The sequence below is a fragment of the Flavobacterium sp. genome (assembly GCF_027533505.1).
Lineage (GTDB): Bacteria > Bacteroidota > Bacteroidia > Flavobacteriales > Flavobacteriaceae > Flavobacterium.
Genome location: NZ_JAPZUB010000038.1, coordinates 1 through 50330 on the forward strand (window position 1 = coordinate 1; position 50330 = coordinate 50330).

A 50330-nucleotide genomic window follows, 5' to 3' on the forward strand; every position below is an offset into this window, starting at 1 on the left:
TGGTATGCGCTAAAATCAATCATAAATGAAAGTCAAAGTCCGCTAAAGAAAACCGTGTTGTTAATAGCTACATCATTCTCCGCATGGTATGAATTTAAAAACATAATAAATTTACCGTATATTAATTAGACCATAGCCATTGGTATTTATATGCATCTAATGTAATGCTTTTAAAATGAATAATTTAAATTATTACTCAAAAAAATTCGCTTTTAAAAACAAGAAGGTAAAAGGATAAAAAAAATCCCGATAATGCACGTTATCGGGATCATGAATTTAATTGGTAATCAGTTCGAAGTTCATGCGGCTCGTTTTTACAATTTTCAAGGCTTTTGAATAATTCAGTAAAAACTGTACCGTTTCTTTTTTGGGCAGCCGTTTCGGAGTGGAAAAGGCTTTTTGAGAGTAAAGTTTCGCCATAGAGGTAAATTTGCGTGTTATTCCCATCTATAACGTTACCGTAGGTCAAATATTGTTAATTGGTTAAAATAATTTTATTTTTTTCAATTACTTTTCGCAAGTTCATCAACGCATAGCGCATTCTTCCCAGCGCGGTATTGATGCTCACCCCTGTAATTTCAGCAATTTCATTGAAACTCAGGTCTTGATAAATGCGCATCACCAAGACTTCTTTTTGGTCTGCGGGCAATTCCTGAATGATTCTTCTTAAATCCTCTTCAATGACCTGACTGATCATCAAACCTTCAATAGTTTTGGAATCGTCTTTTATCACTGAGAAGATTGAAAACTCCTCGGTATCGCGTACCAAAGGCATTTTCTTGTTTTTTCGAAAATGGTCCACAATAAGGTTGTGTGCAATGCGCATCACCCAAGGCAAAAACTTCCCCTCTTCGTTGTAGGCATTCGATTTCAACGTTTTAATGACCTTAATAAAGGTATCTTGAAAGATGTCGTCTGCTACATCCCGATCGGGTAACTTGGAATAGATAAATCCATAAATTTTGGATTGATGCCGGTTAATTAATATTGCCAAAGCATTTTCATTGCCTGCAATATACTGCTGTACTAAGACAGAATCGGTGAGATGAGTTGTAGCCATAGCGAACCCTTTTTAGTGATTTTTTTGTTTCTGTTGTCAATCTAAAAAGTAGTTTTTTACGCTATAGGCAAAAGAATTTAGTGTTAAGTAATAGCCAAATTTACTATAATATTTTTTTAATATGCAAGTTTCTTTCGATAAATTAACATATTGAACCCAAAAATCCCAAAATAAAGCGGCAGAAACCACGTTACTTTGGGATTTATTTTTTATGAAATTCGCTGCTATTGTTGGGTGACAACCACTTTTTGGGTACGCTTCTGCCCTTCGGCATAAACGGTTACCAAATAGAGTCCGGGAGCTAGCGCTTGAATGGGAATGCGATCGGTAGCAGTGTACGCTGTTAATACCTCTTGTCCCATCATATCATGAATAGCCACTTTGTCAATGGGCAAAGACGCTTGTATGCGCAATTCTTGAGACGCTGGATTCAATACTTGAAACGATAATGCGTCGGGACTTGACAATTCTAAGGCGCAATTACTTCCCACCACATACGAGAAATAACGGGTCACCGAAAGGCCCCCAGCATACGCGAACTTTACCGCGTAGTTTATCGTTGCTCCTGGGGTTTGCCCTGTTAATGTATACGTAAATGTTTGCCCCGTGGTATTGGTCATTTGAAACTCGGCAAATGGACTTTGACGCCACAACAAGGCCACCAAGCCAACGCGACCTGTATCCAACAGTTCAAAAGTGATACGAACATCGGTTCCAAAGGTTTCAAACAAATAATTGTATCCTGTGGTAAACGTCCCTTGTTGTGCTTCATTACTGCTCCCCGCGCAACCCTGAACGGGCACGGTGGAGGCATTTACTTGCTGCGGATTATTGGCGGCTTGATTTCCACTGGCATCCGAAGCCGTAATCGTGAAAGTATACGGCGTATTGGGGGTAAGGTTAGCTATCGTCACCGAACGTTGTTGCCCCGACGTACCAAATACCGTTTGAGGCGTTCCACCCGGATAGGTAATTGTGTAGGAAACTGTACCCGAATTATCGGTGGCATTCAATAACAATTGGATGGTTGAACTCGTCACAGCCCCCACAGATGCCGTAAAATTGAGCGGTGCTATGGTATCCGGGACCGTATTTTGGTAAACACGAACATAGTCAATAATCATTGAGGTTTGTGTATAATTGGCGGGAATACTGCCTGCAAATCCACCCATAGCAATGTTTAACAGCAGGTATTGTTCGGCGTTGAACGGCCAAGTACTTGCATTTTTAATTGCTGGATTATAGGTATAATACGCCACGCCATCTAACAAAAATGTAATTTGATTGGGCGACCAATTCATGGAATACACATGGTAGTTTTGGGCGATATCGGAGGCTTGAATGCCGCCTTTGTTGATGGTATTTCCAAAAGAGGAGGGCGTATGAATCGCGGCACCGATGTAATTTAGCGGTTGATTGGGGAAAATTCCATGCTCCATGATATCAATTTCGCCACAGGCCGGCCAATTGGTATTGCCATACACGGCATCAAAAAATCCGCCGTCTTCATTGATATTGCGTCCCAACAACCACAGGGCTGGCCATGTTCCTTGTGCATTGGGTGCTTTGGCACGAATGTCCACACGCCCGTAGGTGAAGGCAAATTTTGAATTGAGTCGTGCTGAAGTAAATAATTTCGTCACGTTTTGATCGGTAAAGGTTTCCCGTTTGGCCACGATGTGTAAATTGCCATTGGAGACAAACGAATTATCCAGTCGGTTGGTGTAGTGTTGCACCTCGCCATTGTACCAATTTCCGCCGGGGGGAATTTGAGTTTGATGGTGCCATTTGGTACTGTTCACGGCTCCGTTGGTATCAAACTCATCCGACCAGACCAAATCATTATAAATAACATCCAGTTGGGCGTAACCCGTTTGAAACAAAGCCAAAAGGCTCCATAGTAGCAGAGAATTTAATTTTCTTTTCATAGCCTTTTTGATATTTTGGGGTGAAGTTAAAATTTCAATTGTTCCTGGGAATCCCAAAGTCCCCAATAAGCGCCCACATCGCCTTCCGCCCCTACTTTCCACGATTCATCAAAGGAGGAAAAGTAATACATTGGAATTTGTGCCTCACGAGCCCAGTGTTGTGCTTCAATAAAATAACGCATGGCATTTTCTTCGGAAGCCACAGCACCTCGTAACGCACCGCCCGCACTCGGCCAGCCGGTTTCGGTTATGATCACGGGTTTCCCCTTCCCCGCCGCTTTGGCTCCATAATACATACTTTGCATGTGTGAAAGGGCGTATTCAATGGGACAGCCCTCCCAGTAGGGATAGCAATTGGCCAATACCACATCGCACACTTCCGTGAGGGCGGGTCGATGCGAAAATTCGTAATACGCATCAACATATCCCACAGGAATTGAGGGGGGCAGGGCTTCGCGTACCCTAAGAATGTAGGCGATTAACTGTTCTTCGGTAAGGTCATTGCGATACAAGACCTCATTTCCCACTGCGGCAATGGTCACACAACCTTCTTGCGCCAAAGTAATCAAGGAAGCAATCTCGCGTTCATTTTTTTCCAAATCGGGTCCCAACCATGCGCCTACTAGAGTTTGCATTCCATTTTGGTGGGCGATGCGTGGAATATGTTCGTTGCCTTCAATCGTTGAAAACGAGCGAATTGCTTTGACATAGGGTTTTAATAGTTGAATACGTCGGTTAACTTGTTCGGCATCAATGGAGTCTCCGGGACGTTGTCCTTCGGCATAAAGACTGAAGCAGATGCCGTAAATACCTTGCTGAAGTGTTTCTCTCCAAAACGATTTTAACTCCCTTTGAGCTACTTCAGCAAATTTGATATCAAGGGATTTATACTCTTGAATAGCATGTATTGCATTCCATTCGCTGTTGAATTCGTTTAACGAAAAATGATGTCCTTCTCTAAATGACATAATAACTTTATTAGAATTTTACTTTCTCATTTTTGTCCCAAATCCCCCAAGCGGTTCCCACTTCACCTTCTTGTTCTACTTTCCACATTTCATCAAAAGAAGAAAAGTGAAATACGTCGATATGGTGTTGGTTTGCCCATTTTTGAGAGGCTAAGAAATATTTCATGGCGTTCATTTCTGAGGGAATTGCTTCACTAACGGTCTCTCCTTTACTGGGCCACCCCGTTTCAGCGATAATGATTTTCTTTCCTTGTGCCACCTTTTGCGTCATTTCTAGCATATTTTCTAGATAGGAAACGGCATAATCATTATTGGCGCCCTCCCAAAAAGGGTAAAAATTAACGAGCAATACATCACAACTCGAAATTAAATGTGGTCGATCTAAAAATTGGTAATATGCATCAACGCAACCCACAGGAATATCGGGTAAGGCCTCTTTAACGCGTTTGATATAAGCCATTAGCTCTTGTTCTGAAATTTCGTCTCGGTGCAACACCTCGTTTCCAACGGCTGCAATGTCAACCAAACCTGATTTTCCGAGTTTGATTAGTGTTTCAATTTCAATTTCGTTTCGTTCTTTGTTGTTACTAATCCAGGCGCCAACCATTGTTTTCAACCCTTTCTGTTGGGCTATTTGGGGAATTAATTCGTTGCCCTCCGAACACGAAAAAGACCGCACCCAATGGGTATAGGGAGCAATAATGTCGATGCGTCGTTGAATTTGATCTTCGGTTAGAATATCACCGGCTTTTTGATTTTCGAGATAGGGACTGAAACACAATCCGTGCAATCCATAATGTAACGTATCCGCAAAAAGTGCTCTTAATTCGGTTTCGCTTTTACGGTTCAATTCCTGATCCACTTTGGTATTGATGGAACCACTTTTGAGCAATGACACCAATTTTCCTGAAAGATAAGCTGAAGAATAATTTTTAGGTTTTTCTTTTCGTTGATCTAACACCGCTCGCACTTCTCTGGATTTGGCTTCATCGATATCGTAATCTTTCATGACCCAAATGGCGACTGAAGTCCCTAAAATAGGAATCCCCACAAAGAAAATGCGCAACCAAAACATGGTTTCATCGGTTTGCGTCGCTGCGTTGGATTGAAAAGCCACCAAAGAGAGAATTAAGCCACTCAACAATCCCGCCACGGCGGTGCCAAATTTTACCATCCACCAGTAAATCGCGCCCAAAGTTCCTTCCCTTCTTTTGCCTGTATTGAGTTCGTCAATATCAATCACGTCGGAGGTCATGGACATCATTAAGGTAAATAAACTCCCTATTCCGAAGGAGAAAAAAGGTAAGGCAAACAGAAAAAGGTAGGGTTTACCGGGCACAAACAACAAGTACAGTAAAATGTATCCGATGACTGAAATTCCCTGAGAAACCAAAAAAGCTTTCTTTTTACCCATTTTCTTGGACATCAAAGCCACAATAGGAATCACCACTAAGGTCGTAATCAGGGCTCCCACACAACCGAATAAGGTAGGCCATAAACCAAACCCATTTTCATTGCCTTTAAACAGGTAATATTTAATAATGAAGTATGAAAATCCGGCTGTCGTCTGGAAAGCATTAAAAATTAAAAACGTGGCAATACAAATTTTCCGAAAGGGTTTGATTTCAATCGATGCCTTTAATCCCTCTTTTATTTCGCCAAAACTTCCGAGTATACCCTTAAAATCGATGGGGCTGTACTTTTCATTTAGCGTGGATTTACTGGGAATAAAAAGAGCGGGAATGGCTGCTAAAATAGCACAACCAATAGCTACATAAACAGCCAATGTTCGTACCGCAACATCACTTGAGGGAAATAAGGTTTTATCGGCCATGATTACCCAAAACCAAGGCGCTACCACCCATGCCAATTGACCTATAAGCTGGGACGTGGCCATAATATTGGTCCGTTCATGAAAATCGTCGCTCATTTCATAGCCCATGGCAACATACGGGATACTAAAAATGGTCAATCCCGAGTAAAAAATCAATGAAACAATCAAAAAGTACCAAAAATTATAGGTGACTCCGTTTTCGGCATACAATTGCCACATGAGCGCAAAGGAAATTCCTAAAATAATGGCGCCGGCCAAAACATATTGCCGTCTTCGACCCCATTTCGATTTTGTATTATCGCTTACATAGCCCATTATCAAATCAAACAACGCATCGTAAAACTTTGGGATAAAATACGTTAAACCCAGTAGCAATCCGCTAAATCCAATATTTTCAATCAACACAACGGTGAAAATTCCAATCATGGCGGGAAACATTTGATTTGCAAGCATACCTAATCCGAAGGCGATTTTTTGCCCTAGGGGTACCTTCCCAGATGGTGTTGAATTTATAGTTGACATAATGCTTTTGTTTATAAGTTAGTGTCTTAGTTTGGTTTGATTACTATGGTTTGTAGTGCTTCTTTATCAATTGAAATCATTGTTTTTTGATGATTCAATTCAATAGAAATTGTTTGTTTGTTTGCGGTTGGATTAAAAATGGCCACCGCTATCGATCCATCTGGATTTTGAACAGCGGTACTCATCAATTCGTGTGGGGATTGGCTGCAACCAATACGTACACTTCCTGGACGCATGAATTTGCTAAAATGCGCCATGACATAATACAGTGGCGTTTTGTATACCTCATCGGTTTGAGGATCGGCAATAATAGGTGCTACACACCAGTTTTTGAACCAATTGGGACCTCCTTGGCGATCGAGTATCATGTTCCAATCAATCCAACCGTCGACCCAATTGTTTAAACATCCAATGATATCGGTGGCATAACGATGCACGGGAGCATACTTAGGATGCAAATGTTTTTCTTGCGGTGAAGCCCAATCCCAACCCCTATCGGTGGCTTCTTTTTTCCAATACCAAGCATCATCTTTCCAATGTGGGACTTCTGAATCAACACAGCCCTCGGTTTCAATCAAATATTTGGAAGGTGCTTTTTGATGGGCATATTGCAATGCTTTGGGGAAATAATCATAGGTACTTTCATACCAATGGATTGCAGTTCCTGCAAAATACTTTGCGGTAGCTTCATTGCGAAACATGGCATCTACCCATTCGGGTAATCCGGCTCGGTTTTGATCGTATCCTAAAATATTGACCTTACCCCAACCCTCTTGCTCCAAATGGGGTCCGAGGTAGTGTTGTACAAATTGCGTCATTTCTTCGGGCGAAAACAAGGTACTTTCCCAGTTATTTCCGTTGCCATGCGGCTCATTTATAACTGTTACGCCCCAAATAGGAATTCCTTCAGCTTGGTAAGCGGTAAGATATTTTGAAAAATACAAGGCAAAAGCCGGTTGATATTCGGGTAATAATTTGCCCCCTACATAACTTTTATTGTCTTTCATCCACGGGGGACAGGTCCAAGGCGAAGCGATGATTTTAAATCCATCCTTAGTTATCGCTTGGGCTGCTTTAATCATGGGAATCAAATCGGCGCGATCGGGTTGAATGGTAAATTGTTTCAAATCGACATCGCCTTCTACCGGAGCGTAGGTATAATTCTGCCGCGAAAAATCACAGGAAGCCATATGGGTTCGCGTCAATGAATAGTGTGCCCCTTCCGCACTAAAATACGCTTCCAATACCATTTTTTGGTTGGCCGGACTTAACCCGTGAAGGACCGATGCAGCCGCTTCGGTAAACGATCCGCCAAATCCCGTAATGGTTTGAAAACGTTCTTCGGGATGAAGAACAATGGTAATCGGTGTTGAAGGGATAGGTTCAAATGTGTTTACGAGTGTCAAAGCATTTCCTTGCGCCGACGTTTCATAAACCGTACACGCTAATTTTTGACTTCCCGCACAACTGAGTAATGTAGCCATAAAACAGTACATGGAAAAAATTAAACAACGGTGATATGTAGGACAAAAAGACTTCATTTAGCGTTGCATTTCAGGAATTTGAGGAAGTTTTACCTCTTGCATAAGGGTTGAAAGATTCCCTTGGTAGGTTTTAGTAATCGAACGGCCATTGCGTTGTAATCCATTGAACACTCCTTGATCAACCAAAGGCCAGAGCGCATACTTTGCCTGCCCTTCTAAGGTGAACAAGCCAAAATGATTTTCGGATCCCCCAGGGTTTTGGGCATCTTTCCAATGTTCATCGAAAGCCTCGAAGTAAAAACAAGCAATCTTTTCGCGGGTCGTCCATTCGCGAATCGCTTGGTAATACTTCCCCGATTTATATTCATCCGTGGCACGCGACCCCGAAGCGCCGTACTGTTCGTTGGAGTATGTTGCCCAACCCGTTTCGCCAATATGCACGGGTTTTTGCGCTCCCGTGGATTGCATATACCGCACTACGGCTTGGTATTGTGCTTGGGCGTAGCGTACCGACTTGTACATCAGTGAGTCGACTTGTGTTGGTAAGGACAATGTTTGTTCTTTGTCGGTCACACCCCAAAAAACAGGATTGTAATGGGTATCGTGCATGGGATAGGTGTGCAACGAAATGTAATCTACGGCATGAATTAAAGCGTTCAAATCGGCGTTGTGATATACGCTGTCCCCGCCACCCCACGAGGCAAAATTATCGGAAGACGTAATCCATAACGAAGCGGGAAGTTTCCCCTCTTTTTTAAGCGATTGCAAATAATTGACCCATTTCAAAATGATCTTAGGGGTAACATAATACGCTGAGGCCCAATGCACCATCGCTTCATTCCCTACCGCAATAATTTTTACAATTTCGGGATAGGCCTGCGTTAGTCGCACCGCCTCCGCAATTTCAACCGCATTACGTTCACTCTCTTCCTGATGAATCGGCGGAGCAGTTGTCCAAGCATTTTTACAATCGATCCAAGCGCCCAACATCACATACATTTCAAAACGGGGTTGCTCTTTCTGGAGTTCCCGAATCGCTTGTAAGAGGTGTTCTGCTTCGGCATAATGCACATTGTACGTACGCAAGATTTTGATTTTCATGGCGGCCAATATTTGCAAATCCTCTTTGATTTCGGCGACTGTTGGCACTTGATCACGCGTGGTTGTGCGATACCCACCGTAACAAAGTGCGGGATAGTCTGGATTTCCTAATAGTTCAGCTGCAGTCATAGCAATACGTTTATTTTCAATAGGTTTTGAGGCACACGAGAGCAAACAAAGCAATCCCAAAAAACCACTTATTCGTTTCATTCCTGTACTTGATTGGGGGCAATAGGAACGGTTATTTTTTGAATCGCCCCTGTTCGTAAAAAGACTTTTGCAGAAAGGTCCTGTGGCAAACTTGTTCCTTCAATCCATTGCTGCGATTGATCGGAAAAAGTGACGCACACTTGTGACGCAGTACTCAATTGATAGACAACAGGAACTTGTGCATAGGTAAATACCAAACTATGTTCGGGAAGGTCTACGGTGTAAGGCTCGCCCGTAACATCGACTAATGTTACCGTTCGTTCTTTGGCCACAAACGCTTTTCGCGACAACAAACTTGGGTTAAAATGCAATTGCCCGTTTTCTATTTGCAATCCGAATTCGATGTTTCGCGACAGAATATCTTCTTTCACCTGACCCGTCATTCCGGGTTGTTGAGCGCCACGATGGTATGGGGTATGCGAATAGGGATCGGTGGGAAATGCCCCATACACAGTGGGTGATTTGTGCACCCCAATTCCTGTGTTAAGAGCATGAAAATGGTCTGCTAAACGGTCAACTCGTGTTTGTGACTCGTTTTGAGTTTTGGCTTTTTCATAAATTTCAGCAACCGCTAGCACCAACTTTGAAACCATATGCCAATAAATGGATCCCAAACCTTCGTAGCCATAAAATGTCCCCGACCGTCCTGTAAATGCTTTATGTACAAATACTTTTTCGAAAAGTTGTAAAACTACAGGTGCTTCTTGGGCCAATACATCAGCATATTCCGTTTGTGATTCAAGTTGCTTGAGCATTGCAGTCACATCGTTGGCATTATGAAAGTTACCATTAAAGTGATAGTTCCCGTGCAGGTCTTTGTTGATTAAACGAGCATCGTTGCGCGCTACCATATTTTGTAACAATGGAGAAGCCAAAACGTCCTCGGCGGGAATATTGTTTTTCTCTAAAAATTTCGGTAATGCCTTGTTAGGATAAAGCACATAGCTATCCTGATCGGGACGGTAAAGCGCACTTTTTCGCAAGGCATCGAGTGTGGTCACCACTTGTTCTGATGACAAAAAGCCCGAACTTAAAGCGGCTACTTGTCCCTCCAACATTTCTGGAAGGTAATCAAGGGTGATTCCATTGGGAGTATATTCCATCAAATTATAGGCATGATACAATTGGTCTTGACGTTGATTGGCTTGGATAGAATGTTCTAAATACTGCAAAGCAAGTGCAACAAATCGCTTTAAGCCCGCCATGGAATGGGTTCGTTTCTTGCCCCAAAATCCGCTTTCATAAATTTGCGTGCGGTATTCAGAAGCGGCTTTTCCTAAACAATCGACCATTTCTTTGCGCTGGGCGTCACTAATTGGTTGTTGTAACCAATGCGTTCGTTGCTCCAAACATTCCCGTAACGTATGATAAAACTCGACCATTTCGCCCGAGATTTTAATGGTGTCTTGGGGTGTTTTTTCTAATACCTCTTGGAAAAAAGAGAGAAAACGACGCATGTAATATAGGGTGACCATAGAAACCCCGTTTCCGACTAGAGCGTTGTTGGCATCATTCCATTCCGGACGTTGCGTATTCATCCAAATCCCCCCTTCGGGAATAAAATTGGCCATTTTAGCTAATACGGTAGCCAGAATTTTTTCTATGAAGGTAACCCGATAGATCGCATCTTGCTTGTCGGTTAGCAGTGCCCCATCGGCACCGATTTTGGCTTTACGATGGTGTATTTCTTTTTCCCAGTCCCAATCGAAAGTGATGGTGTCTTTGGGATTTTGTATAATTTCTTCATAGGGTTTAATACGATAGGGTACGGCTGCATAAACAAACTGTTCCTTATCAAACCATTCTTGCAAAGAATTGGGTTGGTACTTTTCTTTAAACTCTAAAAATTTAAGTAAATAGATGATTTGGTGGTCCCCCCAATAGCCAATATACGACCACGGATTATCGGGTTCGATGGTTTCCCAATCAAAACCTCCTTTGGTCACGCGATACGGATTGTACCCATCAAAGGTCGAGGAATTTAAGAATTTGGTAATCATTCCGTCGATAAAATCAGGAAAGGCATAGGCTAGCGACTCCCAATTTTGAAAAATATCGCGCCAGTTTCCTTCGTAATCCAAAATTTTGGATCCATCAATTTCATTACGTGTATTGATTGAAAACTTGTTCCAAGGACGACTGGGATCGCCGTGACGGCGGCTAAATTTCAAAGGTAGGTACTCAACCGCAAGTCGCGTAAGATCATCATCGCACAAAGAAGCTACTTTTCCACAAAGGTATTGATAGTCAAACTGTTCGGGCCAGCTTATGTAGAACGCTTTATGCTTGGCCGCTATCTCAGAATTGGCGTGATTAAGGTAGCTTAGAAAGTCAGCCTTATCCACTTGGTAGTTGTGGTCAAAGATTCCTCCTCGCATGATATTGAAGAGCACATTGGAAAAATGGCGGGCATCTTTGCGCACATCTGCCGTAAACTGTAATCCATCAGCGGTTGCATTGAGCGCAATTAATTTTTGAGTCCCCCATTGCGTATCTGCCATCACTTTGGCTTCCAAATCATCGGGAGACTTTAAGGCTTCGATGCGTTCAATCACTTGCGCTTGGTTGTAATTCACATCGGCAACAATATGCCATTGTAACGTTTCGCCTTTAACCAAATAGTTTTCACTAACGACGAAGTAGGCCCCTTTTTCGCCTTTGACATCGTACTCCGTTTCAATAGGCATTTTTTTACGAAAATGAGCCACTTGCTGCGACGAAACCAAGTATTTCGGATTCTTGAGTCCCAACGACCAAACCACATTGGCTTTTAAGGCTTCACTCGGTTCGGCTTTGTCTACTATGATCGCACTGAGTGCATAAATTCCTAATCCTACTTCGGCAATGAGTTCGTTGCGCTTGTAGGCATCGACCAAATTACTGGTCGCATTTTGTAAATCAGCGCTTACGCCATGAGGCATGATATTTTGAATTCCATCCAATACATGAATGACGTAATCCTGTTCGGCATGGTTGATTACTTCTGCAGTGCGCACAAACCCATAGATATCGCTGGTATGCCAACGGTAGCGAAAAGTGAGGTCAAAATCATGATGAATTTCTTCAAAAACGATACTATTTCCGTAGAAACTTTTGTAGAGGTTGCGCGTGAGGGTAAAGGATTCATTGAATCGTTCTGAGAAAGGTTCCCATAAAACGATTTTACCTTCGTGTTGAATTTGAAAAATAGTTTTGCTTCCTGTAGTATCGATGGATTCTGTTATTTTATCATCGGTATAGTATGGAAACAAGGCATACTCTGCATTTTTACGTCCCGCAGTGAGTCCGCCGTTACTGGAAATAAACAACCAATGGTTGGCATCACTTACCATACTCATGAAAAAAGGGCGCATGTGATCGACATTCGAAATTTTAAAAAACTGTTGATCGTACAGCGTTACGAGTTCCATATCGGCAGGACTATTTTGATTTTTTATATCTGCTTTAGAAGAAAAAGGGGCACTAAAATTCATGGTATTATTTTCAGTCTACAAATGGTTTTATTGGTATACACGAACGTAGTCGATGGTCATTTTTTGAGGGAACACCGTAGTATTGTTGTTTGGTAATCCTACATAATTTCCACCCACAGCGACGTTTAAAATCATAAAGAACGCTTGATCAAAAACCCAATCGCCGGGCACATCACTTTTGGCAATGCGTTTGTATAAAAAGCCATCAACGAAAAAGTCTATCTTTTGGGCATCCCATTCGGCAGCGAAAATGTGGTAACCGGTATCAAAGCGTCCGTTAAACAAGGTATAGCTTCCTGAAATGGCATTTCCTCCTGAATATCCTGGTCCGTGAATCGTTCCATTGATGGTGCTGGGCAATTGACCTCGTAACTCCATAATATCAATTTCCCCGCAATTGGGCCAACCAACGGTTTCAAAATTATCGCCCAACATCCAAAACGCTGGCCATAAACCTTGCCCGTAAGGCGTTTTCAATCGCGCCTCAAAGCGTCCGTATTGTTGTGCAAATTTGCCTTTGGTTTTGATTCGAGCCGAGGTGTATTGGGAACCGTTATAATTTTCCTTCAAAGCGGTAATGACTAAGTTCCCTTCCCCATCGGTGGATACGTTTTGTACCCGATTAGTATAAAATTGAAGTTCTTGGTTTCCCCAGCCATTAGCTCCTGTTCCGATATCATAGGTCCATTTGGTAGCATCGGGCGATTGACCTGAAGCGCCATCAAATTCATCACTCCATACCAATTGCCAATTACGACTTTCGATATTTTGTTTGGTATCTGTTTCGCAGCCCGTAAAAAAGCATCCCAGCGTGAGTAGGGCGACTGCTTTTGTACTATTTATAAGTGTTTTCATAGAGTTTACTAAAAATGATTAATTGTGGAAATAGACATTATCCACGTAAATAACCGAACCGTCGCCACCCTCTAAAATGATTTGAGCTAAGTTGGAACGGCTGGCCAAATTAGGCATGGCTGTGAAGGGTATTTCGATAGACATCCAATTTTGTGACACCAAGAACGGCGCAGTAAATGTGGTCGAATGACGGGTATCGTCTCCACCTCCAAACACGCCATTGGCTCCAAAATCTACTACGATAACTCGCAATTGACGCCCCGGTGCGATAGGACCAGGAATAAATGCATCCAAGTGGAAATGAGTCATTGCGGTAGCATTTACCGTTGGACTGCTAAACTCCATTCCTACAAAGTTGAAAATGCTATATCCTAAAACATTATCTCCATTCACCGTAAAATCACTTGAAACGGTAGTTTGCCAAGGTTGCCAATAACCGTTGTAGTAATTCACAGGGACATTGGTGTAGGCATCGCTAAAGATGGAAATGACGTTTATCGGATTCAAGGTTGGTGTTGGTGCATTGACATACGCTCCGGGACAATTGATGGTTAATGAACCTGTCGCGTTTTGAGTCCCTAATTTTGCTGTAATCACTGCTGTTCCTGCTCCTACGGTAGTTACTACTCCTGTATTGCTTACAGTGGCCACTGCCGTATTGGACGAGGTAAAATTCAAGTATGCTGGCGACATGGATACCGCTTGGTTGATGGCATTGGGCATATTGAAAACCGATCCAATTCCGGTGATAGGTGTATTTACGCCACTAAACGTCGTTACTGAAGCATTTTGTCCATTGGAAATTCGGGCTTGCGCATGAGCAATTGTACCTAAATTTTCAAACCGTACTTCATCAATCCAGAACGAGTATCCATTGCCATTCTCAGGACCTTCCGAAAAATAGAACATTCCTTTTTCCATTTTCAATTTAGAAGGATCAGGAATAGGAATGATGTACTTTTTCCATACCGTAGACAAACTCAATCCATTGATGGCCGCTTGGAATTTGTTTTCACCCAAATCAATGCCAAAACCCACAACATCGAGGGTAGCCGCTACCGAACTTTTGGCATAGAAGGTGAGTGCATTGTAGGACGATAAGTCACGACCTACCGTTGTAAAGAATGCACCCCCGGCATAGGACCCTGAAGGATCATTTACATTAGGAACATCGACACGCATCGAAGCTTCTGTGTTGTTGTAGGTAACGTCATTATCCACTTGAAAAGCGGTCAAGACGGAACCTCCGAAAGCAGCGTAATTTAATCCCCCACTGAAGGTATCAATAAATACATCAGGGTTGGAAGAATACTTGGCTTCTTTGAAATCATTAGGGTCGTTTTCACACCCTACCACAAAACCCGCTATCAAACAGCCGGTTAGGGTCTTTGTAATTGCATTCATAAATCTCGTTTTCATAGGGTATTTTTTTAATTTATGATATTAATGTGAATATAGGTTCGAATTTCCCATTCTTGTCCATTGTCAAAACCAATCGCATTTGGATCGGGCACCCACTCCCCTGCTGGATTTTGAATTTGTGTTGGATTATAACGGGGCGAATACTTATCTAAAGAACGCCATGTGCCGCGAATCCCAATTCGAGTTCCAGGAAGAATAAACCAATCTGGTTTTCCGATGGTAGTGGACAAATCAGCCATCAACTGTAAGGGGAACGTTAAGTTGAAGTCACGGTGGTAGTCATACGGACCCCAATCGTTGATTTTGATCGCAGAATTTAATTTTACATTTTTATAAATGGCTCGCAAATCCATTCCCATACGGGTAATTTTTCGAGCATCACTACCGTTAGCTTGGGCATCACCGGCATATAGGGTTGCAATAACTCCAAAATCTTTATTCAATTTTGATACAATACGGGTATTGACTTCCCACAAATCGGCAGCAGGTGCAGCGCCATCAAAAGCAAACAAAGTTCTTCCATTGCCCAATATACCAATAGCCGCATCTTGTGAGGTAGGTAAATGACGGTATACAAAACCAGCACTAACCGAGAATTTTGAATCTTCTGTACGATCGTTATCCCATTCGTACATCCAAGTTCCTGGCGTTTGGTCGAAGGTGAATAAAATTTCGGCTGCCGTTTGTTCACGGTTGGAACGAACTACAAAGGGATCGTCCAAAATATTTCGTGGACGTCCTGGTGCAGGTACATCGGTAGTCATTGGTCCTTCTAAAGGTTTTTGCCATAAAAAGTTAGGTGCAATTTGAAGCTTTCCGATAGTATAAGTGAAACCGGTTAAAACATTATACTGGTTACCACTTCCACTATCTTTCAAACGCCATCCGGTAAAGGTTTGCGTTAAATCGGCTCCTCCATTGGCTACTAAGCCCATGGCTGCTCCTTGTCCGTACCAATTGAAACGACCGCCGGTATAGGTTAGTTTCATTTTTCCTCCCCAGTTGTCTTTGGATTCAACTTGAGTCAAAAATACTTGTGGTCCCGTTTCTGAATCACGGGTTACTTGATAATCGCGACCATTCAAGGGTTGACCTGCCCAAATACCGCCTAAATCGACTGCTAATTTCCCAAACTTACGATTAACGTGAAGCGTAAGACGACGCGTTTTCGGTTGAGGAACGGCAAAGGAACTCACAATGGCACCTTGTTGTTCTAGGTCTTCATGAAAAATGGTTGTAAAATCGGTGTTTGCAATTTTACGACTGTATTTTACCAAGATAGCAGGGTTGGCGCCCCACCACAACTGAGGTCCGAAAGCTACTTTCAAACCGTTGAGCATTTTCTTACCCTCTACTTCAAAACCGAAGGGTGCAATTCCGTTATAAATATCCATCTGTGGACCATAATTCGCCTCTGGGTACAATCCGAAGAAATCGCCCTCATACCCCCAATGGTAATGTCCGGTTCGGTAAAATCCGGTTAAGTTAAAATATTTGCTATTCCAATTGTAGCTTGCGCGATACACTTGAACACGGTTGTTGTCTTGCAATTGAACAGGCCCGTTGGGTCCGTTAACAATAACTGGACGTCCGCGATTTTCATAAAAGATTTGATCGATGGGGTTTTGTGCCACATTTCCTAAAACGTTAAATTCGATATTGGCACTTGAATTGGCCGATGGATTTCCTCCAATCCCTACAAAATACGATTCCATATTATCAAACCCTTGTTGGTTTGGGAAATCGTTAAAATTGGGGGTCGGACTCTCGGGTGTGGTAATTAAAGAACCGCCCGTATTGAAGGTAGTGAACTCGGCGGACAAACGCGTCACGCGAATTTTACTTCCTTGTGATGCTTCGGCAGCGGCTTTATCGCTGCGTGCACGTAAGGCTGCATCCATGATTTGGGTTTTATCCAAAACACTTTGCAATTGCGCGGGATTGGCTCCGGGAGCATACGGATCAAATTGATGAATATCTTTCAAAAGGTAGTAGGCTGTTCTTGGATATAGTTGGTAAAACCCATTTTCATCGGGAGCGCCTTTAGCACAAATCCCAAACCACTCTTCATTCATGTTGTTTTCGCCTTCGGTAAAATCCTTTTGGTACCCACCGTTGGACCAAGAAGCATTGGTATCGTGAACGTCTAAATTTTTAGTTTGACCATATTTCCACCAACCGTCACTAAACTGAAAGGTAAACCCTCCAATACAGTTTCCAGATTTACCCATGCCCGCTGCATTTTCATAAATCTCTTTCCAGTTTCCTTTCAAATAAAAGGCTTGAGCGTTGCCATCCTCTTTGTTGGTTTGTACGTTAAAAGCATCAGCTCCAAACTCGGTAAAAAGCACTGGTTTTCCGTATTCTTTTTTTACACGCTCAAACAAATCCCCAAACGATACACCGCGGTATACATTGGTCCCAAGAATATCCACATCCTTACATTCTTTGGCTATAATGTCGAGAAAAAGTAAGTCTCCATTACAAATGGCAATGGGTCGCGAACTGTCGATCGCTTTCATTTTTACCACTGCTTGGTTGAACAATTGGTACATGGACTTGGCACGTATAGTTGACTTGCGGTCTTGGATTGGAATATTCTCGGTTTCAGCACCGTCCCAAAACAAACCGTAGTTGTTTTCGTTTCCTAATAAGAAAAGTAACAATCCTTTGGTGTCTTTGTATTCGGCCACCATTTGAGTAACTTCTTGAAGTAAAAGGGCTTGCGTTTTGGGATCAGCATACTCTGAAATAGGTGTCCAAACCCCATCAATCGTTAACCCGTAACGTCCAAAAGAATGATTTAGCATTGTATAAATACCGTGGGTGGCATAGACATATTCAATCCATTTTTTGGGCATTCCTGTGTACACACGAATGGTATTTACCCCCATATTTTTTAACATGCCCATTTCATCGTCTAAGGCTTGACGAATAAATGAATCCGGTTGATTCCACAAACTGTAATTGTAATTGGTACCGATTGGAAAGTAATCCCAGTTCATTCCATTAATGATGAAATCTTTGCCGTTTACTTTCAAACGTACTTCTGCGTTCGTCTTGTCTAGCGTTACGCGCTCGGATTGCGAAAAACCGAACCAAGAACAGCCAAAAAAGAGTAGAATAATAATTTTTTTCATTGGTTATTAAGGATTAGATAATTTAAGAGTTGAAATTTGGTTGAATTAATAATTTCATAAAATTAAGTAGTGTCTTTAATTGAGAAAAGGAATTCACCTCAACAAAAAACATACAAAATGATTTTCAATTCATTTGCGCTAAAACCCATATATAACAAGGGCTTTAAGCGATTGTTTTTTAAATTTATATCCTGCTCATAACAGAAATAAAAAATTAATTTGTAGAGGTTTTGTATAGGGAATTTTAACGCTTTTTATCTTCATTAGATAGAGAGAATATACTCTACGAGGCCTTTTTCGTGCGGTAAATTCATTTTTTTACGCAAACGATATCGTTTAATCTCGATACTGCGCACAGAAATATTCAATAATGGAGCAATCTCTTTTGACGATAAGTTTAAGCGTAAATACGCACAGAGTCTTAAATCATTGGGCGTTAATGAGGGATGTGCCTCTTTGACTTTCTTCAAAAAGTCTTTATCGGCCGTATCAAAAGCTTCTTTAAACACTTTCCAGGTATTTTCCTCGCCAATGTTGCGATTAATGGTTGAAATCAACGACTTTATACTACGGCTGCTATTGGGCTCAACGGTTGTCTTCTTCAAGTCCTCTTTAATCAAGGCCAATAATTCGTCTTTTTTAAGTAAACTCATGGTAGAAACGGCCAGCTCTTTGCTTTTGGCATCTACATCTTGGGCCAATTGTTCATTGCGTAGTTTCATTAATTGCTGTTCATTCTCCAGCTCTTTGATTTCAAGCAGTCTATTGTTTTCTTCGATCAATTTTTCGCGTTGACGCATATAATAATTGCGGTACTGTTTATTGATATATCGGAACAGGAAAATGCCTGCGATGAGATAGAAAAACAGCGCCAAGTTTGTCGCATACCAAGGTTTAGCAATGGAAAAACGGTAAGTAGCTGTATTTTCAGAAAGGGAATTGGTAATGCGGGCACGTACTTTAAATACATAATCTCCTGGGGGAAGATTTCGAAAGTTAATGGCCGATTTGGTAGTCCATTCGCTCCAATCGTCTTGAAACCCTTCCAGTAAATATTGGTACTCTGTAAAGATGTACTTGTTGTATTGCGGTACTGTAAAGTTGAATGAGATATTGTTATCGTCGTGACTAAAATCGCCTTCCGCTTGTAGAGGGACATCTATTGACGATTGATTTTGTTTGCCTACACTAACATCGGTAAGTGCGATTTGATGGCTTTTTAAGCGCAAGGCATTATTGTCAAAGATGTAGTACCCATCGGTTGTACCGAGAAGATACTCGTTGGAGGAAATTTGTGAAATATTTTCAAAACCCAACATCGGATTAATCAAACGGGAGGGGATGGGTAAAATCGTTCGTTTGAGTTGGGCATTGATTTTATTGGAGGCAAAGCAATTGATGTAGTTTTTTGAAAACAACCAAAGTTTACCGGCAGCATCGACGGTAATCTTGCCCGAAGTGTATTCTTTATTTTGAAAGGCTTCACTCAAAACGACATCTTTGGCAAACGCTTTGGTTTGGGTATTCAACCGGAAAATCCCGTTTTTGTAGGCGTAATAAATTCTGTTATTGTAACGAAATAATCCTGCATTCTTACTCTTTGTTGGATTTGAATAGGTAAAGATATTCAATGTTTTGGTCAACGTAGGGTCAACTTGTAAGCGAAATAATCCTTTATATTCATGGCTCACGTAGATTTCTTTGGGGGCGTTGAATTCAAAAAACCGAGCTGAATAATTAAAATTTTGGATTCTATTTTTAAACTGCCATTGATTATTGACCTTTTCCAATACCGAAATTCCATAATAATTACCTTGTAGTAATTTGTTTTTTTGAAAAGGAACTACGGAAAATTTCCAAGTTCCGGATTGCGAAAAAATGAGTTTTGACGTCCCCTCTTGAATGGTAAACGTCCCCGAATCATGTCCGCAAAACAAGGTGTTATCGTGAATAAACAAAGACCAAACCTGCCCTTTGGTGCCACTAACAAATTGATATTTAATATTGCTATTTTGAGGTTTATAAAACAAACCCTGATTGGTCCCCAAATACAGATTTCCGTTAAATACAATCGCCGAATAAACGGTTCCAAGCGTACCGGTTTCATCAATATAACTACGTACCGGCGAGTTTAAATTGATGCAGTTGATGCCATTATCCAGTCCCACCCATAGATTATTACTCATGTCCTCAAACAAGGAAAGTACAGTATTGTTGCACAACCCTTTGGACTGCGTCAAATTAAAACGCACACTGCCTTGCGGCGATAAAATATAAACGCCATTGGAAATGGTTCCCACGGCAAAACTGCCGTCCTTTAATTGTTGACTACTGTAAATACTGGAATTAGCAATTTCTTTATCTGCTTCCGTATTGAATTTTGTAAACGAAGTGCCTTGCAAATTAAAAAAGCCATTAAACTGGGTATGCACTAAAAGACCTGTGTTTTGCGCATAGATATTGACAATTTTGTTATTTGCCAAAGTAGCGGCCGATGCAATTAACTTGCCTTTACCTTGGGCGATTTCATAGAGGTTGAAATCACTTGTTTGGTAGTAAATTGTATTTCCTGTAAGAAACGATTTTAGAATTTTGGCATTGGGTTTTAGTATTTGAAATGTTTCGCGTTGGGTATCGTAAATGTAAAGTTGATCTAGCGATTGAAAAACTACCCATTGATCATAACTGATAATATTCCAAAATTGCTCGTCATCAAGAATTTTGGACTTTATTTTTGTGGTGAGTGAGGTGTAGGTTAAATTTCCATTGGTGTTGCGCGTCCAATACCCAAAATCCATGTAGCAACCGGTGTAAATCCGCTTGCCAATCACTTTTACCGAACGCAAAATACTTTCGTTAGGCGATTTATATAAACGCCATGTTGAACCGTTATATTCCAGCAATCCTTCGTTATTGGCAAAATAAATAAAGTGATGCGCATCTTGAGCAATCATCCAATTTTGATTCCCTGCATTGTAAGTGGCATTGGTAAACTTAATAATCGGTGGATACTCTTGGGAAAATCCTAAAAACATCCCCAAAATTAACCCAATGAATACCCAATATTTTCTCCTACACATGTGTCTACTTTTTTAGATAAAAAAAACCTTGAAATTTTCAAATCAAGGTTTTTAAAATTAATAAATAAAGAGGTACAACGATTATTTTTTCAAGAATTTTCGAGAAGACTCTATTCCGTTAACAGTTGTTTTTACGATGTACATACCGGGTTGGAATCCAGTTACATCCAAAGAAATTGAATTTTCAAGTGCTGCCGATTGGAAAACAGTTTGTCCCATAATGTTTACGATAGTCACTTTTTCAATCCCATTAGCGGCTTGGATATTCAATACCGATTCAGCAGGATTTGGGAAAACTTTTACTTGTGTCGCTTCAAATTCAGCATTGTTCAATACTGTATTTTTGTGTAAATAAACATTGTCATAGTATACTGTTCCCAAATCAGAAGTAATTACAAACTGCACTAAGTCATTACGATTAGCACCATTAATTGGAGTAAAACTTGCCAAAGGCACATCGATTGAATACCAAGTACCTGGATTAGGGTTGGTCAATAAGTTCGCATTGGTCATTGACAATTCAATTGCATTGGCTTCACCAGCCCCGCCATTCCAATTGGAGAATTTTACATTAAAACTCTTATCTTGAGTCGCCGTTGGTGTCCAAAAATCAATGTGGAAATGAGTAAACGAAGAAGCATCAAAACGACCGCTCAAGAACGTTACACCTTCACATCCAAGACCCGTTACTTTATTCGTTGGGTTTCCTTGTATACTTACTAAAGAGGTAATTCCACCACACCAAGAGTTGTTGTAGGTGTTGTCTTCACCTGTATATCCCATTACTGCGACAGGTTGGTAGGCATCACTAAAAATAGAACGCACATCTGCTGCTGCACGGTTTGGAGGTGTTGGAGCTGCTGTCGTTGGCTCAGGATCAGGAGTGATCGCCGCTTCTTCAGCACGGATGTTATCTACGTGAAAAGCAAAGTTGGCTGGAGGATTAAACCCAGTGTTGGTTGCATTCCAGTTTCCGAAGAAAACAATTTTTTGGTATTCGCCATTAGCTACCCCGGTATTGTCCATTCCAGTAGTAAAGGAGAACGTTAGCGTTTGCCATTGTCCTGGGGTTGTATACGCTTGCGAAGTTGCTGATGCTGGTGCACCTACTTCTACTTTGGCCAAAAGATTAAAAGCTTGCGTGGAATATACATCCACTTGCATGGTTTTATTCGTCGTTAACTTTACACGTTTTGTGGTTAAAACAATTTCCGCTCCTTGCCATGGATTGCCCGAAGTTTGGTTGGTCAATTGGAAACCATTACCACGTGTTCCTCCCGATACCGGGTCAGCTACAACCGCAGCGCTAGCCAAACCTTCAAATCCAGCAAAGTTAAACGTTGAAGCATTCTCAAAATCTTGGATCAAGGGAAGCTGTGTGGGAACTTCTGTCAATTCAACATTGTCAATTCCAACGAAGCCCGTAGCGTTACCCATATCAAAAATGATACGACTCGTAGCACTTTCGAAACTAGCTACCAATGTTAAATTAAACGTTTGTGATGTAGGAGTTAAGTTTACAGTTTGTACCACACTTGTAAAAGGACTTTGATTCAAACCTATCCCCGCTACCAAAATACGATTGGTATTAGAAAAAGCATCAAACTTTAAGTTGTACGTTTTTCCTACTGGTCCCAAGGGTAATACGTAACTCAAATTTACATCCCATGGATTACCTGCAGCAGTCACATTGGCTGCATTGTAGCTATTTCCACCTTCAACGACTACGTTTAAGGCATTTCCAGACCATCCGGCTGAACCACTCTCAAAGTTACCATTGGTAATTAGATTTTGAGAAAACCCCAATTGTACCAGTAACAATGAAAAGAATACAGTAATTTTTTTCATAATTTTTTTCATTTAGTTGAATTGTAAATTTAGCAATAGCATGCTCCAAAAAAAATATCCCTCACTATATAAAAACTATACAAAAAAAAATGAAGCGAAAACGATTGAAAAAGCTGGTTTTTGCTTTAAATCAAGGGCTAACAACACCTAAGTTTTAATAATATAGAATTTGTGTTTGTATAGGTATTGTATAGTTAAAATCGCGATTTTTTGGGTATTAAAAATGAGCTATTAGAAAAGAAGAAATCTAAAATTATCCATTATCGCTAAAAACATCCTAAAAAAGAAATCAAAAGCAGTGGCGATTGAGCCAAAAAAATGGGGAATGCGTATCTTTGGAAAAAAAAGTAATGCTATCGGAAAAGTTAGTCGAATTAGAGCCCAAAAAACACATTCTAATCAAAGGGGCAAGTATTCACAATCTCAAACATCTTAACCTCGCCATTCCACGTAACCAACTGGTTGTCATCACAGGACTATCAGGTTCAGGAAAGTCATCCATTGCCTTTGACACCCTCTATGCGGAGGGACAACGACGCTATGTGGAGAGTTTATCTGCCTATGCGCGTCAGTTTTTGGGTCGCCTTGATAAACCCAAGGTAGAATACATCAAAGGAATCGCTCCAGCAATAGCTATTGAACAAAAAGTCAATACAACCAATGCGCGATCTACTGTTGGAACGTCTACTGAAATATACGACTATTTAAAACTGCTTTACGCTCGCATTGGAAAAACAATTTCGCCCATTTCGGGAAATGAAGTAAAAAAAGATACGGTCACTACGGTTATTGACCATGTGAAAACCTTAGCGCTCGAAAGTCGTTGGCTGTTGCTTGCTCCTATTCATTTGGAGGAAGGAAGAGCATTGGAAGACAAACTCAATGTTCTTTTACAACAAGGTTTTATTCGTATTATGGTCTACAATGAAATGCTACGACTGGATGAAGTTGACCTAAAATCGCTGCCCAAGGAAAACGTTCGATTAGTGATTGATCGCATTGTGGTCAAAGAGGAAGAAACCTTTTACAACCGACTTGCTGACGCGGTTCAGACGGCATTTTATGAAGGAAAAGGAACCTGCTACATCGCCTCGGTTGATCACGAAATCTGCACTGAATTTAATACCAACTTTGAACTTGACGGAATAACATTCCTTGAACCCAATATTCATTTGTTCAGCTTTAATAATCCGTATGGAGCCTGTCCGCGTTGTGAAGGCTATGGAAATATTATTGGAATCGATGAAGATCTTGTTATTCCAAATACGGCTTTATCGGTATTTGAAAATGCTATTTTTCCTTGGCGTGGTGAAAGTATGAGCTGGTATCGTGATCAATTGGTCAATAACGCCTACAAATTTGATTTCCCGATTCACAAACCGTATTTCCAACTGGAACCCGCCCAAAAAGAATTGGTATGGCAGGGTAATCGCTACTTCGTCGGGTTGCACGATTTTTTTAAGGAATTAGAGGAAAAAAACTATAAAATACAAAATCGGGTAATGTTATCCCGTTACCGCGGAAAAACGAAATGTCCGGTATGTAAGGGAAAACGCCTACGTTCTGAAACGCAATATGTGCAGGTCGGAGGGAAAACCCTTGGCGAACTCGTAGATATGCCTATTCGTTCGTTATTGCCTTTTTTTGAAACCTTACAATTGTCGCAACACGATGCACAAGTGGCCAAAAGACTCTTGTTGGAGATTCAAAACCGGTTACGTTTTTTAAAAAATGTAGGCTTGGATTACCTTACGTTAAACCGAAACTCGGCTTCACTTTCGGGCGGAGAATCGCAACGAATTAATTTGGCAACCTCGCTAGGAAGCAGTTTAGTAGGCTCGATGTATATTTTAGACGAACCCAGTATCGGTTTGCATCCCAAAGACACTGAATTGCTCATTGAAGTCTTAAAAAACCTTCGCGATTTGGGCAATACGGTCATTGTTGTAGAACATGACGAAGATATCATGCGGGAAGCCGATATGATAATCGATATTGGTCCCGAAGCGGGAAGTCTAGGGGGCGAATTGGTGGCACAAGGGACTTTTTCTGAAATTCTAAAAGCCAATTCGTTAACGGCTCAATATTTAAACGGTAAAATGGAAATTCCAGTGCCTAAAGTTCGAAGAAAATGGTCGGCGTACATCGATATACTAGGGGCACGTGAACACAACCTTCAAAACATAGATGTTCGATTCCCTTTGGAATGTCTTACGGTTATCACTGGGGTTTCGGGTAGTGGTAAAAGTACTTTGGTCAAACGAATTCTTTTCCCAGCCTTACAAAAAAAACTCGAAGGAATTGGTGAGAAAGCGGGTCAGTTTAGTGATATGCAAGGCCACTACCACCGCATTCATCACATAGAATATGTAGACCAAAATCCAATTGGACGGAGCTCTCGTTCAAATCCTGTCACCTACATCAAAGCATACGATGATATTCGGGATTTGTTTGCTAAGGAAAAACTATCCAAAATTCGCGGCTACCAACCCAAACATTTTTCGTTTAATGTCGATGGTGGGCGCTGTGAAACGTGTAAAGGAGACGGAACAATTAATGTAGAAATGGTATTTATGGCCGATGTGGAATTGCCCTGTGAAACGTGTGGAGGCAAACGTTTTAAGAAAGAAATCCTAGAAGTGCAATTTAACGACCATAATATTGGTGCTATCCTTAACTTAACTGTTGATGAGGCCATTGCCTTTTTCAAAAATCACCAACAAAATAAAATTGTACAGAAATTACAACCCCTACAAGATGTAGGTTTAGGATATGTACAATTGGGTCAGTCGTCATCTACGCTATCAGGTGGAGAAGCGCAACGCATAAAACTCGCCTCCTTCTTGGTGAAAGGCGCCACTAAAGAAAAAGCATTGTTTGTTTTTGACGAACCTACTACGGGGCTGCATTTTCACGACATTAAGAAATTATTAGCCTCGTTTGAAGCACTCATCGAAAAAGGCCATTCGATCATCGTCATTGAGCATAATTTGGATTTGATCAAATGTGCCGATTGGATTATTGATTTGGGGCCGGAAGGAGGCGAAAATGGGGGACAGTTGATGGCTATTGGAACCCCTGAGGAAGTTGCCAAAAACCCAAAATCGATTACAGGTATGTACTTAAAAACAAAACTATAATGAAAAAACCCCTTCCAATTCAAGAAGGGGTTTTTAATATCCATTATTCTAAAACAATCTTTCGGGTCACTCGAGTAGAATCCGATTCCATAACCGCCATATACATGCCACGGGCTAAATGTCCCACAGCAAACCCTTTGACCAATGGTGCATCGGTGACCGCTTGGGTTAGTACAACTTTACCAGTACTATCCATCAAGCTGAATTGATATTCATTGTTGGGAAATGTCCCCAAATTCCAATAAATCTCATTCGTCGCTGGATTGGGGAAAACCGACATTTGATATTCCTGCACTGACGAGGTGCTTAGGGTTGTACTCGCTACAGCAAAATGCAACATGGCTCCCGTAGCGGCTTGGGCCACTTTATAGTTGTACACCGGGTCCATGTTAACCAATAAGTCGGTAGCCGTATGTCGGTGCGTCGTTTCATTGGTTTCATAAAAGCCCGTAATAATTTCCCCATTATCTTCAAAGGTCATATAATCAGAGGCATAGGCATACGACAAATTGGTATTTAAGGGTGAATACAATTCGGTACACGTAATCAATTGTTGTGTCATCGCATTGGAAGCCGCGTTATTGGAAGTGGGACTACCCGTATCGCGCTCACAAGTAATGGTGTCGTTGATTTCTCCTGCGACTCCGCCTACTTGATCAATATTGAAGACCAAACGAATACTCATTTTGGGGGTAGTGCCATTGACCACAGTGTTTACGTAATTTTGACTGCCTCGCAAACCATCTTCTTCCCCCGAGAAATTGATAAAGCGAATGGAATATTCGGTAGGAATATTTTGCAATAAGCGCGCGACTTCCAAAATAGCCGCTACCCCACTCCCATTGTCATTGGTCCCTGTTCCCACAATAGAGTCATAATGACCACAAATAATGACATAGGTATTGGGATAGGTGGTTCCGATTTTGGTGACGACCAAATTTTTACAAACGGCTGACGATCCTGAATAGGTATACGAAAACTCTTGTAATTGATTGGCCGTGTAGCCATAACTAAGGTATTTACTTTTCAACCAATCTAGGGTATTTTGCAAAGCCGCTGTTCCGCGACGCTTTACACCTAAACCTTCAAATTCAGTCAAATTGGTAGTAATATTCGTCTGTGAACACTGATTGGCAATGTCGGCATACGCTTGAATAAACGATTGGGCATTTGAGGCAAATTGGAATCCAAATAATGAAATTAGGACTAGTAGGTATCTTTTCATAGGGTAATCTTCAAAACAGCGGTTTGTTGTGGGTTCAAATATACTAAAAATTAATGTTGAAAATAAAGCAGGTATCTGCAGTAAAACTTTTGCATTCAACAGGTTAAAAATCATTAACAAATCGTTGACAATTCCTTCGATAAAGATGGCACAGCAATTGAAAATACCTTTACATCGCAATGATCGAAGAAGCTGAAAATCGAAAGAGTAAGCACCCACCGTAAACCGAATGCCTTATGAAAACAATTACACTTTTATCCAGTTTAGTGTTCGCTTTTAACACTTGGGCGCATGCCACCACTTTGGAGTTTGCTAACGACCGTCATGGTCTCCACTTCACTACAGCCGAACCGATTCAATTTATGGAACGTGGGATTGTATTTTATGTGTTCTTGAATGGTGATTTTGACTTCAATACCCGTCCTGAAGATGTTGGAGGAAGTTACTACTTCCGTGGGGCTAGCACCAAAACAATGGCGCGAGGAAGTCGTCCTGTAAATTATGGGGTGTTGATCGAATTTGACTCCTTTGGACGTGTACGACGCGTAGGCAATACATTCATCAACTATGATGGCCGTGATCGGGTGAGTCGCATTGGAAGTGTATTCATGCAGTATAACCGTTTTGCGCTAACGCAAATTGGGGGTATGCGAATCGTTTACAACCGCTTGGGACAAATTGTACATACCGTGGGAAGCGTCAAACGTCATGGCTTTACGCCTAATTACTATGAGCAAGCCACCTGCTCAACCACTTATTACGGTTCGAGCACCCCATTCAACTCTGGAGGCTATTACTATCGCACAACAGACCAAAATGGAAGACAAGAACAAACGTCTGAAAATAAAGAAAATGAAGAGTAAATAAAGTTTGGGTTAGTTAGTTTGATTCGGAGACCCTGTAGTCCTAGGATTGCAGGGTTTTCTCCTTTTTTATCGTTTTAAAATACGAGGTAGAAAACGATCCATTACTTCGTTTACTTCATCGGAAATGCATAAATAATAATGCGCAAAAAGATACAGTGGCGCTACTAAAAGCGATTTAAATCCTATATTAATAATCGGATGGAAAGGAAAATCCCAAGCATAAAACAGACCAAAAACAACAATTAACACCATAAACGAACGGAGCGTATGGAAGGTAAAAGGAAAAAGTTTCAACTTCTTCACGACAAAGACAAACTTCACCGTATTGTACAGCATAATGGTGAGTAAAGTTGCCAAAGCCGAACCGTTGATGCCATACAATGGAATACAAATGGCATTCAAAACAATCATCAATGCCACAGTCGCTACACCAAAAAACAATACCATTCGATAGTACCGTGTATTGACAATAATCGCATTATTGTTTCCCAAAAGCACATCGTAATACTTAGAAATCCCAATCATAAAAACCACCCAAACACCCCCGTCGTAATTGTCGGGAATTATGCGGTATAACATGTGGATATTGGTTAGGATTAATACCAATAAAAGACCGCCTGTGATTTGCAAATTGATGGATGTTTTTTGATACAATTGTTGCAATTCCTCCCACTTTTTTTGCACCATTAACCGCGCAGTAATTGGGGCTACAATTTGATTCATCGCACGGTAAGGCACGGCAATAACAGTGGCAATAAAAATGGCTACCGAGTACACCGCATTCTGCGTGATAGGAAGGTACTGTGGGATCATTACTTTATCAAAATCGACCAACATCACCGCAATGCCTCCTGAGACAATAATGAAGGAAGAATAATAAAAAATCTCTTTAAAATTTTGGGGGATTTGCAGCCCAAATGAAGGACGACGCACCCGCATCGCATAAGCAAACATGACTACCGTTTGTACTGCATATATTCCCAAAACACTGTATATAAATTGGGCTTTCGTTAGGTACTCGAAATGAAGGAGGATTAAATGCAACATAATGAATGCTCGTCCAAACACTTCGTAAATAAAGTTACCATATACCGAACGTAAATGCACTTTCACCCAAGCATAAAAAACTTCAAAATAGGCCATTAGAAAACCAATGACTGGTATTAATCCAAAAAAAGGTTGTAACGAAGGATTTTCATTCACCCAAAACGATGCGATGCTGTCGTAAAAAAAGTAAAACAATACACCAATTGGAATCATTAAGTAAAAAGGAACCAGCGCCATAAAAGCGAGAAACCGCTCTCGTTTGGCCTCCGAATCGTATTGAGCATAGAATCGAATGATGGTGTTTTGAGCGCCAAAAGCCATCAAGGGCATCATAATATTGGCTCCCGACAGCAACGTAGAAACGATGCCATAATGTTCTTTCCCTAAAAAATGGGTATAAAAAAACAACGCATTAACCGCACCAATTCCAAAACCGAAAAAGGTAATGATGGTGTTTCTAATGGATTGATTTTGAACTATTCCCATTTAAACGGAATGAATTAGTTGTACCAACGCTTGCGTCAGTTGCTTTCGCGAATACCGTTGCAGTCCCACGGGATGTGTTTGAAGACGACCCGCTTGGTATTGAGCATAAAGTTCGCTAATTTTTTGTTTCAAAGCGACTTTTTCAGTGTAGGTAAAAAAAGTACCCGTGTTTGTGGACTGCACAATTTCGGCAAAATCAGAACCTTTCGGACCCAAAGCAACAATAGGTCGACCGGAAACCATATATTCAAATAATTTTCCAGGGATAATACTCCGGGTATCGGGCGAGTCAATTTCGATCAATAGTAAAACTTGGGATTTACGCTGATGGGCCACCGCCTCGTCATGGGCTACATATCCCAAATTATTCACGTAAGCATCCAGTTTGTGGTGGGAAATACTTTGCAACACTTCTTCACTGATTTTGCCAATTAACTTCAATGAAAAATCAGTAGCAAACTGAGGGTTTTCATGAACAAGTTCGGCTAAAACTTCCCATAAAATAGTGGGGTTTCGGTCGGACAGAAAGGAACCGATATGCGCAAGAGTAAACGAGGTATCCAACGTTTGTGGGGGTACTTCTTCGGTATCGTAGCCGTTGGTGATGACCGAAATAGGTCGGGACGTAAGCGCCGAAAACTCTTCTTTTGTAGTGGGACTTGTCACCAAAATATGATCGGCGCTTTGCAACACTTGTCGCTCCAAATCTCGATGAATCTTGGCTGCATATCGCGATAACTTCAGGGCTTTGTGGTATCCAATGGTCGTCCAAGGATCGCGAAAATCGGCTATCCATTTAACTTGCTTCGAAGCGCGCAATTGCTGGCCAATTAAATGCAAACTGTGTGGAGGACCCGAAGTAATAATTGTGGTAATTCCCTCTTTTTCGATATACTTTTTCAAAAAATGAACTGACGGTTTTACCCATAAAAATCGGGCATCTGGAATAAAAATATTGCCCCGAACCCATAGTAGAAATTTTTGTAAAACCGATTGTTTACGGGCCGCTGGGATAATTCCTGAACTAATTTTTTGAGTTGATTTTTTTGAAAACAAAGCCGCCCATTGGTAGGGTTCGCGAATTTTCTTTTTGATTACAATCGCCTGCTCTGATACTTCACGAAGCAAACCCGCATCTTGTATGGGATAGCTGGGATTTTCAGGAACATAAACATAAGGAACCACGTCAAAATCAGGAAGATATTTTACAAATTTTAACCAACGTTGTACGCCGGGCCCTCCCGCAGGTGGCCAATAGTAGGTGATGATTAAAACTTTTTCCTTTGGGGTACTCATACATTAAGAGGGAGCATGTTCTTTCTGTTGGCGACGGCTAAGATAAATCCCCACAATCGATAACACTATAATAAGCATAAAACTAATTAACGATACCCAACTGCCTGTTTTTACCACTTGAGGTTCAAACGAGAACGTGATTGTGTGCTTACCCGCAGGAACTAGCATACCGCGTAAGGCAAAGTTTACCTTACCATAATCCACCAATTTTCCATCGATTTTGGCCTGCCAACCGGGTTTGTAATACATTTCAGAAAATACAATAAAACCTTCATGTTTGGCATTGGAAACATAAGTTAACTGATTGGGACGGTAGGCCGTGAGTTGCACACGGGCTGTGGTATCGCGCACAAATCGCGTCTGTGAAGGTTTAAATTCATTGCGATTGTAAACGGCCACCGATTTGGTTTTCAAGGTATCTAGACTCTTCATCACCGCATCATCCGAGGGTACGCCTTGAATCGTATGGACAAACCAGGCATTGCCATTGGCGTCGGGATTGAAGGTGGGAAACTGCTCCCCTTTTTCATTCACCTGGATAATGTATTTGATGTTCAACATATCCAACACCTCTTTGTTATTTTTGGCAATTTGATAATCAAACAACTCTTGAATGGCACGGGGTTTAACGGCACTGTAACCTCCTATCGATTTATGGAAAAAGGACGCGCGGGCACTACTCATATTGCCTTCTACATCCAAAACGCGGTAGTGCGTGGTATCTTGTAAAATTTGTTCGTCGGCGGGCGTTGCTTCAAATGGACGATCGACCTCATGTGCGGAAACAAAGTCGGTACTGTCGACATATTTTTTATCCACCAAAACTAAGTCAACGACCATTACGACCCCGACGCACAGGATGGTATTCATAGCGCCTAATTTTACTTTGGAAAAACGCCATAGAAACACAAAGGCTAAGGCCATCAAGAATCCGGAGCGCAACAAATCGGCGGCATACAAGGTTTCCCGATCGGCTTTTAAGGCGTCGATAAAACCCATTCCGAAGGATTTATCTTGTCCTTCGCTAAACATGCGAAGTAAATCTGCATCCAAAGTACCCGAAAAGTTGAAACTGCTTTTTAGGAAAAAAATCAGCAGTAAAATTCCCAAACATGTAAGTCCTGTTTTTTTCAAATTGTTCCAACGATTTTCAGCATCGGTTGTCATAAACGCATGGAGTCCCATAATCGCCAATACAGGAATACACAATTCCAAAACCACTTGAATTGAGGATACGGCGCGAAACTTATCGTATAAAGGAACATTATCAATAAAAAAGTCGGTTAACGCTGGAAAATTTTTTCCCCATGACAAAAGCAACGAAACCAACGCTCCGCCAAAAAACACCCATTTGAGCTGCCGTTTGTCATGATACAAGGCCAAAACAAAAAGAAAGAAAACAACGGCTCCGATGTACGCAGGTGCGGCTACAATGGGTTGCTCACCCCAATAGGTTCGTGCATAGGCATCGGTAAATTGACGGGCTTCCGACTCGGTTGCTCCATAGTTAAGCATGAATTGGTACACGCTCGAATCGTCGCTTAACTTTTCGTCGTTACCTCCTCCAAATAAACGAGGGGCAATAAGATTCAAACTCTCGGCAATCCCGTAACTGTATTCGGTAATGTAACTGCGGTCAAGGGTGGCCTTGTCGGTTTTGGGTTTGCCATCAGGTTCCAATTGCAAAGAACTTTTCCCTCGCGTACTAAATTGTGCATATTCTTGGGTAGCGAGAAGTGACGTGGCATTGGCCCCCACTGCTAGAATTAATGCGATGGTAAAGGTGGCTGCGGTTTTTCCCAAGGCCGAAAAATCTTTTTCACGCAACATTGTGACACCATAATACACCCCCAATCCCAAAAGTACAATCAGCAAATAGTACGTCATTTGAAAGTGGTTGGCATTGATTTCGAGAGCTACGGCAAAAAGCGTTAGAATGCCGCCCCATAAATAACGTTTTTGAAAAACCAACAAAACGCCGGCTACCACCAGCGGCATATAGGCGATTGCATGGGCTTTGGCGTTATGTCCGACCCCCAAAATAACAATTAAATAAGTAGAAAACCCAAAGGCTAAAGCCCCAAAAAAGGCTTTCAACGGATCGGTTTTCAGCACGAGCATTAATACGTAAAACCCAATAAAATAAAGCCATAAGTAATCGGCTGGACGGGGTAAAAAACGCAACACATCGTCGATGGCACCGATGTAATCGTGAGGGTATTTTGCCCCTAATTGATAGGTAGGCATTCCGCCAAAGGCACTATTGGTCCAATACGGTTCGGTATCATAGGTAGCGCGAAAATCATTTTGCTCCTTGGCCATACCTGTATATTGTACGATATCGCTTTGGTAAATTTTTCTACCTTGTAAAATGGGATAAAAATAAATTACGGCTACGAGGATAAAGCCAGAAATGGCTAACAAATGAGGATATCCTTTGTGAAGGTATGCTTGAATTTTTTGCATCATAAAAATAAATTTGCTAGTCCTTTACTTCTTCAAAATCGATGTATTCACCGACTTGTTTCTCGCTTTTCTTCGGCGCGGAAGTAGAAGCTGTAGTAGACTGATTTTGTTGGTGTTGACGGAATTTATCTTCCATCTGTTGATTCGCTTTTTCAACCACCTTTTGCGCTAAGATAGGCAACAATAAGCGGGCGATAAAACGAAATAAGTAGTAAAACAGAATGATATAAAACAAGGTCTTTAAGAGTCCTTGTAAACTGGCTTCCTGCATGGGTATAAATTTTTTCAAAAATACTAAAAACCACATAGGAAATCATGGTGAAGGTCATAAATAAATAATAAAAAGTGTACTTTTGGGTCACCTAACCCACAACTTTTTCACCATGAAATCCAACCGACTATACCTGTTTGTTCTAACCCTTGGTTCGTTACTCACTTATGCACAGTATACGGATGAAATCAATACCAATCGTCCAGGAGAATCCATGAATGCGTATGCGGTTGGAAAACGTGTCCTTCAATTTGAGTCGGGATTCAGTTACAGCCAGGAACAATTCGACCGTAATGCCTTTAATACGGAGGGATATTTGGTGAGTTTGACCACACGTTATGGATTTTTTAAAGAGGAATTGGAAGGGATTCTGGAAATGACCTACCAAAATGACAGCTACTTTTCACCCGCCGGTAATTTTCATCGCGATGGGTTCCGACGCGTTCTTTTGGGATTTAAATATTTGATTTATGATCCGTTTAAAAACTATGATGCCAAACCCAATTTGTACAGTTGGAAAGCCAATCATAAATTCAATTGGCGCATGATGATTCCGGCCGTATCGGTATATGCAGGGACCAATATTAAAGTGGGGAATTATCCGTTTATGTACCCCGGAGAATCCTACGGTACTTTTAGTCCCAAAGTGATGTTGATTTCTCAAAATGTATTTTCTGGGGCTTGGGCTTTTGTTACGAATACTTTTGTAGACAAAATTGCTTCGAATAACCAAACCGTGGGATTCATTGGAACCATTACCAAAGGCTTTGATCGTTGGTCGGGATTTATTGAAGGAAAAATGCTCAGTGGCGGCTACTACAGTGATGTGTTTATGACCGCCGGAGCCGCGTATTTGTGGGGAACGAGTTTTCAAGTCGATGCTTTTATCAGTCAAAACATGAAAAATACCCCATCGATTATGTACGCTGGTTTGGGCGTTTCGTGGCGAACAGATACGTATTATGAAGACAATTTGATTCGCGCTCCCAAAAAAGAGGAAAAGAAAGAGAAAAAAACCAAAGGCGAGAAGAAAAAAGAAAAAGAGAAAGAAAAACTAAAAAAACGTTTGGACGAAATCCCCACCGCAAAACCTTAATACGATGATTACGCTTATAGAAGTCAATTCAAAAGCCTTATTTCGCGAATTTGTCGCCTTCCCTTTTCGCTTGTACAAAAACGATCCGAACTGGGTACCGCCCTTAATTGAAGACGAATTGGCCACATTGGATGCCTCAAAAAACCCCGCTTTTGACCAAGCGGAAGCTTTGTTTTATTTGGCGCAACGCGAAGGAAAAACCGTGGGGCGCATCGCTGCGATTATTAATTGGGAAGAGGTAAACAACCAAAACAAACGGAAGGTACGCTTCGGATGGTGGGATGTCATTGATGATCTTTCGGTGACGGAAGCACTTTTAGAAAAAGTATATGCTTTGGGAAAAAAGCACGACCTCACTTATGTTGAGGGTCCGATGGGCTTTTCCAATTTGGATAAAGTAGGCGTGGTCACCGAAGGATTTGATCGTTTGGCGTCCATGATTACCTGGTATAATTACCCCTATTACAAAACGCATTTGGAGCAATTGGGCTTTGGGAAAGAAAAAGAATACTTGGAAAATGTATTTTCTTTTAAAAATGTCGAAATCGAACCCTATCGAAAAGCGAGTGCCTTGATACAAAAACGCTACCAATTGGTGTGTAAAAACTTCAATAAGACGTCAGAAATCATGCCTTTTGTTGATGAAATGTTTGATTTATTCAACAAAGCTTATGCGACATTAGCCTCTTTTGTAGCCATTAACGCGAAGCAAAAAGAATATTTTAAAAAAAAATACATCGGTCTTATCAAACCCGAGTACATCAAGTTTGTTTTTGATAGTGCTGGAAAATTAATCGCTTTTGGCATTGTCATGCCCAATCTTTCGGCTGCGATGAAAAAAGCAAATGGAAAATTGTTTCCTTTTGGATTTTATCACTTAGTAAAGGCGCAAAAGCGCCATGAAGAAGTTTTATTTTACCTCATTGGAGTTGATCCCGAATATCAAAACAAAGGAGTAACAGCTTTGATTTTTGAAGCGTATTATGATTCGTTTCAAAAAAATGGGGTACAAACTTGTGTTCGTACCCCAGAATTGGAGGAGAATACGGCCATTCATAACATCTGGAAGAACTTCAACCCAACCGTTTTCAGACGTAGAAGGACCTATAAAAAAGATTTATAACTATTCTCCGAGATAAACAAATCCATTCGCTGCCATATACGGATTTTGTATGTTTAGCGATTCTTGCAACACGCCGCCATTAATGGAAGAAGTGGTATGCGAGTGCGATCCGCTTGAAGTGGTTTGTGCCGTATTTGTAGATCCATTCAACAATTGAAAGGTAATACCTCCGGTAAGATTTAAGTTGTAATTCCCCACAGTTCCAGCGCCGTGCGTATGCGCGCCATTGGTAGATGTGGTTAGGGTTACATCCGGTAATTGATTTTGGGAAATGGTAACTGTTGCGTTTCCACCGTAGCCGCCCAAAGGTTTGCTGACGCTCGAACCTACCAATGTTTTATCCGAAAGATTAGGAATACTTTCGCCGAATCCGAGGAGTGTAGCCGCCGCTTGTTGCGAAGGCGTCAAGGTACTCACTGCACGTCCGTTGAGCAACACCCATCCTTGATGGTCGGTTGTTTTGAGACTGTATTTCATATCGCCAAATTCGTGTACTTGTTGGTAGATGGCAAGCCATTTTGTGCCGTCATAATAATAATAACGATTGGCACTGGTAAAATACACCAATTGTCCCGCACGATTTCCTGTAGTGGGCAGCGCATCCACCTGAGGAATAGCAATTCCAGCTGCTGCATCAGGTGCACTGGGATTGGTTGTTCGAACATCTAAATCGGCTTGCGGATCTGTGGTTCCGACACCTACTTGCGCAAAAGATACACTTGCTGCAAAAAAACTAATTAGTAGTAACGTTTGTTTCATGGTCGTTCAATTTTGAAACTCAGAGTTAGGGCTTTTGAGTTGGTTAAACATTATTTTTGTACTGCTTGAAACGCTTCGTTCTACACGAGTAGATTGAATTGTTATTTGGGCAAAACGTACTCAAATGTAGAATTATCTTACAAATCTAAGAAATTTTTTATCGGTAAAATACTACAATTTTCGATAAAATGCAGAAAAATATATTTTTGTAAGTTTATTCTTATAATTATTTATAACAAGAAATAACTTACAATATAGGTGCAAATAAAAAATCCACCCCGAAGGATGGATTATTTTTTAAAACGTACTATTTATAATTAATGAAGGCTACGATACATCCACCGTAGTCGCTTCAGCGATTTTCTTGTAGGTTCCGTTTTCTAACTTTTCACGTATTGCTTCAAAAGCTGCTAGTGTTTCATCAATATCTTGTTTGGTATGCGAAGCGGTGGGTATCATTCGCAATAGAATAATCCCTTTCGGAATAACAGGATACACCACAATGGAGAGGAAAATATTATAGTTTTCACGCAAATCATTCACCATAACCATCGCTTCAGGAATAGAACCTTCCAAATATACTGGGGTTACACAGGTGTTGGTATCGCCAATATTGAAACCGCGACGCGTTAATCCACTTTGCAAATAGTTTACATTTTCCCAAAGTTTGTCTTTCAACTCGGGCATCGTGCGCAACATTTCCAAGCGTTTCAGGGCTCCAACGGTCATAATCATGGGCAATGACTTAGCAAACATTTGCGAACGAAGGTTGTATTTTAAATAATCAATTACATCTTGGTCGGCGGCTACAAAGGCACCAATACTGGCCATTGATTTGGCAAACGTAGAGAAATAGACATCAATTCCGTCCTGACAGCCTTGTTCTTCTCCGGCTCCAGCTCCTGTTTTTCCTAACGTTCCGAATCCGTGAGCATCATCAACTAACAAACGGAAATTGTATTTGGACTTTAAGTCGACAATTTCTTTGATTTTTCCTTGTTGTCCACGCATTCCAAAAACACCTTCCGTAATAACGAGAATTCCTCCTCCATTTTCTTCCGCCATTTTGGTAGCCCGTTGCAAGTTTTTTTCCAAACTTTCAACATCATTGTGCTTGTAGGTAAAACGCTTCCCCATGTGCAAACGTACCCCATCAATAATACAGCCGTGGGAATCGACATCATACACAATCACATCGTTTTTAGTTACCAACGCATCGATAATCGACACCATTCCTTGGTACCCAAAATTCAATAAATAAGCGGCTTCTTTTTGAACAAAAGCGGCCAATTCATTTTGCAATTGTTCGTGTAATGAGGTATGACCACTCATCATACGTGCCCCCATCGGGTATGCGGCACCGTATTGTTGTGCGGCTTCTGTATCTACTTTTCGGATTTCGGGATGATTGGCCAAACCTAAGTAATCATTGATACTCCAGTTTAGAATTTCTTTTCCTTGAAACTGCATCCGAGGTCCTAATTCACCTTCCAATTTCGGAAAAACATAATACCCCTCAGCTTGAGAAGCCCAACGCCCTAAAGGCCCTTTATTTTGTTGAATTCGTTCAAATAAATCTTTTACCATGAGTCAAAACAGGTTATAATCGCTGCAAAAGTAACGATAATCGATTTCTAATCATAGCGCTTTAACACGATTCTATCAACAACGTGTCGTTTATAATTCTTGCCTATAGGTCAATATAGCGTCCAATAATTGGTCTTTTTCGACAGGTTTGGTCATATAATGGTTCATCCCCAATTCCCGAATCCTAACTTTGGTAGCTTCCATTACATCGGCCGTAACAGCAATGATAGGGATAGCAGCCGTATTGATTCCCGATTGCCCATTTCGAATGGCAGTAGTCGTTTCATACCCATCCATAATGGGCATTTGCAAATCCATCAATATTAAATTGTACACTTGTCGCGAAAGATAGGTCAGTGCTTCTTCTCCATGCATTGCATAATCGACGGTAAGATTGGGCCATTTTTTAAAAATCATTTTCAGCACCATTTGGTTCATCACATTATCCTCTACCACCAATATACGCGTATCCGACCAATCGTGCTCCTCTGGGGTTGTCACTCGAATAGGCGCCTCAACTTCAACAATTTCTAACGGAAAATTTAACGTGCAAACCGTTCCTTGATTGACTAAACTATCGATATATAACGTTCCTCCCATTTGCGAAACCAATGCTTTTACAATGTATAACCCCAATCCCAATCCTCCGTATTTTCGTTTATTATCGATACGCTGCTGGGTAAATGACTCATAGATTTGATCCATTTTAGACTTCGGAATCCCCTCACCTGTGTCGGAGATAATCCCCTTTACTTGCAAATTGGTACCTTCCGTAATGAGTTCTACCCGAAACTTAATGATCCCCTCGGCAGTAAATTTGAGGGCGTTTTGCAACAAATTATGAAACACTTGGCGAATGCGATCGCGATCCCCAAGCACTTGGTGTGGCACATTTCCTTCAACACTAAACTGAAAATCCAATTGCTTCTCTTTGGCACGGTTTTTAAAATCTAGATGCAAATCATGGAGCAATTGTTTGAAATCAAAGGGTTGTGGTTCCAATGACATCGCCTCTTTTTCGATTTTAGAAAAATCCAAAATATCGTTGACCGATCCCAGCAAACTTCGGGAATTACTACGAATAACCTCACATTTTTCACGAACGGTTGGCGCTTCACTTTCCTGTAAAATAGCATCCGAATAATTCAATATGGCATTCAGGGGTGTGAGCAGCTCATGGCTAATGTTGGATAAAAAATACGTTTTCATTTCGTTCATCTCTTCCGACTTTCGCAAAGCTTCGATTTGCAATTGCTCGCGATCATCCCGCAATTTTTTAATCAAATTCGCCATCGAAAGCGACAAAAAGACAACCTCCAATCCGGTACCTAATTTCGAACTGTTTTCAGTGGCAAAACTAACGGGCAATACGCTCAAATTTTTTAATATAAATACCACAAATCCTGTCACCAAAGACAAAATTCCTAAAGAGAAAAATAGATAAATCACGCGCGTTCGAAAATAAATTACCCATAGCGTTAAAATAATAAGCAGCAATTCAAACAAACCGGCCAAGTTCATCAAAGGATAGGTGAGAAAAAAATAATCAGGGACCCAAAGGGTGATCACCATCAATCCCGCTAAGAAGACATACAATCCATAGAAAAGACGATTGATGAGGGTGCTAACATTCCAAACCTCCAAATAATATTGGGCATAGCGTCCTAAAAAATATCCCGCAATAATAGCAAAGAAAATCACTGATTTATCGGAAAACCAACCGCCATTGGGTGCTAGGATATAATGAAAAAAACCGTCGACTGAAAATTGCAACATCCCAATAAAAAAGACATATAAGCTGTAATTCAAAAACACCCGTTGCTTCATGGCAAAGAAGAAAAACAAATAGATGACCGCCGACAAAAGCAGCATCCCATAAAAGAACCCAAAGACCACTTGTTCAAAGGCGATGGTATCCAACAACTGATCGGAACTGCGCAACAACAATGGCGCATTGATTACTTCCCCGTCGCTTTGTAACCGTATCCAATACTGGTATTCTTGCTGTGCTGGAAGGGTAATCGTAAATAAGGTTTTTCGTTGCTTTACTGTTTTTTGAGGAATGGGAATCCCGTCACCACTTTCTTGAAAAGCAACTCTTTTTTTTCCATTAAAACCATACAAAGTAGCTTTATCAACAATGGGGCGTGCGGTTTCCAAATAAAACGAAACGGGCTGGTCCAATTCATTTTTAATCGAAAATCGCAACCAATAAGCAGCGGTGGTAAAACCCAAGTCGGTGTTTTCAACTACCAGAGGAAAAAAGGCACTCGCTGGCAATTGCTGCACGGCTTCGAGCGGTAATTTTGCAGTAACATCTTTATAAATTACGGCATGTCGGTGCAAGGATTCTTCTTGGAGTGATGGGGAAGTAACACGAAATTGTGCCACTACCATTCCGCTCCAAAAAAGAGCTATAAATCCGAGAACCATACGGAGATTTGGGGTACAACGCATGATGTATTTGATTAGAGTGTGTGTTAAATATACGATATTGTTGGTCATTCAGTTTTCCTCCTCAAGTATTTTTTTTAAAAAAAGCGATTTTAGATTACTTTCTCAGGTAAAAAAATACAGGGCTCGATAAAAAAATGGTCGTTTTTGGTTGCTTTTGCCTAGTTTTGAAAGAAAAAAATATGAAACTCGTTTTTGCCTCCAACAATGCCCATAAAATGGCAGAAATTCAAGCCATGTTACCTCCATCCATTGAATTGGTGGGTTTACACGATATTGGGTGTTTTGAAGACATTCCCGAAACTGCTGTAACCCTCGAAGGGAATGCCCAATTGAAAGCCGATTTTGTAACCGAAAACTATGGTCTCCCTTGTTTTGCAGATGATACCGGACTAGAAGTAGAGGCTTTAAATGGAGCGCCAGGCGTGTATTCGGCGCGGTATGCTGGCGAACAGAAAAATGCACAAGACAATATGCAAAAACTCTTGACTGAATTGGAGGGTAATGGCAATCGAAAAGCCCAATTTAAAACCGTTATCGCTTTGAATATCCACGGAAAATCTCACCAATTTACGGGTGTTGTACAAGGCGAAATTTGCAAAGAAAAAAGAGGTCTCCAAGGATTTGGTTATGACCCGATTTTTGTTCCAGAAGGCTTTTCAAACACCTTTGCCGAAATGAACCAAGACGAAAAAGCACAACTCAGTCACCGCGGAAAAGCAGTGGCACAACTTATTGCGTTTTTGACCAATAAATAAAGAAAAAAACTACATCTTGGATAGGTAAACCTAGTTTAATAAACGCATTCCTCATTTTTCTTGCAAAATAACTGCATAAATCGCAGTGTTGTTTAATGTAATTTGCTGAATTTCAGGCTAACTAATTCCGAATACCCCATTACTAATCACTTAATAATTAGCTATATCCAATTATTAAGTCTACCTTTGCCCTCGAATTAATACGATCTATGAATAAATTTGAACAATTAGGCCTGAACGCCGCGCTTCTTCAAGCGATTGGCGATATGGGATTTGAAACTCCGTCGGAGGTTCAAGAAAAAGCGATTCCTGTGCTTTTGGAACAGGAGACTGACCTTGTGGCTTTGGCCCAAACCGGAACCGGAAAAACAGCAGCCTTTGGCTTTCCGTTACTACAAAAAATAGATGTCGAGGACCGCAGCACGCAAGCCTTGATTTTATCGCCCACCCGCGAACTTTGTCTCCAAATTACGAACGAACTTAAACAGTACTCCAAATACATTAAAGGACTTCATGTCGTGGCCGTGTATGGAGGCGCAAGCATTACCGAGCAAGCCCGAGAAGTAAAACGTGGTGCTCAAGTAATTGTAGCGACTCCCGGACGTATGCAAGACATGATTAACCGTGGATTTGTCAACATTAAAAACATCGCTTACTGCATTTTGGATGAAGCGGATGAAATGTTGAATATGGGATTTTATGACGATATCTGTTCCATTCTTTCCGATACCCCCGATGACAAGTCTACTTGGTTGTTTTCGGCGACCATGCCAGCCGAAGTGGCACGCATTGCGAAAAAGTTTATGGCCGACCCCGTTGAAATTACAGTGGGTGCCAAAAACTCAGGTACTGCAACCGTTTCGCATGAATTTTATGTGGTCAATGCCCGCGATCGATACGAAGCCTTAAAACGTTTGGCCGATGCCAATCCCGATATTTTCTCGGTTATCTTTTGTCGTACCAAACGCGATACACAAGCCGTAGCTGAAAAACTTATCGAAGACGGTTACAACGCCGCAGCATTACATGGTGACTTATCACAAGCGCAACGCGACTCGGTAATGAAATCCTTTCGAGGACGACAAATTCAAATGTTGGTTGCTACCGATGTGGCGGCTCGTGGGATCGATGTTGACAACGTTACCCACGTGATCAACTACCAATTACCCGATGAAATTGAAACTTACAACCACCGTTCGGGTCGTACGGGTCGTGCTGGAAAATTAGGAACTTCAATTGTCATTGTTACCAAGTCAGAAGTACGAAAAATCCACACCATCGAAAAAATCATCAAACAAAAGTTTGAAGAAAAAACGATTCCTAGTGGTATCGAAATTTGTGAAATCCAATTATTGCATTTGGCCAATAAAATTCACGATACCGAAATCGACCATGAAATCGACAATTACCTACCTGCCATCTACCAGGTTTTTGAAAACCTAAGCAAAGAAGATTTGATTCGTAAAATGGTATCGGTAGAGTTTAATCGTTTCTTGAATTATTACAAAAAGAAAAAAGACCTATCGAATGAACGCAGTAGTGAACGTTCTTCAGGCGGTTCAATCAAAGCGGGCGATGCAGTGCGTTATTTTATCAATATCGGAACTCGTGATGATTTTGATTGGATGAAATTGAAAGATTTCTTGCGCGAAGCTTTAGATTTAGGACGTGACGATGTTTTCAAAGTGGATGTAAAAGAAGGATTCTCTTTCTTCAATACCGATGGGGAACATGCTGAACGTGTTATGGATATTTTTAGCAACTTCCAATTGGAAGGCCGAAAAATCAACGTTGAAATTTCAAAAAATGACAACGGTGGACGTAAAAGTGGTCGAGGTGATTTTGGAGGTAAGCGCGAACGTCGTGATCGTTTTGCCGACCATTCAGAACGCCGCAGTGAACGCCGTAGCGAAGGACGTTTTGAGCCCCGTGGTGAACGCCGTGGTGGAGGTGAAGCAAGACCTTTGGGACGTCGCAGTGATGCTAGTCGCGACCGACAGCCCGCCAATAAAGCTTTTGAAGCCGCTAAACGCCGACGTAAAAGTTAGATACAAGCCCTCTTCGGAGGGTTTTTTTTTGGGGCTATAACTTTGCGCTGTTCTTGCTATCGATACCCCCCCTATTGTGCAGCAATCCGTAGGGCATAGATAGCCCAACTGAAGGCTTTTGCACCCCAAAACAAGAGAAGGCTCAATGCCAATAGGCTGTTAATTTTCTGATAATCTTTCGATACGAAATTGGAATTCCTGTTAAAATTGCTACTTTTAACACTGAATTTGGTGACCATGCAATACCGCTATTTATTACTTTTCTTTTGTATCTTTCTTGGTGTCTCAGCCCAAACCATCCCTACCGATCGCTTGGTGAAAGGAACTATTGTAAATAGCGCCTCTACACTTCCAGTGGCTAATGTGAATATTATCAATATTAATAAAGTCAAAGGAACGCAAACCAATACCAAAGGTGAATTTGAAATCAATGCCTCCGTCAACGATACGCTTCACATCACTATGATTGGATTTCAATCGCTCCGAGTTCGGGTCACCAACGACTGGATAAAAACCGGAACAGCCCGATTGGAACTGACTGAAAAAGCTATTGCACTGGAGGAGGTTGTTATTCGAAAATACAAACTTACCGGATATCTTGAAGTGGACACGAAACTGATTCCTATTGCCGAAAATTATCGGTACAGTATTTCAGGTTTACCTCAAGCTTATGAAGCCGGTGAATCTTCGCCCAATGCGTTCACTCGTGTGGTTAACTCGGTCTTCAATCCAGCGGATATGCTCTATAATTTTTTTGGGAAAAAACCCAAAGAACTCCGCAAATTACGGGAAATGAAGAAGGATGATACGGTGAAAAACTTGTTAGAAACCAAATACGATCGGGAAACTATTGCCATACTTTTAGGAATAGATAAAAAAGATATTGCCGAAATTCTCAGCCGCTGTAGTTACTCGGAAGCTTTTATCGAAACCGCCAACGACCTCCAAATCATGGAAGCCATTAGCCAATGCTATGAACAATATAAAGTATTGAGTAAATCCAAATAATTCCGCGTTTTACATTTTTTCTCCCATAATTACAGTACCTTGGACTCTTTAAATTTTAGACCCATGCGTACGCTCGCTTTTTTAGCCATCTTTTCGATAGCACTCCTTACCGCTTCTTGTAAATCGCGCACTCAAAAAATGCACGAATTTGTCAATGGCTTCAATCAAACCGCAATGAATTCCATGATTGGAACTTCGGGCACTCAAGCCAAAGTAGAAGGCTTAGATATGATTGAATTAAACTTGGCTTCCCCATTAGACATTAACGATCCTACGGCTTCACAATCGGCTCAATTAATGATTTCGGCACTACCCGCCATGTTTCAACGCGAAGAATCGATGATGGACCTCATCAACGAAGGCGTGAAATTTAAAGTGCGAATCATTGACACCAACGGGCGAATAATTACGGATGCCTTAGTAGACAAATCTTTTTTGGACAAAACCAAACAAGGTAGTCCCATTAATGATGGACAATCGCCAGAAGAAACTGCCATCAGCGCTTTAAATGCCAGTTTGCCTATGCAATATGAGGATGGAAGTCGGTTGATGAAAATTGAACGCACATCGAGCAACGAGCTCACCTATACCTTAGAAATGCCTGCCGACATGCAAGAAATTCTTAAATCTCCAAATGCCGAACCCTTACTAAAAGAATCACTAAAATCAGACCCATCCACACAAAACACATTGCGACGTATGCGGGGTCTTGGAATTACAAAAGTAACCTACAAATTAATCACCCCGGAAGGAAAATCGATTCAATCAATGACCTTTAATGCTTCAGAATTTTAACGATGGAAAGTAATAACCCTTGGCGTAAAATACTCACCTTCGGATTGCTGATTTTTGCATTAGTTCGTATCATACTTTTTTGTAATCGAACCCAACAAACGCCTGCAATTTCGCCTGTAAATCAATCGGTAAATAATGCTATTCAAATGCAGCAAGAAAACCTGCAACGGATACGCGAAACCCAATATGCTCAAGCCCCCAACACCTTGTATACTCCCTATCAGGAATTGCGCGAAACCGAGGACATCGTATTGCTGCAACGCGGTATTCAACGGTTGGCAAAAGACAGTTTGTTTCCCTTTGACATCAACACAAGTCTTCGTTTGAGCAAAGAAACAATGTTTCTTACCCATCCGCCAATGCCCATTCGCTTCGGCTTCAAGTCAGCTGACAATACGGTTACCTATGTTGTTGAATACGAGGGAGAAGAAAAAGGGGATAGTTGGTTAAAACAACATCGTGATGCCTTTAAACTCCGTAAAAAAGAGGCCTCATCTGAGCGCACCGACCAATTGTTTTACCAATTTCAACAGGAGGGTACATCGTTTAATGGATATGGTGTATCTACTTCGGATCAGGGAGTAACTACCCTGATGATTGTTGAGAGTCCAAAGCTTTCGTCGGCCCAACTTCAGACCCATTTCCTTACGTTTGCTTTAACGAATTTTGTAAAGGTTCAAAAGAAGGAGACTGCGCATAGCGTTCCATAATCCGTGCTACATCTTTAATGGAGTTTTGGGTCCATTGCATCCGATAATGCAAACGTTCTTCTGGAGTTAACTGCCAATGTAAGTTTGATTGCCGCAACCGCGATGTAAGGTCTTGAATGACAATAGCAGCGGAAACGGAAATATTTAAACTTTCGGTAAATCCTACCATTGGAATCTTCAAAAATCCATCGGCTTGTGCCAGTATTTCGGGAGACAATCCCTCCTTTTCCGTGCCAAAAAACAAGGCTGAACGTTGGGTTATATCAAACTCATGCAACAAGCACGAATCGTTGTGGGGTGTTGTGGCAATTATTTGATATCCTTGTGAACGCAACTTTTCTAAGCAAGAGGATACAGAATTATACCGCTGCACATCGACCCATTTTTGGGCTCCCATGGCAATTTCTCGATCGATTCGCTTTCCGAATTTTTGCTCAATAACATGCAACTGTTGCACACCAAACACCTCACAACTGCGCATTACTGCACTGGTATTGTGCAACTGATATACGTCTTCCATCGCAACAGTGATGTGGTTGGTGCGTGAAGCCAATATCTTTTGAAACTTTTCTTTGCGTTCATCGGTTAAAAAACCCTCGAGAAAGGTTAATAAATTCAAATCGACCATTCGATTTTTTTTAGCTAAAATACAATAAGGAAATGGAATTAAAAATGAAGTACTTTATGCAACGTAGTAATATTGTAATGCAATAGATTTATGATTGTTATTGCATCTTTTCAATAAACTTCCTACTTTGCGATAACCCGTCAATGAAGCAAACACTAAAAGCATCATACAACCTAATAGCAGAAAAACTCATAATTCATAACTCATAATTCATAACTTACAATTGAAAACGCTAACCATTTTAACAGGTGCCGGTATCTCCGCAGAAAGTGGGATTGCCACGTTTCGAGATGCCAACGGACTTTGGGAAGGTCATGACGTTATGGAAGTGGCCACTCCCGAAGGATTTAGACGTAATCCCGAATTGGTATTGGAATTTTACAACCAACGACGACGGCAATTGCATACCGTACAACCCAATCATGGCCATAGTACATTGGCCGCGATGGAACAAGACTATCGGATACATATCGTAACCCAAAATGTGGATGATTTGCATGAAAGGGCGGGCAGTTCGCATGTTTTACACCTACACGGTGAATTATTGAAAGTGCGTTCCACCAAAGATCCCCACTACATCATCGATTGGCCTGGTGATTTACATTGGGGCGATTGTGACCCGAAGGGAGCCCAACTGCGTCCACATATTGTGTGGTTTGGCGAGGAGGTTCCTGCCCTTGAACAAGCAGTGCATTACGTTCATCAAGCAGATGCAGTTGTAGTGATAGGAACTTCAATGCAAGTCTATCCTGCGGCGGGACTCATTCACTATGCGCGACCAGGGGTTCCCATCGTTTACATTGACCCCAAACCCGCCACCTTATATGATGTGGCTAATCCTTTGGAAATCATTCCTGAATCAGCTATAATAGGCGTTCCGATGCTTTGGGAAAAGTTAAAAAAAGTACTGGGTTAGCTTGGTGTTTCCGAAATCAAATCCGTAATTTTGCGCCTTAACAACACAACCTATGTCACTTACTGCACTGAACGCCATATCGCCCATTGACGGACGTTATCGTAAAGTTACTCAACCGCTTGCTGCGTATTTTTCGGAAGAAGCCTTAATCAAATTCCGTGTTCTTGTTGAAATCGAATATTTTATTGCGCTATGCGAAGCGGGTATTCCTCAATTGAAAGACGTCAATCCATCGGTATTTCCCAGTCTACGCGAATTGTATAACGAATTTACAACGGAAGACGCCTTGTGGATTAAAGAAACCGAAAAAACGACCAACCATGATGTCAAAGCGGTTGAATATTTTATCAAACATAAGTTTGATGCCTTGGGTTTGGAACCGTTTAAAGAATTCATTCACTTTGGCCTGACCTCGCAAGACATCAATAATACCGCGATTCCACTCTCGACAAAACAGGCTTTTGAGAAAGTGTATTTGCCTTCTTTAATTGCAGTAATCGCCAAACTCAAACAGTTGTCGATGGAATGGCATGACGTTCCTATGTTGGCCCGTACGCATGGGCAACCTGCTTCTCCTACCCGCTTAGGGAAAGAGATTTTGGTATTTGTCGAGCGATTGGAAGAACAAATGCGATTGCTGTTTAATGTTCCTTTTGCCGCCAAATTTGGGGGAGCCACTGGAAATTACAATGCACACCGTGTAGCCTATCCGAACACGGACTGGAAAAATTTAGGAACCAATTTCGTAGAAGGTATTTTGGGGTTACACCACTCGTTTCCTACTACACAAATTGAACATTATGATCATTTTGCGGCGTTCTTTGATGCTTTAAAACGTATTAATACCATTTTAATCGACTTAGATCGCGACATTTGGACGTATGTTTCGATGGATTATTTCAAGCAAAAAATCAAAGCGGGGGAAATTGGTTCTTCAGCCATGCCGCACAAGGTGAATCCGATTGACTTTGAAAATTCTGAGGGTAACTTGGGTATTGCGAATGCTATTTTCGAACATTTAGCAGCCAAATTGCCTGTTTCCAGATTGCAACGCGATTTGACCGATAGTACCGTTTTGCGCAATATTGGCGTTCCTCTTGGTCATACGCTTATCGCCTTTGAAGCTACCTTAAAAGGGTTGAACAAATTATTGTTGAACGAAGCTAAATTAGCCGAAGATTTGGAAAACAACTGGGCTGTAGTGGCAGAAGCCATCCAAACTATTTTGCGTCGGGAAGGGTACCCGAATCCGTATGAAGCCTTAAAAGATTTAACCCGAACCAACAGTGCCATTAACCAAGCATCGATTCAGGCGTTTATACAAACCTTGCACGTAAATGACACTGTAAAAGCGGAATTAATGGCAATTACCCCAAGTAATTACTTGGGAATAGGATAGTTGTTTTGAATTGTAAATTTTGAATTATATAGAAACGGCTTACTGAGATGGGCCGTTTTTTTATTGTCAATAACTCTAAAAAAAGGATTATACCTCAATTAAATAGCGATCCAAGACTAAACTAAAAAACTCAAATGCAAGCACTAATTTAAAAAAACGATTTTTAGAATTTTTGATTGGCATTTTTCGCTAAATTTGGATGAAGTCGATCATTTTTTTCATGTGTAGACCATTTTACCATCGACCTTAGCTGTTGTTCGGATTTATCGTGCAACGTATTTTATTTATGCAAATGTTACTATGGAACAAATCCCTTTAACTTTTTAGACTATTTTATTTGTTTACTATTATTTCTTAAAAAAATAAAAATCGTAAATACTTTATCCAAAACTTTAATCTTTAATCGTATGAAAAATCTATTGAAAAATACACTTTATGTAGGTGTTTTTGCCCTTGCTGGAATTTTATTTCAAATCAGTTGCTCGAATAGTGAAATTCAAAATTCAACACAAAATACAACGCAAATCAATAAATTATTGTTTGCTAAGAATATCCCCGGTCAAAATGAAATCCAACTATGGACTTGTAATTATGATGGTTCCAATCAAACATTAATTCCTATTACACTCCCCGCCAATCGAGAGATAAAAACGCAAAATACGCGATCAACTCCATTTCTCTCTCCTGATGGCCAAAAAGTTTTCTTTGTGGTTATGAATACTATCAATGGTTACCAAAATATAGCATCTTGCAATATTGATGGGAGTAATTACCAAGAAATTGTCACGCCATCCGCATATCAGATGATAGAGATAGGGGGTGCCTACTAACATTGATTTCGGTTACAAGGATACAGCTTTATGTAACTTTATTGGCGTTTTTGGGGTAAAATTACATAGGAAGGTTTATATATCTCCCTCCATCATACTACCTCTCAAGCAAAGGATTTTTTACATCTTTTTTGAAGTCAATTAAAAAAATCCTCTTGGAAGTACAAAGAAAATACCATACCCATCTTATAGTTTGCTTAACGATAGAGGGAATAGTATTGTACTAGATTGATATGTGACTCTGCGTCTTAGGGTTGCTGAGATCCAAGTGGAATCGACCACGCTTTGCCATAGACGCCGATCGAATATAGAATAAACAAATACCTTCGATTCAATTTTACATAAGCCTTGAAAAAAAAGGCTTTAGTCTAAATAATATATTTATTATATTTGCTTTATGAAAGACAGTATTTTATCCCAAATATCGGAATTAAATCAGGAAGATAAATCCCGATTATACAAAGTTATTGAAGGCTTTTTGTTTGATAATGAAGTTG

At 41.0% G+C, this 50330-nt stretch carries 34 protein-coding genes; 12 read left to right on the forward strand and 22 right to left on the reverse strand.

Features of this window, described 5'->3' with window-relative positions; translation table 11 throughout:
• Positions 1-276 precede the first annotated feature (276 nt).
• From O9316_RS08995 to O9316_RS09055, 13 genes are all read right to left on the reverse strand, one after another.
• Positions 277-420 (reverse strand): hypothetical protein, encoded by a 144-nt coding sequence (locus O9316_RS08995; RefSeq protein ID WP_298205577.1) that lies wholly within the window; start codon positions 418-420, stop codon positions 277-279.
• A 55-nt stretch (positions 421-475) separates the two neighbouring features.
• A complete protein-coding gene (locus tag O9316_RS09000; RefSeq protein ID WP_298205576.1) occupies positions 476-1060 on the reverse strand; it encodes a sigma-70 family RNA polymerase sigma factor in 585 nt (194 codons plus the stop codon).
• 224 nt (positions 1061-1284) lie between these two features.
• Positions 1285-2988: a family 16 glycosylhydrolase gene (locus tag O9316_RS09005; RefSeq protein WP_298347117.1), complete on the reverse strand. Its 1704-nt coding sequence runs from the start codon at positions 2986-2988 to the stop codon at positions 1285-1287.
• Positions 2989-3014: 26 nt separating this feature from the next.
• Entirely contained in the window at positions 3015-3956 is a 942-nt protein-coding gene (locus O9316_RS09010; protein WP_298205574.1) for a glycosyl hydrolase family 17 protein, read from the reverse strand.
• 10 nt (positions 3957-3966) lie between these two features.
• Positions 3967-6312, reverse strand: coding sequence for an MFS transporter (locus tag O9316_RS09015; RefSeq protein ID WP_298205573.1), 2346 nt, complete (start codon positions 6310-6312; stop codon positions 3967-3969).
• 26 nt (positions 6313-6338) lie between these two features.
• A complete protein-coding gene (locus tag O9316_RS09020) occupies positions 6339-7796 on the reverse strand; it encodes a glycoside hydrolase family 30 protein (protein WP_298347119.1) in 1458 nt (485 codons plus the stop codon).
• Between the two features lie 57 nt (positions 7797-7853).
• Complete coding sequence (locus O9316_RS09025) at positions 7854-9107, reverse strand: glycosyl hydrolase family 17 protein (protein WP_298205571.1); 1254 nt, start codon at positions 9105-9107, stop codon at positions 7854-7856.
• Complete coding sequence (locus O9316_RS09030) at positions 9104-12580, reverse strand: hypothetical protein (RefSeq protein ID WP_298205570.1); 3477 nt, start codon at positions 12578-12580, stop codon at positions 9104-9106. The genes O9316_RS09025 and O9316_RS09030 overlap by 4 nt, the downstream gene beginning before the upstream one ends.
• 27 nt (positions 12581-12607) lie before the next feature.
• Complete coding sequence (locus tag O9316_RS09035; RefSeq protein ID WP_298205569.1) at positions 12608-13435, reverse strand: glycoside hydrolase family 16 protein; 828 nt, start codon at positions 13433-13435, stop codon at positions 12608-12610.
• Between the two features lie 18 nt (positions 13436-13453).
• Positions 13454-14854, reverse strand: coding sequence for a glycosyl hydrolase family 16 (locus tag O9316_RS09040; protein WP_298205568.1), 1401 nt, complete (start codon positions 14852-14854; stop codon positions 13454-13456).
• A gap of 11 nt (positions 14855-14865) precedes the next feature.
• Complete coding sequence (locus tag O9316_RS09045; RefSeq protein WP_298205567.1) at positions 14866-17997, reverse strand: glycosidase; 3132 nt, start codon at positions 17995-17997, stop codon at positions 14866-14868.
• Between the two features lie 263 nt (positions 17998-18260).
• Positions 18261-21077, reverse strand: coding sequence for a triple tyrosine motif-containing protein (locus O9316_RS09050; RefSeq protein ID WP_298205566.1), 2817 nt, complete (start codon positions 21075-21077; stop codon positions 18261-18263).
• Between the two features lie 81 nt (positions 21078-21158).
• A complete protein-coding gene (locus O9316_RS09055) occupies positions 21159-22925 on the reverse strand; it encodes a carbohydrate binding domain-containing protein (RefSeq protein WP_298204477.1) in 1767 nt (588 codons plus the stop codon).
• Between the two features lie 350 nt (positions 22926-23275).
• Here O9316_RS09055 and uvrA point away from each other — a divergent pair, with 350 nt between their 5' ends.
• Positions 23276-26065 (forward strand): excinuclease ABC subunit UvrA, encoded by a 2790-nt coding sequence (gene uvrA, locus O9316_RS09060; RefSeq protein WP_298204496.1) that lies wholly within the window; start codon positions 23276-23278, stop codon positions 26063-26065.
• 43 nt (positions 26066-26108) lie between these two features.
• Here the strand turns inward: uvrA and O9316_RS09065 are convergent, their stop codons facing one another.
• Positions 26109-27290 (reverse strand): M20/M25/M40 family metallo-hydrolase, encoded by a 1182-nt coding sequence (locus tag O9316_RS09065; RefSeq protein WP_298204478.1) that lies wholly within the window; start codon positions 27288-27290, stop codon positions 26109-26111.
• Positions 27291-27526: 236 nt separating this feature from the next.
• Between O9316_RS09065 and O9316_RS09070 the strand changes: the two genes are divergently transcribed.
• The gene (locus O9316_RS09070) at positions 27527-28153 is read left to right on the forward strand and encodes a hypothetical protein (RefSeq protein ID WP_298204479.1); all 627 of its coding nucleotides are present in this window, start codon (positions 27527-27529) and stop codon (positions 28151-28153) included.
• A gap of 69 nt (positions 28154-28222) precedes the next feature.
• On the opposite strand, the gene O9316_RS09075 is transcribed toward O9316_RS09070, so the two are convergent.
• The 4 genes from O9316_RS09075 to O9316_RS09090 are packed head-to-tail and all read right to left on the reverse strand — an operon-like array spanning position 28223 to position 33722.
• Positions 28223-29689: a polysaccharide biosynthesis C-terminal domain-containing protein gene (locus O9316_RS09075; protein WP_298204480.1), complete on the reverse strand. Its 1467-nt coding sequence runs from the start codon at positions 29687-29689 to the stop codon at positions 28223-28225.
• The gene (locus O9316_RS09080) at positions 29690-30985 is read right to left on the reverse strand and encodes a glycosyltransferase family 4 protein (RefSeq protein ID WP_298204481.1); all 1296 of its coding nucleotides are present in this window, start codon (positions 30983-30985) and stop codon (positions 29690-29692) included.
• 3 nt (positions 30986-30988) lie between these two features.
• Positions 30989-33454, reverse strand: a complete 2466-nt coding sequence (locus O9316_RS09085; protein ID WP_366941537.1) for a YfhO family protein — start codon at positions 33452-33454, stop codon at positions 30989-30991.
• A 13-nt stretch (positions 33455-33467) separates the two neighbouring features.
• A complete protein-coding gene (locus tag O9316_RS09090) occupies positions 33468-33722 on the reverse strand; it encodes a hypothetical protein (protein ID WP_073362858.1) in 255 nt (84 codons plus the stop codon).
• Between the two features lie 112 nt (positions 33723-33834).
• Here O9316_RS09090 and O9316_RS09095 point away from each other — a divergent pair, with 112 nt between their 5' ends.
• Positions 33835-34818, forward strand: a complete 984-nt coding sequence (locus O9316_RS09095; protein WP_298204482.1) for a transporter — start codon at positions 33835-33837, stop codon at positions 34816-34818.
• A gap of 4 nt (positions 34819-34822) precedes the next feature.
• On the forward strand, positions 34823-35941 hold the full coding sequence (locus O9316_RS09100; protein WP_298204483.1) for a GTP cyclohydrolase: 1119 nt from the start codon (positions 34823-34825) through the stop codon (positions 35939-35941).
• On the opposite strand, the gene O9316_RS09105 is transcribed toward O9316_RS09100, so the two are convergent.
• The 3 genes from O9316_RS09105 to O9316_RS09115 form a co-directional block, all read right to left on the reverse strand.
• Positions 35942-36700 carry a hypothetical protein gene (locus O9316_RS09105; RefSeq protein WP_298204484.1) on the reverse strand — a complete coding sequence of 253 codons (759 nt, stop codon included), beginning with the start codon at positions 36698-36700 and terminating at the stop codon, positions 35942-35944.
• A gap of 327 nt (positions 36701-37027) precedes the next feature.
• Positions 37028-38287, reverse strand: a complete 1260-nt coding sequence (locus O9316_RS09110; protein ID WP_298204485.1) for an aminotransferase class I/II-fold pyridoxal phosphate-dependent enzyme — start codon at positions 38285-38287, stop codon at positions 37028-37030.
• Positions 38288-38377: 90 nt separating this feature from the next.
• A complete protein-coding gene (locus O9316_RS09115; protein WP_298204486.1) occupies positions 38378-40744 on the reverse strand; it encodes a hybrid sensor histidine kinase/response regulator in 2367 nt (788 codons plus the stop codon).
• A 179-nt stretch (positions 40745-40923) separates the two neighbouring features.
• Here O9316_RS09115 and O9316_RS09120 point away from each other — a divergent pair, with 179 nt between their 5' ends.
• The 5 genes from O9316_RS09120 to O9316_RS09140 all read left to right on the forward strand — a co-directional run bounded on the left by O9316_RS09120 (position 40924) and on the right by O9316_RS09140 (position 46060).
• A complete protein-coding gene (locus tag O9316_RS09120; protein WP_298204487.1) occupies positions 40924-41499 on the forward strand; it encodes a non-canonical purine NTP diphosphatase in 576 nt (191 codons plus the stop codon).
• A gap of 209 nt (positions 41500-41708) precedes the next feature.
• Entirely contained in the window at positions 41709-43547 is a 1839-nt protein-coding gene (locus O9316_RS09125) for a DEAD/DEAH box helicase (protein WP_298204488.1), read from the forward strand.
• Positions 43548-43784: 237 nt separating this feature from the next.
• A complete protein-coding gene (locus O9316_RS09130) occupies positions 43785-44555 on the forward strand; it encodes a carboxypeptidase-like regulatory domain-containing protein (RefSeq protein WP_298204489.1) in 771 nt (256 codons plus the stop codon).
• A gap of 63 nt (positions 44556-44618) precedes the next feature.
• A complete protein-coding gene (locus tag O9316_RS09135; RefSeq protein ID WP_298204490.1) occupies positions 44619-45350 on the forward strand; it encodes a hypothetical protein in 732 nt (243 codons plus the stop codon).
• Positions 45351-45352: 2 nt separating this feature from the next.
• Positions 45353-46060: a hypothetical protein gene (locus O9316_RS09140; protein WP_298204491.1), complete on the forward strand. Its 708-nt coding sequence runs from the start codon at positions 45353-45355 to the stop codon at positions 46058-46060.
• Here the strand turns inward: O9316_RS09140 and O9316_RS09145 are convergent.
• Positions 45996-46688, reverse strand: a complete 693-nt coding sequence (locus tag O9316_RS09145; protein WP_298204492.1) for an RNA methyltransferase — start codon at positions 46686-46688, stop codon at positions 45996-45998. The two genes, O9316_RS09140 and O9316_RS09145, sit on opposite strands and share 65 nt — an antisense overlap.
• A gap of 223 nt (positions 46689-46911) precedes the next feature.
• On the opposite strand from O9316_RS09145, the gene O9316_RS09150 reads away from it, so the two are divergent.
• The 3 genes from O9316_RS09150 to O9316_RS09160 all read left to right on the forward strand — a co-directional run bounded on the left by O9316_RS09150 (position 46912) and on the right by O9316_RS09160 (position 49833).
• Positions 46912-47604, forward strand: coding sequence for an NAD-dependent deacylase (locus O9316_RS09150; RefSeq protein WP_298204493.1), 693 nt, complete (start codon positions 46912-46914; stop codon positions 47602-47604).
• A 52-nt stretch (positions 47605-47656) separates the two neighbouring features.
• On the forward strand, positions 47657-49003 hold the full coding sequence (purB, locus tag O9316_RS09155; RefSeq protein WP_298204494.1) for an adenylosuccinate lyase: 1347 nt from the start codon (positions 47657-47659) through the stop codon (positions 49001-49003).
• Between the two features lie 407 nt (positions 49004-49410).
• Positions 49411-49833 (forward strand): hypothetical protein, encoded by a 423-nt coding sequence (locus O9316_RS09160; protein WP_298204495.1) that lies wholly within the window; start codon positions 49411-49413, stop codon positions 49831-49833.
• The last annotated feature ends 497 nt before the right edge of the window (positions 49834-50330 follow it).

Coding starts and splice junctions, on each gene's coding strand:
- O9316_RS09025 (WP_298205571.1), bottom strand. CDS start 9,107: ATGAAACGAATAAGTGGTTTTTTGGGATTGCTTTGTTTGCTCTCGTGT.
- O9316_RS09105 (WP_298204484.1), bottom strand. CDS start 36,700: ATGAAACAAACGTTACTACTAATTAGTTTTTTTGCAGCAAGTGTATCT.
- O9316_RS09160 (WP_298204495.1), top strand. CDS start 49,411: ATGAAAAATCTATTGAAAAATACACTTTATGTAGGTGTTTTTGCCCTT.
- O9316_RS09000 (WP_298205576.1), bottom strand. CDS start 1,060: ATGGCTACAACTCATCTCACCGATTCTGTCTTAGTACAGCAGTATATT.
- O9316_RS09075 (WP_298204480.1), bottom strand. CDS start 29,689: ATGGGAATAGTTCAAAATCAATCCATTAGAAACACCATCATTACCTTT.
- O9316_RS09070 (WP_298204479.1), top strand. CDS start 27,527: ATGAAAACAATTACACTTTTATCCAGTTTAGTGTTCGCTTTTAACACT.
- O9316_RS09090 (WP_073362858.1), bottom strand. CDS start 33,722: ATGCAGGAAGCCAGTTTACAAGGACTCTTAAAGACCTTGTTTTATATC.
- O9316_RS09100 (WP_298204483.1), top strand. CDS start 34,823: ATGATTACGCTTATAGAAGTCAATTCAAAAGCCTTATTTCGCGAATTT.
- O9316_RS09130 (WP_298204489.1), top strand. CDS start 43,785: ATGCAATACCGCTATTTATTACTTTTCTTTTGTATCTTTCTTGGTGTC.
- O9316_RS09120 (WP_298204487.1), top strand. CDS start 40,924: ATGAAACTCGTTTTTGCCTCCAACAATGCCCATAAAATGGCAGAAATT.
- O9316_RS09080 (WP_298204481.1), bottom strand. CDS start 30,985: ATGAGTACCCCAAAGGAAAAAGTTTTAATCATCACCTACTATTGGCCA.
- O9316_RS09095 (WP_298204482.1), top strand. CDS start 33,835: ATGAAATCCAACCGACTATACCTGTTTGTTCTAACCCTTGGTTCGTTA.
- O9316_RS09145 (WP_298204492.1), bottom strand. CDS start 46,688: ATGGTCGATTTGAATTTATTAACCTTTCTCGAGGGTTTTTTAACCGAT.
- O9316_RS09020 (WP_298347119.1), bottom strand. CDS start 7,796: ATGGCTACATTACTCAGTTGTGCGGGAAGTCAAAAATTAGCGTGTACG.
- O9316_RS09055 (WP_298204477.1), bottom strand. CDS start 22,925: ATGAAAAAAATTACTGTATTCTTTTCATTGTTACTGGTACAATTGGGG.
- O9316_RS08995 (WP_298205577.1), bottom strand. CDS start 420: ATGGCGAAACTTTACTCTCAAAAAGCCTTTTCCACTCCGAAACGGCTG.
- O9316_RS09115 (WP_298204486.1), bottom strand. CDS start 40,744: ATGCGTTGTACCCCAAATCTCCGTATGGTTCTCGGATTTATAGCTCTT.
- purB (WP_298204494.1), top strand. CDS start 47,657: ATGTCACTTACTGCACTGAACGCCATATCGCCCATTGACGGACGTTAT.
- O9316_RS09125 (WP_298204488.1), top strand. CDS start 41,709: ATGAATAAATTTGAACAATTAGGCCTGAACGCCGCGCTTCTTCAAGCG.
- O9316_RS09050 (WP_298205566.1), bottom strand. CDS start 21,077: ATGTGTAGGAGAAAATATTGGGTATTCATTGGGTTAATTTTGGGGATG.
- O9316_RS09140 (WP_298204491.1), top strand. CDS start 45,353: ATGGAAAGTAATAACCCTTGGCGTAAAATACTCACCTTCGGATTGCTG.
- O9316_RS09135 (WP_298204490.1), top strand. CDS start 44,619: ATGCGTACGCTCGCTTTTTTAGCCATCTTTTCGATAGCACTCCTTACC.
- O9316_RS09005 (WP_298347117.1), bottom strand. CDS start 2,988: ATGAAAAGAAAATTAAATTCTCTGCTACTATGGAGCCTTTTGGCTTTG.
- O9316_RS09030 (WP_298205570.1), bottom strand. CDS start 12,580: ATGAATTTTAGTGCCCCTTTTTCTTCTAAAGCAGATATAAAAAATCAA.
- O9316_RS09015 (WP_298205573.1), bottom strand. CDS start 6,312: ATGTCAACTATAAATTCAACACCATCTGGGAAGGTACCCCTAGGGCAA.
- O9316_RS09065 (WP_298204478.1), bottom strand. CDS start 27,290: ATGAAAAGATACCTACTAGTCCTAATTTCATTATTTGGATTCCAATTT.
- O9316_RS09110 (WP_298204485.1), bottom strand. CDS start 38,287: ATGGTAAAAGATTTATTTGAACGAATTCAACAAAATAAAGGGCCTTTA.
- O9316_RS09035 (WP_298205569.1), bottom strand. CDS start 13,435: ATGAAAACACTTATAAATAGTACAAAAGCAGTCGCCCTACTCACGCTG.
- O9316_RS09040 (WP_298205568.1), bottom strand. CDS start 14,854: ATGAAAACGAGATTTATGAATGCAATTACAAAGACCCTAACCGGCTGT.
- O9316_RS09085 (WP_366941537.1), bottom strand. CDS start 33,454: ATGATGCAAAAAATTCAAGCATACCTTCACAAAGGATATCCTCATTTG.
- uvrA (WP_298204496.1), top strand. CDS start 23,276: ATGCTATCGGAAAAGTTAGTCGAATTAGAGCCCAAAAAACACATTCTA.
- O9316_RS09010 (WP_298205574.1), bottom strand. CDS start 3,956: ATGTCATTTAGAGAAGGACATCATTTTTCGTTAAACGAATTCAACAGC.
- O9316_RS09045 (WP_298205567.1), bottom strand. CDS start 17,997: ATGAAAAAAATTATTATTCTACTCTTTTTTGGCTGTTCTTGGTTCGGT.